Genomic DNA, 55,979 nt, shown 5'->3' on the forward strand with positions numbered 1-55,979 from the left:
CGCACCCGTCGCGGCTCACCGTCAGGCTGCCGGATCGGGGCGCCGGACCGCCCGCCTGACGTCCGATCAGCCGCCTCTCGGCAAGGGCGCGCGCAGCTCCGGTCCGCGGGTGGTGGGGAACGCGGGGCGGACGGGGCAGGCAGGGGGCTCCGGGGCACGGCGTACCCGGAGGGACCCGGGAGGGACGGCCTCACAGGCCGAGCTGGACGACTCCGCGTGTGGAGAACGGGACCGGGTCCCCGCCCGTGAAGTCGCCCGGGGGGATGCCGGGGTGGTGACCCGTGGTGGGCGGCGGGGTGGGGGTGCCGGGGCCCAGGGCCAGCCGGGAGACGATGCGGTAGCGGTCGCCGCGGTACAGCGAGTGGACGTACTCCACCGGGCGGTGGGCGGTGTCGGTCGTGAGGCGCTCGAAGAGCAGCGCCGGGGAGAGTTCGGGCACGTCGAGCAGGTCGGCCTCGGCGCGGGTGACGACGGTCGGCTCGATGGACTGCACGCCTTCGCTCACGTGCACGCCGTGCCGGTCGCGCAGGTGCTCGTAGAGGTCGCCCTGCTCCAGTTCCTCACTCGTCAGGTCGGGGACGAGGTCCGCGGGGACGTGGAGGTGCTCGATGGCCATGGGGGAACCGTCGACGAGCCGGAGCCGGGCCACGTAACGGATCTCGGCGGCCGGGGAGACGTGCAGCTTGCGGCCCACGCGGGCGCCGGCGGGCAGGGTGCGGAACTCCAGGAGTCTGCTGGTCCACACCCCGCCGGCCTGCGGGAGGCTGAAGGCGTTGCGGTCGGAGACCAGCTCCTGGGTGATCTTCTCCTGGGCGACGAACATGCCCCGGCCGTGTTCGCGCACCAGCAGGCCCGCGACGACGAGCTCGTCGACCGCGGCGCGCAGGGTCGGGCGTGACACGCCCAGCTCCGCGCAGAGGACGCGCTCGGACGGGATCGCGTCGCCGGGGCGCCGGGCCTCCACCAGTTCGAGGATCGCGTCGCGGACGCGCTCACGCTTCAGCATCGCACCGGAGGCGGCGGCGTCGATCTCCATTCGGGTCCTCGTTCGTGTCGGTCCAGCTTCCGGGACAGGCGCTGGTCATCCTAACTGGTCAGCTGGTCAGGGAACCAGAGTCGGCGACAGGGAGCCCGATCGGGTCATTCGAGGCGCAGTAAGGCCCAAATGCCGCCTGCTCCACGGGTCTTGACGCCCCCATTGGTCTATGCCACCTTCATCCCCGCGACAACTGGTAAGCAACCAGTTGCCAACTGGTCAACTTCCCGAGGTGAACCGTGAAGCACCGCTCCCCCGCCCTGCTCGGTGCCCTGCTCCTGAGCGCCGGACTCGTCGCCTGCTCCTCCCCCGGCACCTCGACCGACGCGGCACCGGGCGGCAGGACAGCCGGACCCTGCCGGTCCGGCTCTCCTCCTTCCAGTCGACCTTCGGCACCGACTGGGGCGCGACCATGGCCGCCTCCACGCTCTTCGCCCTCCCCGCCCTCGTCGTCTTCCTCGTCCTCCAGCGGCACGTGACCTCGGGGCTCGCGTCCGGAGGGGTCAAGGGCTGACGCCCGGCCCCGCCCCGCCCCGCACCGTCGCGTCCCGCCGCCCCCGACCCCACCGGAGACAGAGCCCGTGGAACCTGCCCGTCCCGATCTCACCCTCGTACCCCGCCCCCGCAGACTCTCCGCACGGCCCGGGCTCTTCCGTCTCGACGCCCACACCCGGCTCCGGGTCACTCCCGGCGCCGAACCCGCCGCCGAGCTGCTGCGCCACTACCTGGAACCGGCCGTGGGACGGCGCCCGGAGACGGGCCCGGACGGGACGTTCGTGCTCGCCGTCGACCCCTCGCTCACCGGACTCGGCGAGGAGGGGTACGGGCTGACCGTCGGCCCCGAGGGAGTGCTGCTGCGCGCGGCCCGGCCCGCCGGACTGCTGCACGGCGTGCAGACGGTGCGTCAGCTCCTGCCGTACGAGACCCTGTCCGCGGGCCGCCCGGCGCCGGGCGGCCCGGCCGGTGTCGACCTCCCCGGCGTGGAGGTCTCCGATGTGCCGCGGCACCCGTGGCGGGGCGCCATGCTCGATGTGGCCCGCCACTTCCAGCCGGTGTCGTACCTGCGCCGCTATGTCGACCTGCTCGCACTGCACAAGCTCAACGTGCTGCAGCTGCACCTGACCGACGACCAGGGCTGGCGGATGCCGGTGGCCGCCTACCCGCGGCTCACCGAGGTCGGCGGCCGGCGGGCCGAGTCGATGATCGGGCCGGCGGGGAGCACCCGCTTCGACGGCCGGCCCCACTCCGGAGCGTACACACGCGGCGAACTGGCGGACCTCGTGAGCCACGCCGCCGCGCGGGGCGTGACGGTGGTGCCGGAGATCGGCGTGCCCGGTCATGTGCGCGCCGCGCTCGCCGCGTACCCCGAGCTGGGCAACCGTCCCGAGCGGCGCCTCGACGTCTGGACCCGGTGGGGTGTCTGCCCCAACGTGCTGGGCGTCGGCGAGCACGTCCTGGACTTCTTCCGGACCGTCCTGGACGAGGTGACGGACGTCTTCCCCTCCCCCTACGTTCACATCGGCGGCGACGAGTGCCCGACGACGGAGTGGGAGCACAGCCCGGACGCGGTCGCCCGCGCGGCCCGCGAGCACCTCGCCGGTCCCCGGGAGCTGCACGGCTGGTTCCTCGGACGCGTCGCCGACCACCTCGTACGGGCCGGGCGGCGGCCGGTGGCCTGGGCGGAGCCCGGTACGACGCTGCCCCTGGAGTGCGTGGTGATGAGCTGGCGCGAGCCCGGGCACGCCTGGGCGGCGGCGCGGCGCGGTCACGAGGTCGTGTACGCCGACCATCGCACGACCTATCTGGACTACGCCCGGGGCGAGGGACCGCTGGAGCCGCCCGCGCAGCCGGGGCACGTGGTCGGGCTGCGGACCGTGCACGGCCTCGATCTCACGGCTCCGCCCTCGGAGTCCGGGCCGGCGGCTCGTGTGCTCGGCGCGCAGGGGCAGTTGTGGACCGAGTTCGTCACGACGCCTGAGCACATCGAGTACCTGAGCTTCCCGCGGCTGTGCGCCCTGGCCGAACGCCTGTGGAACCCGGACGCGGGCTGGCCGGAGTTCCGCGACCGCCTCGGCGGTCACACGGCGCGGCTGGACGCGCTGGGGGTTCCGCACGCGACGCCACCGGCCCTGCCGCGGCAGCGGACGCCCCCGGCCCACACGCCGGCGTGAGCCCGCCTCCCCCGGCGGCCGCCTTCCTGCCTCCCCTGACCGACCTCCTCTGCGATCCACCGTGCACCACCCCCTCCGCTCTCCCGCAGCAGGCGGGAGCACCGAAAGGAATCCACGGATGAGTACGCGTCCCACCACCGGCACCGCCGGCCGTCGCTCGCGCGCGGCCCTCGCCCTGACCGCGCTCCTGGGCAGCGCCGCACTGGCCGCCCTTCCCGTGACCACCGCCTCCGCGGCCGGCGAAGGCGTGGCGGTGCAGTACCGCACCAGCGCCGGCGGCAGCAGCGCCGACCAGAGCGAGCCCTGGTTCAAGGTCCGCAACACCGGCTCCTCTTCCGTGCAGCTGAGCCAGGTCAGGATCCGGTACTACTTCAAGGCCGACTCTCCCGCCGCCGCCTACCGGTTCGCCTGCTCCTGGGCGGTCAGGGGGTGCTCGGTCATCACCGGCACCTTCGGCACGCTCGCGAAGCCGACCGCCACGGCCGACCGCTATCTGGAGATCGGCTTCACCCCGGCCGCGGGCTCCCTGGCGCCGGGCGCCGACACCGGAGACATGCAGCTGCGGTTCTACCGGTCGACGTGGCAGCCGCTGAACCAGAGCGACGACTACTCCTTCGGCGGCGGACAGACCTCGTACGCCGACTGGACCAAGGTGACGGCCGAGGTGGCCGGCACGCGCGTCTGGGGCGTCGCCCCCGAGGGCGACGGCCCGACCGAGCCCACCGACCCGCCCACGGACCCCACCACCCCGCCGGGCGGTGGTCAGGCGCTGTTCGACGACTTCACGTACGCCTCGTCGTCGGATCCCGCGCTCGCGGCGCACGGCTGGAACGTGCGCTCGAACTCGGGCGGCCCCGGTGTGCCGGGCGCCACCTGGGACCCGTCGAAGGTCACCTTCTCCGCCCAGGGCGGCGGCACCGTCATGAACCTGGAGACGTCCACCGCGGGGACCGGCGAGTCGACCCGGCACACCGAGGTCCTCACGAAGGCGACGAAGTTCCGGAACGGCACCTACGCGGCCCGGGTCAGGTTCTCCGACGCGCCGAGGTCCGGGCCCGACGGCGACCACATCGTGCAGACCTTCTTCACCATCAACGACCTCAAGGCCCCGATGGCCGACGACTACGCCGAGTACGACTTCGAGTACCTGCCCAACGGGGGCTGGGGCGAGCCGGGCAACATCCTCTACACGACCTCGTGGGAGACCTACAACCCCGACCCGTGGCAGGCCGTCAACCAGCACACCGAGAGCCGGCAGAGCTTCGCCGGCTGGCACGACCTGGTCGTGACCATCGACGGCAACGCGATCACGTACTACATCGACGGACAGCTCTTCGGGACGCACGGTGCGGCGTACCTGCCCGAGCGGCCCATGTCGATCAACTTCAACCAGTGGCTGATCGACCTCGACGGCCAGACGTCCACGACCCCGCGCGCCTACGACCAGCAGGTCGACTACGTCCTCCACGTCAAGGACCAGGTGCTCACCCCGGCGCAGGTGGCGGCGAAGGTCGCCGCGTACCGGAGCGCAGGCACGGCCTACGTGGACGAGGTCCCGGCCTCCTGAGCCGGACCGCGACCCGGGCCTCGTGTCCCGCGCCCTTCGCGGGTGCGGGACACGAGGCCCCCTTGCGCCGGGGAGCGGCGCCCTGGCGGGCGTCCTCGCGAGGGCCTAGCGGCCCTGGAGGCTCCGCACGTTGTCGCCGAAGGTCCAGCCCTTCGAGCCGTCCCAGTTGGCGGACCAGGTCATCAGGCCCTTGAGCGCTCCGCGGTAGTTCCGCCAGACCTGGGCGACCGCCGACGGTGCCATGTAACCGCCGCCCGCACCCGGCTGGGCGGGGAGGCCGGGCACCTGCTTGTCGTAGGGCACCCGGACGGTCGTGCCCTGGACGACGAGGCCGCGGTCGAGGCAGTCGGTCTGGGCGACGAAACCGGCGACGGTGCCGGCGGAGTACGAGTCGCCCGAGCAGCCGTACATGCTTCCGTTGTAGTACTGCATGTTGAGCCACCACAGGCGTCCGTTGTCCGCGTACTTCTTCACGATCGGCAGGTACGCGCCCCAGATCGACCCGTAGGCGACGCTGCCGCCGGTCACGTAGGCCGTCTCGGGTGCCATCGTCAGGCCGAATCCGGCGGGCATGCGGGCGAGCACCTGGTCGATGATGTGCACGAGATTGGCCTGCGAGGTGGAGAGCGTGGTGATGCTGCCGCTGCCCACGAGTCCGGTCTCGATGTCGATGTCGATCCCGTCGAAGTTGTACTTCTTGAGGAGGGGCACGACGGTCTCGACGAACCGGTCGGCGACGGCCCGGGAGCTCAGGTCGATCCCCGCGGCGGCCCCGCCGATGGACATCAGGATGGTGGCGCCGGCCGCCTTGGCGCGGCACATCTCGGCGGGGGTGGCCACCCGCACGGTGCTGTCCATGCCGTCCTCCCACAGCACGGTGCCGTCCGAACGGATCACCGGGAAAGCCGCGTTGATGACGTTGTAACCGTGCGCGGCGAAGCGCGCGTCGTCGATGGGCGCCCATCCGAAGGGCGGGTGAACGCCGTTCGCGGCGCCGTCCCAGTTCTCCCAGTAGCCCTGGAGGACCTTCCCGGCGGGCTTCTGCTTGAGGGCGCAGGTCTGCGGATCGGCGGCGGGAGTGGCGGCGGCGTCCGGGACGCCGGTGAGGACGGTCGCGGCGGCGAGCAGGGCGGCGACGGCGGTTCCGAGGCCCCTGATGAGGCGATGACCGGGCATGCGTGCTCCTTGGGACGTGGGGGTGACCCTGGGCATGGCGTGCGATGCTCACGCAGACCGTAGATTGGTCCATACCTTTCGTCAACCACCGGTGAATACTGCTGAGTTGACAGCCATCAGCCCCTTGTCCAGCCGGCGTCTCCGGCCGGTCCGGCACGCCCGGCGCCGCGTCCGCCCCGGCACCGCGTCGGCGCCGGGCGGCCCCCTGGGGCGACCCGCTGTGCCGCCTGACGGCCGTCACACGTCCGGCGTATCGCCCGGAGACCCTGCGCGGTCCGCCGACCGGTCCCCGTTCGCGGCGCACAGGTGGTCCAGCTGCGTCCCGATCTCCCGACGGAGCGCGTCGTGGCGCGGGCCGAGCCGGAAGCGGGCGTCCGTCCACCGGTCGCGCGGGTACGTCCACACCGGCACGCCGACCAGTTCCGGCGGCTCCCACGTGTGGCGCGGCCAGATGTGGGCGTGCAGGAAGGGGTCCGTGTTGCCGAGGATCTCGATGTTGACCCTGCGGAAGGCGGGGTCGAGGCGCCGACAGGCCCGTTCGACCGCTTCCGCGAGCCGGTCCATGTCGCCCAGGAAGGCGAGGCGTTCGCGCCTCGGCAGGTCCGACAGGCGCTGTACGCCGGGTTCGTCGACCAGGAGCACCGTGTAGCCCGGCAGGAACTGCACGTGGCCCATCACCGCGAAGCCGGAACGCAGGCGTCTGAAGACGGTCGGGTTCTCGCCCCGCAGGGCGGAACCGATCCGGTCGGTTCGCCAGTGGTCCGTCATGCCGCGGCGCTACCGGTCCGCGCGGGGGGCCGGGCCGCCCGGGACGACCAGGCCGGTCTCGTAGGCCAGCACGACGGCCTGGGCGCGGCTGTCCAGGTTCAGCTTGCTCATGGTGCGGTTGAGGTGGGTCTTGACGGTCGCCTCCCCGATGTAGAGCTGCTCGGCGATCTCCGCGTTCGACAGCCCCCGGGCGGTCATGCGCAGGACCTCGCATTCGCGCGCGGTGAGGAGGTCGAGGTCGGTCGCGGGTTCCGGGGCGGGACCGGCGCAGGTCACGTAGGCCTCGATCAGGCGGCGGGTGACGCTCGGCGCGAAGAGCAGGTCGCCCTGGGCCACCGCCGCGACCGCGTCGATGAGGCGCTGGGGGCCGGTGTCCTTGAGGAGGAAGCCGGATGCTCCCGCGCGCAGCGCGGCGTAGACGTACTCGTCGAGGTCGAAGGTGGTCAGGACGAGGATCCGGGGTGGCGGGGCGTCGGAGTCGGCGGCAGCGGCGTCGGCGAGGATGCGTTCGGTGGCCACCGTGCCGTCCATGCCGGGCATCCGGATGTCCATGAGGATCACGTCGGGTCGCAGACGCGCCGCGCAGGAGACCGCCGACTCGCCGTCGGAGGCCTCGCCGACGACCTCGATCCCCGGGGCCGCGCGCAGGAGCGCGACGAGGCCGGCCCGTATCAGGTCCTGGTCGTCCACCACGAGCACGCTGGTCATGCCGGGGGCGGGCTCCCCCACGGGTCGGCGTTCTCGCCGGTGACGGGAAGTCTGAGGCACACGCGGAATCCCCCCTCGGCCCGAGGGCCTGCGTCCACTGTTCCGCCGTAGAGCCTGGCGCGTTCGCGCATGCCGATCAAGCCGTGTCCCGGGCGTGGCGGAAGCTTGGCCGGATCCCGGCGGTGGGGACGCCCGTCGTCGGTGACGGTGACGCGCAGTTCGGCCGCCCGGTGCTCCACCAGCACCTCGGCCCGGGCCGGCCGGGCGTGCTTGAGGACGTTCGTGAGCGCCTCCTGCACCACCCGGTACGCGCACAGTTCGATGCCGGGCGGGAGGGGCCGGGGCGTGCCCGCGGTCGTCAGGTCGACCGGGACACCCGCAGCCCGGACGCGTTCGGCCACGTCGGCGAGGGCGGCGAGGCCGGGCATCGGGGCGTACCACGCGCCCGATTCGCCGCTCCCGTCCGGTATCCGTCCCGAATCGGCGGCCTCGGAACGCAGGAGGGAGAGGATCCGGCGCAGCTCCCGCAGCCCCTCCTGGCTGGTCTGCGTGATCGTGTCGAGGGCCGCACGGGCGGTGTCCGGCTCGGTCCGGAAGACATATCCGGCCATGCCCGCCTGCACGTTGATGACCGACATGTGGTGGGCGACCACGTCGTGGAGCTCGCGGGCGATCCGGCGCTGCTCCTCGGCGACCGCCCGCCTGGCCCGTTCCTCCTGCGCCTGGCGCAGTTGCGCCGTGAGCCGGGCCAGTTGCCGGTTCCGCCGGGCCAGCCGACGGGCGCTGTTGCCGAAGACCCAGATGACCGAGGGCACCGCCAGGGCCTGGATCACGGCCACGGCGACGCCGAGTTCGGGGGCGGTCAGTCCGCTGTAGAGGATGACGGCGGCGACGAGCGCGGCGGCCCCCGCGGCCGTACGGGGAGGCCGCTGCGCGGCGACGCCGTACAGGGCGATCGCCGGCCCCCAGAAGTTCAGCGAGGGCTGGTAGCCGGCGGCGAGGTAGCAGGCGAAGGCCACGCAGGAGGCGACGAGCGCGCCGATCGGGGCCACCCGGCGCAGGGCCAGGGGCAGGCCGACCAGCGCGCTCAGGGCGTAGGCGGGCGCGTCGAACGGCGGCCAGCCGGCCGGGTGGTACTGGTGACCGATCGCGGCCGTCGCCCCCACCAGCCCCACGGCCACCGTCGCGTCGACGAGCCGGGGGTCCACGCCGCGGAACCACCTCGCCCAGAGGGCCCTGATGCGCATCGCGCGATGCTACGTGCCGCGTCGGCGGGAGGGCGTCATACCGGAGGAGCAGTGTGCCCCGGAGTGCGCTGCCGCACGGGTTTACCCCGCTTCTCCACTCCGCGGTGGACGCCCTCGGCGGGGTCGCCGCGCGATGGTGGTCGGGCTTTCGGCGCCCGGCGCACAGCGCGGCGGGTGCCCCGTCCCACCCTTCGACCACACAGGGGGAATTCATGAGGATCAGCAAGCGGACCGGCGTCCTGCTGTCGACGGCGACCCTGCTGCTCGGCTTCGGCGGCGCGGCCACGGCGGCCCAGGCCGCTCCGGCTCCCGCTCCGGCGGCGGCCCTGGCGTGCAGCACCAGCAACGCGACCTCCCCGAAGACGGCGAGCGTCGACGGCATCTTCATCGAGCTGCGGTACAGCACGTCCAGCCGCTGCGCCTGGGGCCGGATCACCCACGCCGACCCGGGCGACAAGGTCTGGGTGGACCGTTCCAGCAACGGAGGCTCCTCCTGGGAGGGCCCGCTGGGCATGACCACCGTCCAGACCGGCTCGGACACCCACACCCCGGCGTACAACGACGCCGGCTACACGATGCGGGCGTGTGCCTGGAACGACACCACGGGCAACATCCGCTGCACCGGCTGGTACTGAGCCGGCCCGGCGGCCGCCCTTCCACGGGGGGAGGGCGGCCGCCGCTCCCCCCGCGCCGGCCCAGGTCCGGCCGCGGCACCGGTGGAATCGGGACCGGCGGCCGGTGACGGGAATAGCGTCGCGGGGTGCCGGGGTTGCCGTGGCGGGAGGTCATTCATGTCACTTGAAGGTGTGTACGAGCCGAGCCCCTCGAAGTGGGTCCGGGACCAGGTCGAGTTGTACGAGGCGTCCGGCGGCACGGAGGGGACGACCATCCGGGGGCTGCCCGTCGTCCTCGTGACCAGCCTCGGGGCGAAGAGCGGCAAGATCCGCAAGACCCCGCTCATGCGGGTCGAGCACGAGGGGGCGTACGCCCTGGTCGCCTCGAACGGCGGCGCGGTGAAGCACCCGGTCTGGTACCACAATCTGGTGGCGTCACCGCGGATCGAGCTGCGGGACGGCCCCAAGGTGTGGGACATGAGGGCCCGGATCGTCACCGGCGAGGAGCGGCAGACCTGGTGGGAGCGGGCCGTGGCCGCGTTCCCCGACTACGCGGACTACCAGACGAAGACCGAACGCGAGATTCCGCTCTTCGTGGTCGAGCCGGTCGCCTGAGCCTCACCACGTAGAGGCGGCGGCACCGGGAGCCGGCCGAGACCACGGCTGCGGATCGAGACCACGGCCGGGAGCCTGTCGCGACCCGGGAAGCAGGACAGGGCACAAAGCGGGCACTCTACCAGGACCGGGGCTTCGACACCGGGAAAACGACTACTCTCCACGCTTGTGTGCATGCGTACGGTAGTCATGGGCCAGGGAGGGAACACCTTGGTCTTCAGCCTGAGTCGTCGCCGTAAGCCGGTGCCCGAGAGCGGCGCCTGCCCGTACTCGCACGCGCATGTGCCCGCGCCCGCGCCTCCGCCCCCGCCTCCTGCCGTCACCGACCCGTCGGCCTCGGTGCGGCAGGAGGCGGAGCGGTTCATCCGTCAGTTCCACCACGAGCAGCCGCACGCGGGCGACGTGGAGTGGCGGGTGCGCGAGGTCTCGGCCGAGATCGATCGGACCGGGACCTACGTGCACTCCCCCGCCGAGCTGGCGTTCGGCGCACGGGTGGCCTGGCGCAACGCGGCGCGGTGCATCGGCAGGCTCTACTGGCGCAGCCTGGTGGTGCGGGACCTGCGGCAGGTCACGGCGCCCGAGGCCGTCGCCGAGGAGTGCTTCGAACATCTCCGGCTGGCCGGGAACGGAGGCCGGATCCGGCCGGTGATCTCGGTGTTCGCACCGGACCGGCCGGGTCGGCCGGGACCACGGATCGTCAACGACCAGCTGGTGCGGTACGCCGGCCACCGGGCGGAGACGGGCCGCTGGCTCGGTGATCCGCGCAGCGCCGCGCTGACGTCCGGCGCCCGCGAGCTGGGGTGGAAGCGGAGCGAAGAGCCCTTCCAGATCCTGCCGTTGATGGTGCGGGAGCGGCCCGGCGCCCGTCCGGAGTGGTACGAGCTGCCGGACGGCGCCGTGCAGGAGGTGCCGCTGCGCCACCCGGACCACGCCTGGTTCGCCGAGCTGGGGCTGCGCTGGTACGCGGTGCCGGCGATCAGTGACATGGTCCTGGAGATCGGCGGGGTGCGCTATCCGGCGGCGCCGTTCAACGGCTGGTACATGGGGACCGAGATAGGCGCGCGGAACCTCGCGGACGCCGAGCGCTACGACCTGCTGCCGGTGGTGGCCGACCGTCTCGGCCTGGACCGGTCGTCGGAGCGGACCCTGTGGCGTGACCGGGCCCTGGTCGAGCTCAACGTGGCGGTGCTGCACTCCTTCCAGGAGGCGGGGGTGACGATGGCGGACCACCACACCGAGTCGGAACGGTTCCTCCGGCACATCGCGCAGGAGGAACGCCACGGCAGGCCCACCCCCGCCGACTGGAGCTGGATCGTCCCGCCGGTCTCCGGCTCCGCCACGCCGGTCTTCCACCGGTACTACGACCCGGTGGACCCGTCTCTGCGACCGGCTTTCCTCGCGCGGGAGCAGTCGGCCGTCGCCGTCTCCGGATAGCTCCGGACGCGCCCGGGAACCCTCGGCCGTCTCCGGACAGCCCTCGACCCGCCCCGGAGTCCGCGGCTCCCACCGCCGGGCTGCCCGGTCCACGCGGCCACCGGGCCCGGCGGGGCGGCCGGTGTCCGGACGGCCGGTCTCGACGAGCACGGTCGCCCCACCGATGGTGCCGTGCCGTCCGGAGTCCGAGGATCCGGCCCCGGACGGCGCGGTCCCGGGAGTGCCGCTCACGCGCCGGATCCCGGGGGCCGACGCCCGCGTGGTCACCGTACCGCCGACGCCCGCGTGGTCACCGTACCGCCGACGCCCCCGCGCCCCGGGGCCCGGCGCCGGTGACGGTGGCGACGGGCCCCCGGGCGCCCTCCGTCGAGGACGTCGGAGCGCGGCAAGGTCAGGCCTTCGGGGCGTAGCCCGCCGGGCGGGTGGTGAAGGCGGCCCGGCCCTGGGTGCGGCTGCGCAGGTGCGTGGCGTAGCCGAAGAGGGCCGCCAGCGGGACGGTGGCGGTCAGGACCGCCGTGCCGGCGTGGGCGGTGGAGTCGGTGATCCGGGCACGACGGGCCGTCAGGTCGCCGAGGACGGTGCCCACGGCGGTCTCCGGTGCGGTGACGGTGACCTCGGCGACCGGTTCGAGCAGGGCCGTGCCGCCCGTACGGAGCGCCTCGCGCAGGGCGAGGCGGCCGGCCACGCGGAAGGCGAGTTCCGAGGAGTCCTTCACATGGGTGGCCCCGTCCGTGAGGGTCACCCGCACGCCGGTGACCGGGTGACCGCCGAGCGGCCCCTCCGCCAGGGCGTCGCGGCAGCCGGCCTCGACCGCGCGGACGAACTCCTGCGGGACACGGCCCCCCGTCACGGTCGACCGGAAGGCGAAGCCCCCCTCGCCGTCATCGGTGCCGCCACCTTCCTCCAGGGGCTCGACGTCGAGGACGACGACCGCGAACTGTCCGGCCCCGCCGTCCTGTTTGACGTGCCGGTACGTCAGGCCGGTGACCGTCCCGGCGGGCGTCTCCCGGTAGGCGACCCGCGGCCTGCCGACGGTGACGTCGAGGTCCCGGGCGCGGCGCAGCTTCTCCACGGCCACCTCCAGGTGGAGCTCGCCCAGGCCGGACAGCACGGTCTGACCGGACTCGGGATCGGTCCGTACGGTCAGCGACGGGTCCTCCTCGGTGAGGCGGGCCAGGGCGGTGGCGAGGCGTTCGGTGTCCCGGCCGCTCCGGGCCTCGACCGCCACCGACACCACCGGGGTGGTGGAGACGGGCGGTTCGAGGAGCACCGGTGCGCCGGGCGCGCACAGGGTGGCGCCGGTGCGCGCCGCCTTCGGACCGACGACGGCGACGATGTCGCCGGCGACGGCCAGGTCGGCCTCGGTGGTGCGGTCGGCCTGGACCCGGAGGATGCGGGCGATCCGTTCGGTGCGGCCGGCGGCGGTGTCGAGCACGGTGTCCCCCTTCCTCAGGGTTCCGGCGTAGATGCGGAGGTAGGTCATGCGGCCGTTGGGCGTCGTCGTCACCTTGAAGGCGAGCGCGGTGAGCGGCGCGTCCGGGTCGGCGGGGAGCTCGCCGCGTACCGGAGGCACGTCCGCGGGAGCGGGCAGATAGGCGACGACGGCGTCGAGCAGCGGCTCCACTCCCCGGTTGCGGTAGGCCGAGCCGCACAGCACGACCACCGCCTCGCGGGCGAGGGTCAGTTCACGCAGGGCGGCGACCAGGGTGTGCTCGCCGAGGGCGTCCTCGGCACAGAACTCCTCCAGGGCGGCGGGGTGCAGTTCCGCGACGGTCTCCTCCAGCCGGCGGCGTCGGCGGACCGCCTCGTCGCGCAGTTCCTCGGGTACGGGGCCGAGCTGGTACGTGTCGGAGCCGGCCGGCCAGGTGACGGCGCACATGCGGACGAGATCGACGACGCCGGTGAAGGCGTCCTCGCGTCCGATGGGCAGCTGCACCGGCAGCGGCACGGCGCCGAGGCGGGTGCGGATGCTGTCCACGGCGGTGTCGAGGTCGGCGCCCGCGCGGTCGAGCTTGTTGACGAAGGCGATGCGGGGGACGCCGTGCCGGTCGGCCTGGCGCCACACGGACTCGCTCTGCGGCTCGACGCCCGCGACGGCGTCGAAGACGGCGACGGCGCCGTCGAGGACGCGCAGCGCGCGTTCGACCTCGTCCGCGAAGTCGACGTGTCCCGGTGTGTCGATCAGGTTGAGCCGGTGTCCGGCCCAGTCGCAGCTGACGGCGGCGCTGAAGATGGTGATGCCGCGGTCGCGTTCCTGCGGGTCGAAGTCGGTGACGGTGGTGCCCTCGTGGACCTCCCCGCGCTTGTGGGTGGCGCCGGTGAGGTAGAGGAAGCGCTCGGTGAGCGTCGTCTTGCCGGCGTCGACGTGGGCGAGGATGCCGAGGTTGCGGGTGGTGCTGCGGTGACGCATGGTCAGTCTCGTTTCGCGTGCGATGCGGTTGCAGGGCAGCGCGATTCCCGTGACGACGGGCGGTCGGGAGCGGGGGAGCCTACGGCCTCCGGTCAGGAGGGCAGGGCCCGCGGCCTCTCTCGTCGCGGGTCAGCGGTGCCGGCCGCGCAGCCGGCACCGGAGCGACGAAGAGGCCAGGATCACGTCGTACCGGGCACGGGAGACGCCCACGGCGGCGGTCACGAGAGTGGTCGCGCGCATGGTCGTCTCCTTTCGGTGATCTCGACCGTCCCGGGCGGTCCCCGTGGTCGGGACGACCGGAGGCGGCCTTCGGCTCGTCGGTTCGGCTGGAGTCTAGGCACCGACGGGCGCGGTGGAACACCGATTTATCGCCGGGCCACGAACAGCGCACCGGGCGACGCCGGTGGAGCGTTCGACGGCCCTCCGCGGTCCTTGACGACGTGCCGGACGGTGCCGGCGCCGCCGAGGGAGGGGGGTGGCATGCCCCGGAAACACCGAAGGGGCCGGTGCCGTACGCGACCGGGCGGCCAGGTCCCGACGGCGTGGTCGGCGGCGACGCCGGGGCCGGCGGCAGCGTCCGGGCGGGGAGGAGCGCGGCGCCGCGGTCGACGCCGGCCCCGCGCGCCGGGCGCCCCGGGCCCCCGCGGCCCTACGGCTTCGGGGCGCGGCGCTGGAGGGCGCTGCGGCTGACCCAGTAGGTGATGACCGCGCCCCAGAACAGGGGGAAGGCCAGGGAGCCGAGGCCCTCGATGCGCCAGAGGGCCAGGGTGAGGACCGAGTGCAGGACGAGGAGGGAGACGGCGACCGCCATGGCGACGACCGGCTTGCAGCCCCGCGAGACGAGGAGCAGCGGACGCCGCAGGTGCGGTGGTACGCGCCGGGTGAGCCACAGGAACCAGCCGGCCCAGCCGCCGACGAGCACGGCCGCGCACAGCAGGACGCTGATGACGGCGTCGCCGCCGGAGGCGCCGGCTCTCAGGTGGGCGGAGGCGACGGAACTGACGGCGAAGCCGGCGAGGGCGACCCAGCGGGAGCCCGCGACGGTGCCCCAGGCCATGGTCTCCAGGTTGTAGCGGGCCTGCCGGTCGTTGAGGTCGAGGGCCGCGGACTGGACGAAGCCCTCGGCCGCCCTGGTCCAGGATCCGCGGCGCCGCCAGCGGTGCCGCAGGTGCAGCAGGGAGAGGTTGTTGTGGGCCTCGCTGCTCTCGGGGTCGAGGCGGAGCGCCGTCTCGTAGGCCTGCTGGGCGACCTGGAGGTCTCCGATGCGCTGGGCGGTCAGGCCGACCAGGAAGTGGGCGTCGCTCTCCTCGGGGGCGAGGGCCACGGCGGTGCGGGCGGCCTCGTACGCGGCGCGCTTGCGTTCCGCGCGGACGGAGCGGTCGAGGACCGTGCCGAGGGTGTAGTGGCTGCCCCAGTAGCGCGGGGCGATCTCCACCGCCCGCCGGGCGGACTCCTCGGCCTGGGCGTACTCCTTGAGGGCGAGCAGGATGTGGGTGCGCATCAGCCAACCCCCGACGGAGTCGGGCTCGGCCCGCAGGGCCTGCTCGACGGTGGCCAGGGCCTGCTGTTCGTCGCCGAGCCGGTGCCGGCACCGGGCGAGGAGTACGAGCGCGGCCGCGTCCTCGGGCTCCGTGGCCAGGTGTGTGGCGAGCAGCGCGGCGGCCTGCTCGTAGCGACCGAGTTCGACGAGTGCGTCGGCCTGACGCAGTTCGAGGCTCATCCGACCTTGTCCCTGTCGTGGGTGATGCTGAGCAGGTTCGGTACGAGTCCCAGCCAGAAGAGGAGCTGGGGGACGGCGCGGTCGGTCCACGGCACGAGGACGAGGAGCAGCGCGCACAGGGTGGCCCAGGCGGCCTGGCACAGGACGACGCGGGGCCAGAAGGAGCGGCGGACGAGCGAGAACACCGTCAGCCGGGCGCCGGTGCGCATGCGCCGGTAGCGGCGCCAGGCGCCGAAGGCCCAGACCGCGCCCATCAGGGTGAGGGCCCACAGGCGGGTGCCGAGGTCGACCGGAAGGTCCTTCGGCTCTCCCTCGGTGGGGAAGACGTCGGTGGTGACGGCGGCCATGGCGAGGCACAGCAGGGCAAGCCAGCGGGTGCCGCGGAGCATCCGGTAGACGGCCCGGTCGAGGTCCTCGCGCAGCTTCTCGGCGTGGGGCGCCGCGGCGAGGCCGCCGGCGTACAGGTCGGCGGCGCGGGCGGCGGACGTGCCGGGTCGGGCCGCCTCGCGCTCGGTGGCGGTGGTGACGGCGAGCGGATGCGCCGGGTCGATCCGGATGATCTGGCGGATGGCCTCGTCGGCCAGGTCCGGGCGCCGGTGGAAGGTGGCCACCGTGTGCAGGGTCACCCAGCAGTACGTCACCTCGGGGCCCTCCTTCACCGCCGCCCGCGCGTGTTCGAGCGCCTCCTCGGGGCGGTCCGGGGCCAGCCCGAGGAGGAGTTCGGCGAGCTGGCGGCGCGGGCCCCAGGCGTAGGGATCGATGCGCACGGCCTCGCGCTGGGCGGCCTCGGCCTCCTCCAGCCGGCCGAGCGTGCGCAGCGCGTAGCCGCGGACGCAGTGCGCGTCGAGGAAGCCGGGCTCCAGGCGGAGCGACTCCATGGCCGCGGCGTAGGCCTCGGACGCCCGGCCTAGGGTCCACAGGACCTGGCCGAGCAGGCTCCACGCCCGGTGGTCGTCGGGGTCCTCCGCGAGGGCCGGCCCGAGCAGCTCGTGGGCCTCCTCCACGCGCATCATCTCGTAGAGGACCCGGGCGCGTTCGACCTGGGGACTCGTCGTCACAGCTTGCGCTTCTTCTTCAGGTAGGCGACGAGGTCGTCGTACATGCCGCCGTCGTTGGCGAACATGGCCACGTTGCGGGCGGAGGCGAACCAGGACTCGCTGGACGGCCGGATCTGCTTGGCCGCCTGCAACAGGTCCTTGGTGCCGATCATGCGGACGGTGCCGGAGCGCGCGGAGTCGAGGAGCGCGGCCTCGGCGGCCGTCTCGCAGACGTGCGCCAGGTCGGCGCCGGAGAAGTCCTCGGTGGCCTTGACGACCTTCCCGAGGTCGACCGACTCGATGGGCCGGTCGCGCAGGTGGTAGCGGAGGATCGCCTCGCGGGCCGGGGCGTCGGGCGGCAGGACCAGCAGGGTGCGGTCCAGGCGGCCGGGGCGGCGCAGGGCGAGGTCGACGTCCCACGGCACGTTCGTGGCGGCGAGCACGAACACGCCCTCGTTGCGGTCGCCGTCGATGCCGTCGAGCTCCGTGAGGAGCTGGTTGACGACGTTGCGCAGTCCGCTGTGGTGGGTGCGGGAGCGCTTCGCGCCGAGGGCGTCCAGCTCGTCGAGGAAGACGACGCAGGGCGCCTGACGGCGGGCGGCCTCGAAGATGTCGTGGACGTTCTTCTCGGACGTGCCGATGTACATGTCCAGGATGTCCGAGAGTGACACCGACATGAAGCCGGCGCCGAGTTCGCCCGCGACGGCGCGCGCGATGAACGTCTTGCCGCAGCCGGGCGGGCCGTAGAGGAGCAGCCCGCCGCGGAGCGACTTGCCGTACAGGCGGCGCAGTTCGGGGTTCCGCATGGGGGCGAGGAACGCGGCCTCCAGACGGTCCTTCACCTCCTGCATGCCACCGACGTCGGCGAGGCGTACGTCGACGTCGCCCGGTCCGTCGATGTCCCAGGCGGACGCGTCGCCCGCGTCGCCGCTGCCGTCGGAGGTCAGCGGCTGCTCGGTGGCGTGGTCGGCGAAGCGGGGGCCGACGAGGTCCGCGACGTCCTGCTCGGCGGCGGCCCAGTCGAAGGCCGGCGGGCCGGCGGGCGGCCGCGTGGTGGACTCCGCGCCGGGCACGTCCGGCGCGGGCGCGCCGGTGGCCACGGAGTCCGGGCCGGTGGCCGTCGGGTCCGCTCCGTCCGGGCCGGTGGCCGTCGGGTCCGCTCCGTCCGGGCCGGTCCTGTCCGAGTTCCTCGTGTCCGGGGTGTTCGTTCCCCGGCCCGCTTCCGTGCCCGTCGCTTCCGGGCCCGTCGCGTCTGCCTGCGGGCGCTCCGCCATGCGGGGCGTCGGCGACGTGGGTGCGGCCGGCGGCCCGGTGGGCGTGGGCAGGTCCATGGCCCGGACCATCAGATCCCGGGCGGCAGGGTCGCCCGGGGCGTGCTGGAGCGCGACGGCGGCCTGGCTGACGGCCTCGTCGCTTCTCCCCTCGGCGAGGAGCAGTTCGGCGAAGTGCAGCCGCAGAGGCACGTCTTCGGGGGCGGCGGCGACGGCGGCGCGCAGGCTACGGATGAGGGGAGACTCGTCGGACATGGGGGTCAGCCTAGAAACAGCGCCGGCCGCCCCGTTCACCGGGTGCGGTCGTGATCACCGGCGGGGCGGCCCTCCGCCCCGCGCAGGGCCGGCGACCGGTCCGGCCGGCGGCCCGGTTCGGCCCGGCCGCCCGGACGCGCCGGTCCGGCCGCGGCCCGATCCGGAAGACCCGGCCCCGGGCGTCAGGAGTGGCCGCGGCCCGGCCGGTTCCCGCCCTGACCGCCCTGCCCGCCCCGGCCGCCGCCCCGGGCGCCACCGCGGCCGCCGCCCTGGCCGCCGCCGTCCCGGCGCGGACGACGGCGGTTCGGCTGGGGTACACCGGGACCTCCCGCGGCCTCCGGCGAGGAGAACATCATCGGCACGGCGGGCGGGGTCGCGGGAGCGCCCGGCGACGCCGCCGGAGGGGCGCCCGGGGCGCCGGTCCCGCCGGTGGCCGCCGTTCCCCCGTTCGCCGCGGCAGCGGCAGCCGCGGCGGCCCGGGCGGCCAGGGACTCGTGGCCGCCGGCGGGACCGGCTCCCGCGAGGACGGTGGCGTGCGAGATCAGGGGCGCGCAGGCCTGGCAGATCTCGGCGAGTGTCCAGACCTCGGCGAGGAGCGGGTTGTGGATGAGGACGAGGAGCGTCCTGCCGGTGCAGGTGGCGCGGGCGGTGTGGTGCCGGCAGCCGGTGGCGCCGCAGGCGCAGGCGGCGTTCGGGCGGAGGGTGGCGAGGCGGGCGTGCGCCCGGGCGTGTTCGGAGGCGAAGACGCGCAGGGCCTGGAGGTCCCGGGACCGGGCGGGCATGCGGCAGCCCGCCGTGGTGCAGGTGACCGTCGCGGAGTGGTCGGGGTGACCGCTGAGTCGGATCGTCCAGGTCCTGCCTGGCAGACGTGATCCAGGAAGCATGCTCAACGCGCGCGTGTCCGTTCGAATGAGAGGGGTGTTGCCCTTCGTTTTACCCCGTGGGCGCCCCAGGTTCACATCCGGGATTGGTCCAGCCGGTGGAGACGCGGTGCGCGCGCAGGCGTCGCAGGGCGAGGAGACCGCCGATTCCGGGCACGAGGGCGACCCACCTGGTCGGGGTGCTGCCGCGGGTGAGGCGCCAGGTCGCGCCGATGACGAGGAGGTACGCGCAGCCGTGCGCCGGGCCCATGAGGGAGGAGACGGGACGCAGGTGGAGGGTCGCCAGATTGGCGAGCATGACGAGGAGCGTGACGAGTTCGGCGTGCGCGGCGGCGCGCAGCGGTCGGAGGCCCGGTTCCACGGTCACGCTCCGGTGGTGGAGCCGGGGCGGACGATCATCAGGACGGTGACCGTGGCCCACAGGACGTTGAAGACACCCGCGAGCATCGCCAGGCGGCGGTCGGCCGCGCCGCCGCCCGGTCCGCCGACGGCGGCAAGGGCACCCTGCTGCGCCGGGAGGATCGCCAGGGCGAGGACCGCTGCGGCGGCAGCGGTGAGGACGACGGAGGCGATCAGCCAGGCGCTGCCGAGGACGCCCAGGCTGCTCGCGGTGGCGAATCCGAAGACGGGCACGGCGAGGCCGAGAACGGCGTAGACGCGGCAGATGCGGTGCAGGGTGCGGAGGACGGCACGGGGGTCCGGGTCGTCCGGCGCCGCGTGGGCCCGGCGCAGGGCGGGCGGGAACATGCTCGCGGCGACGGTGACGGGTCCGACGGCCACGATCGCGGCCAGGACGTGCAGGGCGAGGAAGAGTGTGGTCACGGGGGCCTTCGAGGGGCGGGGTACGGGGCTTCGCCGACGGCCTGGCGGCCCGGCGGTGCCGACGGTATGCCGTGCCCGCGCCGCGTCCCAGTGGCGGGAGTGCCAGGTGTCAACGGAAAAGTGACATCCGCCGTCGAGGCCCGCCTCACACGCTCTGAGCTGCAAGTGGTCGGGCCGCACGCGCTCACCCCCCGGCCACGGAGCGCCGCCGGAGGGCTATGTTCCTGCCATGCACACCGTCGCCGTCCTCGCCCTCGACCGGGTCGTCCCCTTCGACCTCGCGACCCCCATCGAGGCGTTCACGCGCGCCAGGCTGCCCGACGGACGCGCGGGCTATCAGGTGCGGGTGTGCGCCGCGCGGCCCGAGGTCGACGCGGGGACCTTCGCACTGCGCGCGCCCTGGGGGCTCGCAGCGCTGCGGGAGGCGGACACCGTGGTCGTCCCGGGGACGGCCGATCCGACGGCGCCGCTGCCCGACGAGGTGCGCGAGGCGCTGTGCGCGGCGGCGGCGAACGGGACGCGGATCGCGTCCATCTGCGCGGGGACGTTTCCGCTGGCGGCGACGGGGCTCCTCGACGGGCTGCGGGTGACCACGCACTGGATCGCGGCCGATCTGCTGGCCGAGACGTTTCCGCGCCTGACGGTCGACCCCGACGTGCTCTACGTCGACAACGGGCAGTTCCTCACCTCGGCCGGCGCGGCGGCGGGCCTCGACCTGTGTCTGCACATGATCCGCGCCGACTACGGTTCCGCGGTCGCCGCCGACGCCGCGCGGATGGCCGTCGTGCCGCTGGAACGAGAGGGCGGACAGGCGCAGTTCATCGTCCACGACCGCCCTCCGGTGCCCCGGGGCTCGGACCTGGAGCCGCTGCTCGCCTGGCTGCAGGACAACCTGGGCCGCGCGCTCACCCTCGACGAGATCGCCGCGCGGGCCGGGACGAGCACCCGGACGCTGATCCGCCGGTTCCGGGAGCAGACCGGCACGACGCCGCTCCAGTGGCTGCACCGGGCGCGGGTCCGGCAGGCGCAGCACCTGCTGGAGACGACCCGGCACTCCGTCGAACGGATCGGCGCCCAGGTCGGCTTCGGCTCCCCCACCGCCTTCCGGGACCGCTTCAAGCGCACCACGGGCGTGAGCCCGCACTCGTACCGGCGCAGCTTCGGCTGAGCGGAAGCCGTCCACGCTGGGGGCCGCGTCCGGACGGGTGGGCCGCGGCCCGGCCGCGGGCTGTGGCCCGCCCCTCGGCTGCGGCCCACCTCGTTGCCTGCGGCCGCACTCGTCGCCTGCCGCACCCCCGTGCGGCCGCCTCCTCCGTGGCGCCGCCCCTCCCGTGCCTGGGCGCCCGTCCCCGTGAGCCGTAGGCGCCGTCCCTCCCCTGCCTGTCTCCCGCCTCGACGGCCGGCGCCCCTCCCGTGGCTCCCGGCCACTCCCGCCGCAGGGCGATCCGCCGTCCTACCCGGCGTCCGCCGGATAGGACACGCCGATCCGTTCCCGTACGGCGTCCAGCGTGCGCATCACCGCCAGAGAACCGTCCAGCGGCACCAGCGGCGACTCGGTCTCGCCCGCCCTGAGGCAGCGCATGACCTCGGCCGCCTCGTGCTGAAGGGTGTCGTGGCGCCCCTGTCCCGTGAACTCCTCCGGCTCGTGGCCGTACCGGTGGAGCACGAAACGCTCCGGACAGAAGAAGCCGCGGGGTATGTCGATCCGGCCGGCGGTACCGGTGATCGAGGCCGTGATCGGTGTGTCGGCCACGATCGAGCAGGACAGGAGCGCGCTCGCGCCGGAGTCCCAGCCGAGCAGCACGCCGGTGTTGAGGTCCACGCCCTCGGGCGAGAGCAGCGCGTGCGCCTGGACGCGGTCGGGCTCGCCGAGCAGCAGCTGGGCGAAGGACACGGGGTAGACCCCCAGGTCGAGCAGCGCGCCGCCGCCCAGGGCCGGGTCGCGCAGCCGGTGCCCTGGGGCGAACGGGCCGGCCAGTCCGAAGTCGGCCTGCACGGTGCGGATCTCGCCGACGGCGCCGTCGGCGACGAGCCGGGTGAGCTCGCGGACGAGCGGGTTGCAGTACGTCCACATGGCCTCCATGAGGAAGAGTTCGCGCTCGCGGGCGAGCGCGACGAGCTCCCCGGCCTCGCGGGCGTTGAGCGTGAACGCCTTCTCGCAGAGCACCGCCCGGCCCGACTCCAGGCAGAGCCCCGCCGCGGCCCGGTGGGCGGCGTGCGGAGTGGCCACGTACACCACGTCGATGTCCGGGTCGGCGGCGAGCTTCGTCCAGTCCCCGTACGCCCTCGGTATCCCGAACCGGTCCGCGAAGGCCTCCGCGGACCGCGCGCTGCGTGACGCCACCGCGACGACCTCGGCGTCGGGCATCGCCAGCAGATCGGTCGTGAAGGAGGCCGCGATGCCCCCCGTGGCCAGCACACCCCACCGTACGGTCCCGCCCATGCCGTCTCCCACCCCTCGTGTCACGGACCGCTGCCGACCCGCGTCGGCAGCCCGGAGCACCGGAGCATAGGGGTGGTGGGGTGTCCCGGACCGAGTCGACCGATGCGTGGACGCCGGCCGCGCCAGGCCGCGGCGCCCGGCGCGACAGGACCGGGATCCGGGGGCCTGGCACGGCCGGATCGGCCGGGATCGGCCGGGATCTGGGGCCTGGCACGGCCGGCCGCGGGTGCGAGGGCCAGGGGACGCGTGGAGCAGGGGACGCGAGGAGCAGGGGTCGCGAGGCTCCCGGGCGGGCGTCGGCGGCGCGAGGAGGCCCGGGCCGCGGCGCCACCTGCGCGTCGGACGCCCAAGGACACGGTGTTCGGCCGGCGCGGGGAGTCCCGCGGACAGGGGCTCGACCGCATCCGGGACGCCCGAGGAGACGACGTTCGCCAGGCGCGGGAGACCCGAGACCACAGGGTGCGACCGGCGCGGGCAGGCCCGAGACCACAGCGGCGACCGGCGCGGGCAGGCCCACGGCAGCGGCGTTCGGCCGGCGCGGGGACGCGAGGGACGCCTGGGCCCGAGGTGCCACCAGCGCGGCGGAGGCGCGGCGGGCCGGGGAGTCCGGCCGGTCCGGCGGTTGTGGGGTGGCGGGGCGCGGGCCGGACACGGAGCATGGAAGTGCGGCTCGTGCCGATCGAAGAGGCTGGAGTGTTCCGCATGATCGAGAACGAGACCGGCGAGGCCTGGGGCGACGACGTCTACCAGCCCGACGGCAGCGAGGTTCAGGACGACGCGGGGCTGCTCGACGCGTCGGACACGCTGGTCGGGCCCGTCGACCCCGTGGAAGAGGGGTACGTTCCGCCGGACCGCCCGTGGGCCGTCGAGCACACCGGGGTCACCGCGGCCGAGCGGCTGCGGGGCGAGACGCTGGACCAGCGGCTCGCTGTGGAGAGGCCCGAGGACGCCGGCGACCCCGACTGGGACGGCATCGGCGACTCCGTTGACACCGACGGCGAACCGCTGGACCGTGAGGTGGGCGACCACCGCGCCGGCCGGCTCGTGGCACCGGACAACGGCCTCGCCCTGTCCCCGCTGGAGGGCTACGCCCGTGACGTGGGCATCGACGGCGGCGCGGCGTCCGCCGAGGAGGCGGCCGTGCACCTCGTCGAAGAGGAATGAGTCCCGGAATCCGCCGCCCGATCCCGCCCCGGACCCTCGCGGCACCCGCGCGCCGGAGGCCCGCCGACCCGGCTCACGACGCCCTGGCCGGTTCTTCGAACTCGTACTCCTGACCTCACAGGGCCGCTTCAAACGTGAAAGACGGCAGGCTCGCACAAGATCGTGATGTGTGCACCAAACACCCGAGAGCCGTTATCCATCCGTTATAAACGGGCATTTTGACCCGCTAACGACCCTTTTGACGGGTGGGAAGTGACGGACTTGCGGGCCGATCGAATTTTGCGCACCTATCGCATTCTCTCGCTTTGCACAACCCTTCCGGGCCAGGAAGTTCGTCGACTTGCTGGGTAGCTTCGGCCGACATGACCACAGCGCACATGACCACGGCACGGATGACATCCCCGAGGAGCGACGTCACCATCGGCCCCGCCGAAGTGGCGGACGGCGCCGATCTCTGGCGCATCGCCAGCGAATCGGGCGAACTGGACGTCAACTCGCCCTACAGCTACCTGCTGTGGTGCCGCGACTTCGCCGCGACGAGCGCCGTCGCCCGCGACGACTCGGGGCGCGCGGTCGGCTTCGTCACCGGCTACCTGCGCCCCGAGGCGCCGGGGACGCTGTTCATCTGGCAGGTGGCCGTGGACGGTTCGCACCAGGGAACCGGGGTAGCCGCAGCCTTGCTCGACGCTCTTGCCGCCCGGGTGGCGGCGGAGCACGGGCCGGTCCGGCTCGAGGCCACGGTCACCCCGGGGAACGTGCCGTCCGACCGGCTCTTCCGCTCCTACGCGCGCCGCCACGGCGCGACCGTGACCCGGGAGGTCCTGTTTCCGACCACCTCGTTCCCCGACGCGCCCGACGCCGGTGTCCACGAGCCCGAGGTGCTCTACCGCATCGGCCCCGCGGCGGCCTGACCCGCCGCCCCGGCAGGTCGTCCGGACCCGCCGCGCGGCGCACGCACGTCTGAACCTGCTCATCACCCACCCCCCATCGAGATCCGGGAGAACCGTGACCCTCACCGACATCGCCCCGTCCGTCTTCGAGACCGTCGAATCCGAGGTGCGCAGCTACTGCCGCGCCTGGCCGGTGGTCTTCGAGCAGGCCCGAGGCAGCCGGCTGTACGACGAACACGGGCGCCCCTTCCTCGACTTCTTCGCCGGAGCGGGCTCCCTCAACTACGGCCACAACAACCCGGTCCTGAAGCGGGCCCTGCTGGACTACCTCGCCAATGACGGCGTCACCCACGGCCTCGACATGTCGACGACCGCCAAGCGCGACTTCCTGGAGACCTTCCGCGCGACGGTCCTCGAACCGCGCGCCCTGCCCTACAAGGTGATGTTCCCGGGCCCGACCGGCACCAACGCCGTCGAGGCGGCCCTGAAACTCGCCCGCAAGGTGACCGGGCGGGAGACCGTCGTCTCCTTCACCAACGCCTTCCACGGGATGTCCCTCGGCTCGCTCGCCGTCACCGGCAACGCGACCAAGCGGGCCGGCGCGGGCGTTCCGCTCAACCACGCCGCGCAGATGCCCTTCGACCACTACCTCGGCGGCCAGGTGCCGGACTTCCTGTGGTTCGAGAAGCTGCTCGCGGACCCGGGCTCGGGCCTGGACCACCCGGCGGCCGTCATCGTCGAGACCGTGCAGGGCGAAGGCGGCATCAACGTCGCCCGCGCCGAATGGCTGCGCGGCCTCGCGGACCTGTGCCGCCGCCACGACATGCTCCTGATAGTCGACGACGTGCAGATGGGCTGCGGCCGCACCGGCGACTTCTTCTCCTTCGAGGAGGCGGGCATCACGCCCGACATCGTCACCCTGTCCAAGTCCATCAGCGGCTACGGCCTGCCGATGGCCCTCTGCCTGTTCCGCCCGGAGCTGGACCAGTGGCAGCCGGGCGAGCACAACGGCACCTTCCGCGGCAACAACCCGGCCTTCGTCACCGCGACCGCCGCGCTGGACGCGTACTGGAGCGACGGCGCCCTGCGCGAGCGCACCCTGAGCCGGGCGCACCGGGTCGAGCAGGCCCTCGGCGACCTGTGCGGCGACGACGAGCGCATGGGCCTGGGGTACCGGGGCAGGGGTCTCGTCTGGGGCCTGGAGTTCGCCGACGGCGACCGCGCCGACGCCGTGTGCCGACGGGCCTTCGAGCTCGGGCTGCTCCTGGAGACCTCGGGGCCGCACGGCGAGGTCGTGAAGCTGCTGCCGCCGCTGACGGCGACGGACGACGAGCTCGACGAGGGGCTCGGCATCCTGGCCCGTTCCGTACGGCACGCCGCCGACCGCGCCCTCGCCGCCTGAACCGCCGCAAGAAGGAGAGACCTCATCCATGATCGTCCGTAGCTTCGCCGAGATCGAGAACACCGAGCGCCACGTGCGTGCCGCCTCCGGCACCTGGGAGAGCAAGCGCATCATCCTCGCCCGTGAGCGGGTGGGCTTCTCCCTGCACGAGACCGTCCTGTACGCCGGGACCGAGACGTCCATGTGGTACGCGAACCACGTCGAGGCCGTCGTCTGCACCGCCGGCGAGGCCGAGCTCACCGACCACGAGACGGGCCGCACGTACACGATCGTGCCCGGAACGATGTACCTCCTCGACGGGCACGAGCGGCATTCGCTGAAGGTCAAGCAGGACTTCCGCTGCCTGTGCGTCTTCAACCCGCCCGTGACGGGCCGCGAGGACCACGACGAGAACGGCGTCTACCCGCTGCTCACCGAGCCCGACCCGGCCTGACGACGCGGTGCCTCGTCCGTCACGAGAGCACGAGGTCCGTGACGCGACCACGAGACACCCGCCGTCCCGCCTCACCGCGACACCCGCGACACCCGCGACACCCGCGACACCCGCGACAACGACACCTGCGACAAGAGACACGAGAAAGGCAGGCACCGCCCCTCATGACCTCCGCACCGACCCGTCCCGTCGACCTCTATCCCACCCGCGGCACCGAAGAGGTGCTGGTCGGCCGCAAGGACCCCGTCGTGTGGTCCTCTCCCGCGACCCCGGGGCCGTTCTGGGCCCGTGAGCTGGAGGAGTACGAGCGCGACGGCTTCGCCACCGTCGACGCGCTCGTCACCCCGGACGAGGTCGTGGAGCTGCGGGCCGAGCTGGACCGGCTCGTCAACGACCCGAGGGTGCGCGAGGACGAGCGAGCCGTCGTGGAGTCGCACTCGCAGGAGATCCGTTCCGTCTTCGAGGTGCACCGGATCAGCGAGGTGTTCGCCCGCCTGGCCGCCGACCCCCGGATCGTCGGGCGGGCCCGCCAGATCCTCGGCTCCGACGTGTACGTCCACCAGTCGCGCGTCAACGTGAAGCCCGGTTTCGGGGCCAGCGGCTTCTACTGGCACTCCGACTTCGAGACCTGGCACGCCGAGGACGGACTGCCGCAGATGCGAACCGTCTCGGTGTCGATCGCGCTGACCGAGAACCACCCGACCAACGGCAGCCTGATGATCATGCCGGGGTCGCACCGGACCTTCCTCGGCTGCGAGGGCGCCACCCCGAAGGACAACTACAAGAGGTCGCTGCAGATGCAGGACGCAGGCACCCCGTCGAACGCCGCCCTCACGCAGTTCGCCGAGGCGTGCGGCATCCGCCAGTTCACGGGCGCGCCGGGCTCGGCGACCTGGTTCGACTGCAACGCGCTGCACGGTTCGGGCGACAACATCACCCCGTATCCGCGCAGCAACGTGTTCCTCGTGTTCAACAGCGTCGAGAACATCCCGGAGGCCCCGTTCGCCGCACCGGTCCGACGGCCCTCCTTCATCGCCTCGCGCGACTACACCCCCATCGGGTGACCTCTCCCCCGTCGCGCCGATGGCCCGCCGGCGGAATCCGTAGCGGCTGAGCGCCCTCGCGTCCCGTGCACGCGAGGGCGCTCTTCCGTGGGGTGCGCGCCACGGCAGTGGAAGCCGTCTGCGCGAAGGCGACGGAGGGTCCCGAGCAGGCCGTGACGTCGCCGGCCGGGCGGCAGGACGGCCCGACGCACTGCGCGCGGTCCGGATCGACGCCTTCACGACCGCTTCGGCTCCCTCCCGAAGTCAGCGCCGCGCCGTTCGCCGCCCCGCTCGTCTTCGCGCCGCCGATGCCGGGCTTGCGGCTCAGGTCCGTCCTCAAGTCACTGCCCGGCGCGGCCTTCCCCCTCCCCCTCGCCCACGGCGCGTACGGCGCCGAGGAGCCGTCGTGGCGGTGCCCCGGGGCCAGAACCCATTCCAAGGCGACGGCGAGCGCCCCGCGCTACGGATGGCGCCGGAAGGTGCTGAATAGGGAGAGGCGTGCACGACTCTGTCCCTTCGGCAGCGCCGGCCGCAGCGGCAGTTCCGGCACGCGAACGGTCGACGTGCGTACTCGTACGACGAAGGGCACGTCATTCCCGCTCACGAGGCCGCGGCAGGCGCTGCGGGGGCGGCACCGCGCGCGTAGGCCAGGGCCTGACGATCGGTCGCGGCGAGCGCGTGCCCCCTTCGGGCCGAGCGGAGCCGGCGGACCGGCGAACGCCGACGAGGCGTCCGTACACGGGCTGCGCGAGGGCCGCGAGGAGGAGGCGGCGGGCCGGACGGGGGCCGGGGGCTGGTCGCCATGGCCGGCCGGGCGCCGACCCGGCTCTCCGGGCGGCCGGCAGCAGCCGGTGACGATCGGCCGGGCGATCGCCGGGCGGCGGGAGGTCACGCTCCTCGGCGGGGCGACGTCCGCGCCCCGGCCCGGGGTCGGTGGCGGAGGTACCGGACGTGCTGCGGAACACGGACGTCAGGCTGCTCGGCCTCACCCACGAGATGGGGAGCAACCGGGACGCGTCGGGACAGAATCCTCAGGTTCGGCCGGGGAATCGTCTGACGCGGCGTCGCATGAACCGACAGGGCGTTGCCGCGCCCGGCCGGCCGCGTTCGCGCACGCCAGAATGCCGGGCCCGGGGCGTACACCGTCAGGGGGTACACCCAGGGCCCGGCTGTTGTGGTGGCGCCCGTTCCGGAAGCGGGACGCCTCGCCCGCTCCGGCCCGGTCAGGGCTTGGCGGGCGAATCGGCGAGCATGCCCTCGCGCAGCCGCGCGAGGCTGCGGGCGAGGAGACGCGACACGTGCATCTGCGACACGCCGAGCTGGACGCCGATCTCCGACTGGGTCCGCTCCTCGACGAAGCGCAGGTGCAGCAGCAGCCGGTCGCGCTCGTCGAGACGCTCGACGAGCGGGGCGAGGGTGTGGAAGTCCTCGAAGAGTGCGAGCGCCGGGTCCTCCTCACCGATGAAGTCGGAGAGCGAGGCGTCGACGTCATCGTCGTCACCGTTGCCGAGGGCGGCGTCGAGCGAGGTGGAGGAGTAGCCGTTGGCGGCGATCTGCGCCTCGATCACCTCGTCCTCGGAACGGCCCATCGCCTCGGCGAGTTCGGCGACGCTGGGCGACCGGCCGAGCCGGGAGCCCAGCTCCTCGTTGGCCTTGGCCAGCTCCACGCGCGCCTCCTGAAGGCGGCGGGGCACGTGCACCGCCCAGGTCGTGTCGCGGAAGAAGCGCTTGATCTCGCCCACGATGTACGGCACGGCGAAGGTCGCGAACTCGACCTCGCGGGACAGGTCGAAACGGTCGATCGCCTTGATGAGGCCGATGGTCCCGACCTGGATGATGTCTTCCATCTCGTCGCCCCGGGCACGGAAGCGGTTCGCCGCGTACCGCACCAGCGACATGTTCATCTCGATGAGGGTGTTGCGGACGTACTGGTGCCCCTCCGTCCCCTCCTCCCGTACCGCCAACTCGCGCAGGAACACCTTCGACAGGGCGCGCGCGTCCTGGGGCGCGACCTCGTGAGGAGCCTCGAGCACGGGCAGGTCCTGGCACGCGCCGTCGTTCACGGCCGTTGTCGTCGCCTTCGCCATCTCGGTCCGCACGGGGACAACCTCCTGTTTTTCGCCGAACGTTCGCCTGTGGCGTACCGCCTACCCCCACTTCACCCACGTACTCCTACCTAATTTCGGCGGGCATCTTTTCGGTGGGCGAGGGCAGGCGGGAAGTGCCCGAATCACACCAACTGTGAGAAATGGGGTTCATGATGAACAGTCAGGGCGACGTACGGTCGGGCCCGTCGACGCCCGTGCGAGAGGCGTACGACCTCGGGCACCATGGAGAGACGCACGTACGCACCTCGGCACAGGCACGCCGGGAGATCCGTCTCGCGCTGGGGTCCGGCACGACGACCCGGCCCGAACAGGTCGAGGACGTCATGCTGGTGGCGTCGGAGCTGGTGACCAACGCGCTGCGGCACGCCGGCGGGGTGACCGGATTCGCGGTCTCCGTGGGGCGTGACAGCGTGACCGTGTCGGTGAGCGACGCCAGTCCGCGGCCACCGCGGTACGCGTTGCCGCATGACCTCCGGCCCGGCGGCTTCGGGTGGCCGATCGTGCTGCGCCTGTCCCGTGAGGTGTCCGTGGACGTGGGGCGCGCGGGCAAGACGGTGCGCGCGGTGGTGGCGGTGGACCGCTGAGCGTGCGCGCCCGTCGCCCCGTACCGGCGTCCCGCACCCGCATCGCACCCGTCACGCATTCGTTCCGCACTCCGCACACATCGACTGAGGAGCCATGGAGAACCTTCTTCGACTGGTCATCGTCCTGGGCGGCTCGGCGGCGGTGTCGCTGGCCGCGGTCCGCGCGGCGGACCTGCTCGCACGGAAAGCCGACGCACGCCACCCCGAGACCCCGCTGTGGGGGCTGCTGCGCCGGTGCCGCACACCGCTGTACGTCGTTCTGTTCACCACCCTGCTCGGGTGGACGTTCCGCGCGACGCGCTGGGCGCCGCTGGAGGAGCACGCCGCCGCGGTGAGCCATCTCCTCGTGCTCTGCCTGATCGGCGGCGGCGCCTGGCTGGCGATACGGGTCGCCGCGGCCGTCGTCGAGTCCTCGTACACGCGCTACGCCGGGCGGTCGCGTGACGTGGCCCGGGTGCGGCGGGTCCACACCCAGGTGACGCTGATCATGCGGGTGGTGTCCGTCGCCGTGGGCGTGATCGCTGCGGCCGTGGCGCTGGTGACCTTCCCGGCGTTCCGGGCGGTCGGGACCTCGCTGCTCGCCTCGGCCGGGATCATCGGCATCGTGGCGGGCGTGGCGGCGCAGTCGACGCTGGGCAATCTCTTCGCCGGCTTCCAGATCGCCTTCGGCGACATGGTCCGGCTCGGCGACACCGTCGTCGTGGACGGGGAGTGGGGCGTCGTGGAGGAGGTGACCCTGACGTTCCTGACGGTACGGACCTGGGACGAGCGCCGGGTCACGCTTCCGGTGTCGTACTTCACCTCCCGCCCCTTCGAGAACTGGTCGCGCGGCGGTGCCGAGATGACCGGCACGGTCTTCGTCCACTGCGACCACACCGTGCCGGTGTCGCGGATGCGCGTGCGGCTGCGCGAGTTCCTGGACAGCTGCCCGACGTGGGACGGCCGGGCCTGGGACCTCGCCGTCACCGACACCTCGCCCACCTGCGTCACGGTCCGCGCCCTGGTGACCGCCAAGGACGCCGACGACCTGTGGACCACCCGCTGCGCGGTACGGGAGGAGCTGGTCGCCTGGCTGTCGCGCGAGCATCCCGACGCGCTGCCCAAGGTGGTGACCGCTCAGGCCGAGGCCCTGTCCCACCGGTGACGCCCCCGTGGCGACTTGCAGACAAGGAGCGGCACGTTCCGCATCCCGGTGCGCCCTGCGGGCAGTACAGCCGGAGACGGCCTGCCCCGCGCGGCCACCGAAGTGAGGAGCAGCCATGCCGACATCGTCACGGGCCGGAGAGCCCGTCTTCACCGCCGACTTCGGCTCGTCGGAGCAGTGGGTCGCGGGCCGCTCGTGGGCCTATCCCGACGGCGGACCGGTCAATCCGGGCGACAACAAGCTGGACCATCTGACGGCCGATCCCGCCTACGCGCGGTCCGGCGTCTTCCGTGCGACCCGCCGCCGGGACGGTCTCTGGGACAGCGGGCTCCTCACGACCGAGGGAAGCCCGCAGGGCTTCGAGGTGCGCACCGGCGACACCCTGGAGGCACGGGTGCGCCTGCCCGAGGAGACGGGTGCGTGGCCGGCGATCTGGACCTGGCGGGACGGCGGGCAGGAGGTGGACGTCTTCGAGTACCACCCCGACAACCCGGACCTGCTGGAGCTCTCCAACCACGTGCGGGGCACGCACCGCTACCACCGCTCCGCCGGCGTCCGGCCGGGCGGCTGGATCCGGCTGCGGACCGAGTTCGGGTCCCGCTCGGTGGTGTGGTGGCTCGACGGCGAGGAGGTCTTCGCGGACCACCGCGGCGTCGGGCGCTCCTGGCACGCGTACCTGATCGTCAACCTGTCGGTCTGCGCGGGCCGTTACCACCCGGCACCGCCCCCCGGCACGACGGCGATGTCCTACGAGGTCCGCGACCTGCGGGTGTTCCGACCCGGCGCCCGTCCCCTCACGGACGACGTCCCGCACTGAGCGGGGCGGGCGGCCGGGCTCCGCGGGAGCACCTGCGCGGCGGGGCGTCGGCACAGGGGTACGGCGGCCCCGCACGCAGCCCGACGCCCTCGCCGGACGCGCGGGCCCGCAGGCCGGCGGCCGGGGCCGGCAGCGGTGGTGGTCACCACCAGTAGGTCGGGTAGCGGGGTGCGCCGCGGCGGATGCGGGAGACCACGAACTCCATCAGGACCAGGACGGTCGACGCGCCGAGGAGCAGGGGGACGAAGCGGGCCGGGGACGGGGACTGGAGGACGATCACGACGGCGGTGGCGCAGGCGGGTGCGTGCGGTGTGCGCGCGAGGGTCGTCAGGGCCAGGGTGACACCGGCGGCGATGGCCGCGGCGGCGGAGCCGGCGCCCGTCACGGCGAGGGTCGCGTAGCCGGCGGCGGCCGCCAGGAGGTGGCTGACGACGACGCTGCGCGGCTGCGAGAAGGGCAGCGTCGGCGCGCTGTGCACCAGGGCGGCGCTGGCGGCCAGGGGCGGGATCAGGACGGGCTCGTGGATGGCCGCGCCGATCGCCACCAGGCCGAGGAGGACGAGCGTGACCGTGCTGACGCTGTGCACGGCCGCCGCCGGGGCCGGGCGGGCCGGGGCGCGACCCGCGATGCGGGGCCTGGTCGGGGTCTCGGGGGCTGCGGTGTCGGTGCTCATGCGCTGGTGTTTCCTGGCGGTCGGCCTCGGGCCGGCGGGCGCCGGAGGCCGGGAGAGAGGACGGGGATCGGGGAGAGCGGGCCACGGACGCTGTGATCGACAGTCGGCCCGCCCTTGCGCCCACGTCTGCGCCGACCGGGTGGGGGCGGCACTCCCTCCGGATTGTATACAAATCGTTGAAGCAGGGAGGAGTGGGGTGGGTGGGATCACATCGGCCCCACGCCCCGTACCGGAACCCCCTCGCGGGCGCGGGGCTCCCCGTTCTGACGCCGGGCGGCCTGTGACAGGGTGAGCCCGTGACCTCGACGACCGACATCTCGCGCCCGGCTGTCCGCACCGACCGGGTCCTCCTCGGCTGCATGGGGCTCGGCGGCAGCTGGGACCCCAGCCCCTACTCCCCCGCCGACGTCGACGCCGCCGAGGCGGCGATCCAGGCGGCCCTGGAGAGCGGCATCACCGCCTTCGACCACGCCGACATCTACCGGCACGGCAAGGCCGAGGCCGTGTTCGGCGAGGTGCTCGCCCGCACCCCGGGACTGCGCGAGCGGATCACGCTCCAGTCGAAGTGCGGCATCCGGCTCGCCGACGGGGACCGGCCCGGCGTCTACGACCTGCGCGGGGCGACGATCGTACGGAAGGTCGAGGAGAGCCTGACCCGGCTGCGCACGGACGCCCTGGACATGCTGCTGCTGCACCGGCCCGACCCGCTCGCCGACCCGGCCGAGATCGCGGAGGCCCTGGAGTCGCTGCACCGGCAGGGGCTCGTGCGCCGGTTCGGCGTCTCCAACATGAACGCCGCCCAGATCGCCCGGCTCCAGGCGCACCTGGAGCTGCCCCTGGCCGCGAACCAGCTGGAGATGAGCCTGCTGCGCAGGGACTGGCTGGAGGACGGCGTGCTGGTCAACACGCCCGGCGCGGCCGGTGTCGGATTCCCCGCGGGCACGGTCGAACACTGCCTGCACCACGGCGTCGCGCTCCAGGCCTGGGCCCCGCTGGCGCAGGGGCGCTACACCGGACGGCAGCAGACGCCCGAGGAGCACGCCACCGCCGAGCTCGTCGCCGAGCTCGCCAAGGCCAGGGGCACCACCCCGGAGACCGTCGTCCTGTGGTGGCTGCAGCGCCATCCCGCCCGGATCTCCCCGGTCATCGGCACCACCAACCCCGACCGGATCCGCGCCTGCCGCGGCGCCGCCGTCGGCGACCCGGACCTCGGCCACGAGGAGTGGTACCGCCTGTGGGTCACGGCTCGCGGCGCCGCCCTGCCGTAACGGGGAGCCCCCGCAGCGAACCGACCTCTCCAGCGCCCGTTCGTCCACCCCGAGGAGCCCCGCCCGATGCCCGACCCCGCCTCGCCGTCCGCCGCCCCCTCCTTCGAACTGCTCGCCGGCGCCCCGGACTCCCCGGTCCTGCTCCACGTGCCGCACGCGTCCCGGCTGATCCCCGCGGACGTACGCGCCGGCATCCTCCTGGGCGACGCGGAGCTCGAACGCGAGCTCGACCACATCACCGACGGGCACACGGACCTCGTCGCCGCCGTGGCCGCGGCGTCGGCCACCACTCCGCCCTGGCGGTTCGTCAACCGGCTCTCGCGGCTGGTCGTCGACCCCGAGCGCTTCCCGGACGAGCGCGAGGAGATGCTCGCCGCAGGAATGGGCGCCGTGTACACCCGGACCACGCACCGGGCCGAACTGCGCCCGGCCGGATTCGATCCCGCACCGCTCGTGGAGCGGTACTTCGTCCCGTACGCCGAGGCGATGACGCGGGCCGTCGACGAGCGGCTCGCCGCGACGGGGCGCGCGGTGATCATCGACGTGCACTCGTACCCGACGTCCGCGCTCCCGTACGAGCTGCACGGCGACGGCTCGCGGCCGCCCGTCTGCCTCGGCACGGACTCCTTCCACACCCCGCCCGCGCTGCCGGCGGCGGCGCGGCGGGCGTTCGCCGGTTTCGGCGGGGTGGGCATGGACAGCCCGTTCGCCGGCACGTACGTACCACTGGCGCACTACGGACGGGACGCCCGGGTGAGCGCCCTCATGGTGGAGCTCCGCCGGGACCTGTACATGACCGAGCCCGGCGGACCGGCCGGACCGGGGGCGCGGGCCCTGGGCGTCGCGCTGGCCGCCCTGGTCGACGCGGTGACGGACGCAAGCGAGTAGGGACGGGGCCGTGCCGCGGCGTCATGCCGCGCTCCGCACCGTGCGCCTCGGTCGGGGCGGGCACGACGGGCCGGACCTCCGGGCCCGGCCCGGTCCGCGGACGGCCGGGACCGGCCAAACCATCGACACTCCCTGAAAGGCAGGTGCCGTGTGAACCGCACGACGGAGCCGGCGGAAGCCCGCGTCGAGGATGCGGACACCCTCTTGGTCGCGCCGGCGGCCCTGCACGACCATGACGCGATCCGGGACTTCTTCGGCTCCACGATCACGCCGGAGGCCCTCGCCTCCGGTGCGTCCGACCTCGCGCGGAAGACCGTCTACCTCTGCGGCGACATAGCCCGGACCGACCCCCGCCACCTGGGTGCGGCCGCCCGGGTGTTCGTGATCCGGGAGCTGTCGCACGGCTGTCCCGGGGATGCCGCCGGTCCCTGGACCCTCGTCGACGTCGGCCGCGTACCCCTCCGCGTCCACGGCGTCGGCGTGTACTACCGCCGCTTCTTCGGACCCGACGCCGATCACTTCGGGCGGATCCGCGCGGAGCACGCGTTCCAGTCCCTGACGGAGTCCACCAAGCCCGGGACGGCCCGGCGCAGCGGCATCTATCTGACGCCCGTCACGCGGAGCGGGGAGGACCTGCACTTCCGCCTGCTCCGGTGCTCCACGAACCTCTCGGGGCCGACCGAGGGTTTCCGCCCGACCGACACGCACATCGTCGAGGAGCTCAACCGCGAGGCGGCCACCGTCTTCCGTGACCAGGCGCCGCTGAATCACGTGCTCGCCCAGATCTACCACAACTCCCGGGCCACACCGGAGCGCAAGCAGTCCAAGGCCAGGATCTCGGCCCACGCCGACAAGACCAAGGACATGCCGGGCAACGGCATCATGGCCTTCTGCACCTTCTACGACCGGCTCGACGGGCTGCAGCCCCTGGCCGATGACGCCTTCGACCACGGCGTGAAGGGGACGAGCGCGCTGACCAGGCTCCACTTCCGCCTCAAGGAGCCGGCCGCGGGGCCCCACGGGGCCGCGCTCCCCCAGCAGTTCACCCTGACGCTCCACCCCGGCTCGGTGTTCTTCATGCCGCTGTCCACCAACCGTCTGTACACGCACGAGATCCGGCCCTCGGCCCTGGACCCCGACGTGCTCCCGACCCGCCTGGGATACGTGGTGCGCTGCTCGAACGCGGAAGCCGTGCACAGGGACGGCCGGACCTTCCTCAAGGTGGCGGGAGACCTGGTGGAGCTGGGGCCGCCCACGGCGGAGGGCATGGGCGACCTGCGCAGGCTGTACGCCGAGGAGAACACGACCTCGTCCTTCGTCGACTACGGCGACGGGTTCCTCTTCAGCATGAACACGGGAGACTACCGTGCCCCCCGAATCTAGGAACCTCCCCGCATCCAGGATCGCGGACGAGATCGTCACCTGCACTTCGTCGATCGAGGGGAATCCCTTCGAGGAACTCTTCGCGTCCGCTCGGCTGGAGGACGTGGGGAAGGGCCGCCGAGGGGGTGTCCTGACCAGGACCGACGCTTCCGGCGGTGTGCCGCTCGTGCGCACCACCACCCGTTACGCCGGTCCGCCGCAGCGTTTCGGGCCGGTGCACGAACGGCTGGCGCGGCGGATCCGGGAGCGCGCGGCGCTGCCGGTCGGTTTCGACAACGCCCTCATCGAGTGCTACACGAACGCGTACACCACCATGGGCGCCCACTCCGACCAGGCCCTCGACCTGGCCGACGAGTCGTTCATCGCCGTCTTCTCCTGCTACCGGCGTCCCGAGGCGGGCCCGCCCAGGAAACTGGTCTTCGCCGCGAAGGGTCCCGGTGCCGAGACGTTCGAGATCCCCCTCGTCCACAACGGCATCGTCGCCTTCTCCGTGGCGTCGAACCGGCGTCTCCGGCACAAGATCGTTCTGGAGGGGCACGGCCGGACGCCCGAGAACGAATGGCTCGGCCTGACGTTCCGTACGTCGAAGACCCTCCTGCGGTTTCACGACGGCGATGCCTACCTCCCGCAGGGGGCGCGCCTCACCCCGGCCGACGAGGAGCAGAGGCGCGAGTTCTACCGCCTGCGGCGCCGGGAGAACGAGGAGACGGACTTCGTCTACCCGCCGCTGACGTACACGGTCAGCGAGAGCGATCTGATGCCGCCCGTCGGTCCGTGAGGGCCGGTGCGGGGCCCCGGCCGGGCCGGCCGCCGCTCCCGGAGGGCCCCACGCGCTGCCCGCAGCCGCCCGCGGGTCCGGGGGCGGGCGTAAACTGTCCAGGTGAGCGCACGCAGGTACGAACTGGTGTTCTCCGGCGGGGCGGGCTCGGCCCGCGACGTCCTGATCGTCGAGCGCACCTCGGCATCCGGGCCCGGCGGCCATCCCGTGTACGCCGACCCGTCCGGCATCGTCCGCGCGGAGATAAGCGACCGCGGTGAGGTTCGCGTCCTCCCCTCGGGCGGACACCAGCAGCCTCCCGAGAGCGTCATCGCCCGGCCGCTCCCCGAGGGCCCGGACGACGCGGTTCCGGACGTCGCCTAAGCTTCGCGGATGACCACCATCGAACCCGCATCCGAGCAGTCCGGCCCGCGCTACGTGCGAGTCACCATCGAACTCGTCGCCGAGATCACCGACGAGCAGGCCCTCAAGGACGCCGCGCTCGCCCAGGTCAAGGACGACGAGTACATGGACGAGGGGGAGCGCGCCCAGGCCGTCGAGGCCATCGACCTCGATCCGTCCGGTTCGCTCGCCCACTTCATCGACCCGATCGCCCTCCTCGGCGACGTGCCCGGCGTGGAGCTGGCCTCGGCCACCTGGGAGTCCGCGCGGACCGAGTACGACCCCGACGACGAGACCTGGGAGGAGCACTCCCTGGAGGACTGAGCGGGAGTCGCCGCGGGCCGCTCTCGACGCCCGGACCGCGTGGTGCTCGACCCGGACACCGTGTGGCTGGTAGGAGAGGCCTGCACAGTACGTCTGGTGAGGGGGAAGCATGAAGCCGTTGGAGGCGGGGGACCCGGAGTCGGTCGGCGACGGCCGGTACCGGCTGGTCGGGAGGCTCGGTCAGGGTGGCATGGGGGTGGTCTATCTCGGCCGCTCCCGGTCAGGCCGGGCGGTCGCGGTCAAGGTCGTGCGGCCGGATCTGAGCACCGACCCCGAGTTCCGGCGCCGGTTCGCCCGTGAGGTGACCGCGGCGCGGCAGGTCGGTGGTTTCCACACGGCGCCGGTCGTCGACGCGGATCCCGACGGGCATCCGGCCTGGCTGGTCACCGCCTACGTGCCCGGGCCCACGCTGCGGGCCGTCCTGGACGAGGTGGGGGCGCTTCCGGAGGACAGCCTCACCGTCCTCGCCGCCGGTCTCGCGGAGGCCCTGGACGCGATCCACCGGGCCGGGGTGGTGCACCGCGACCTCAAGCCGGCCAACATCATCGTGGCCGAGGACGGGCCGCGCGTCATCGACTTCGGCATCGCCCGCGCCCTGGACGGCACGGCGGCCCTCACCCGTACCGGCCTCCAGGTCGGCACCCCGGGCTATCTCGCCCCCGAGCAGCTCACGGCCGGCACCATCACCCCGGCCGTCGACATGTTCGCGCTGGGGGTGGTGCTCAGCCAGGCGGCGGGCGGCTCGCCGTTCGGCGACGGTTCGTCGGTGGGCTGGCTCTACCGGGTCGTCCACGAGGAGCCGGACCTCGGCGCCGTTCCCCCGTCCCTGCGGGAACCGGTCGCCGCCTGCCTGGCGAAGGACCCGGCGGCCCGCCCCACCCCCGCGGCCTTCCTCGACGCCCTGACGGTCCGCCACCGGCCGGACGGCGGCTGGTTGCCGGACGCCGCCACGCGTCTCCTCGGCACCGCCCCGGGGCTGCCGACCACCTCGGTCGCACAGGAAAAGTCCGCCCCCGCGCCGACGCCCCCGGAACCGACGGCGGTCGAGCCGGAGCCGGCGAGCGGCGCGCCCGAACCCACCGCCCCGAGCGGGCCGCGCGCGGCGTACGGCCCGCCGCCCGTCTCCGGGCCCTTCGCCGGCGGCGGACAGCCACCGGTCTCCGGGCCGGACGCGGGAAGCGGGCGGACGTCCGTCTCCGGGCCGGGGACCGGGAGCGAGCCGACCGCGGTCCCGGGCCCCGGGACGGCGGACGAGCCGACGGCCGCCGGGCCGGGGAACCCGCCGGTGCCGGTCACCCGGCCGACGTCCCCGGGACCGGGGCAGCCGCCCCCGCACGGTCCCGCGCCGGGCGGGCCGGCCGGGCCTCCGGCCCCCTCCCCCGCGCCGCGGCCCCGCCGCCGGGTGGCCGTCGTCGCCGCCCTCGTGGCGGCCGCGGCCGTCGCCGGACTGCTCGTGTGGCAGCCCTGGAAGGGTGAACCCGGCACCGGGAGGAAGCCTGGGGGCGGCACGTCGTCGACCGTCGCCGGGCCCGCCGCCTTCCCGGACACCCAGCTCCTCGTCCGGGAGGACACCGCGCCGGGCTGGCCGCGGGAATGTCATGCGGTGATCGCCGTCCGCCCGTCGACGAAGGACGAGCCGCGGCGGCTGGTGCCGGGCGGCTCCTGCGACACCCTCCCGCAATGGGCGCCGGACCGGGCCTCGTTCGCGTTCACCCGCACGACGCCCGAGGGCACGGCGGTGTGGACGGCCAAGGCCGACGGCTCCGACGCGCGGCGGGTGGCGGCGATCTCGGGCGGGCGGGTGTCGTGGTCTCCGGACGGCACCCGGCTCGCGGTGCTGCGGAAGCAGGACGGCGTGCAGCAGTTGTTCGAGGTGAAGGTGGCCGACGGTACGGTCCGGCGGCTCACCCACGGAACCGGCCGGGTGGAGGACCCGTCGTGGTCGCCCGACGGTTCGCGGATCGCGGTCTCGCTGGAGGCCTCGGCCCCGGGCGACTGGCAGATCCACGTCGTGGATCCGTCGAACCCGGACAAGGAGCCCCGGCAGGTGACCCGGCTGCCGCATCCGGCACTGGACGCCGTCTGGTCGCCGGACGGCAGGACCTTCGCGTACACCGCCGGGACCTACCAGGGGGCCACGCGCGGCGACATCCGCCTGGTCCGCGCCGACGGCACCGGGGACCGGCCGCTGGTCAGGACGGCGGAGCACGAGATGGACCCGGCGTGGTCGGCGGACGGCACGTGGCTGGCCTTCGTGCGCGGGCCGTACGAGAAGCCGGTGATCTGGGCGGTCCGGGCGGACGGCACGGGCGAGCGGCGGGTCACGACCGGTACGGCGCCGGAGGGCCACCCGGCCTGGCGGTGACGCCGGGGCCCGCTGCCACGGGGCCGGTACGAGACGCCGCGGCGGCGGTACGGGGGACTGCCCCGTACCGCCGCCGTGCCGTGGGCGGCCGCGTCAGCCGGTGAGGGAGAACGCCTCTCCGTAGACGCTCCAGTACAGCGGGGTGTTGAGATCGAGGTTGTTCTCGTTGAGGAAGCGGCGCTGGGCGGTACTCACGCGCGTCGTGTCGCTGTGAGCCTCCTCCTTGCGCATCTCCTCCTCGCGCGCGTCCAGGAAGGCGTTGAGATACGCCTTCTCGTCACCGCCCCGGGACGGCGGGAGGGCCCGGGAGAGGGCGACCTGGCGGATCGAGCGGAACCCGTCCTCGCCGTGCATCACGGCGGAGTCGTAGTACGCGAACTGCCCCAGCGCACGCAGGCCGTCCGCCTTGGCCTGGGAGAGCGCGGGGTTGAAGTAGACCCGGTCGCGCTCCTCCTCCTGGGTCTGCTGGAAGACCGCGTCCTGGGCGGCCTGGCGCCAGGCGCCGGTGAAGCCGGGGTCGAGACCCTGGTGGGAGTCGGTGCCGTTCACCCTGCGCAGGGCGGGCAGATAGGACGCGAGCGGGTTGCCGGGCTTCTTGGCGGTGTACCGCTCGACGAGGTCGAGCATGTCGCCGGTGCCGGAACAGAAGCCGATGATGCCGGCGGTGTAGCCGCGGCCGTCGTCGATGTCCTCGATGTAGGCGAACTGGGCGCGCCAGTCGAGGGAGGAGTTCTCGAAGGAGGACACCAGTTTCATGGCGACCTCCTTCTTGGCCGGGTCGTCGAGGTTCTTGCCGGTCGAGGGCGGGGTGGTCGACCCCGTGCCGTACGCCTCGACCTCCCAGAGCGAATAGCCGTACGGGGTGCCGCGCTGGGTGCCGAAGACGCGCAGGTAGCGGCCGGTGCCGTCGACGGTGAGGTCGTCGGTGCCGCCGTCGCCGGTGGTGGTCTCGTAGAGCCGGCGCCAGCTGGAACCGTCGTCGGAGACCTCGACGCGGTAGGACTTCGCGTAGGCGGCCTCCCACGTGAGGACGACCCGCTTGACGGCGGTGCCCGCGCCGAGATCGACCCGGATCCACTGGTTGTCGACGCCTTCCGCGCTGGCCCAGCGGGTGGTGGTCGAGCCGTCGACGGCCTTGGCGCCGGTGAAGGTGGTGGTCTCCGTGGAGGACGTGGTGACCGGCCGGCCCTGGGCGAGGTTGCCGGCCGCCGCGGCGGCGGGCGTGAGACCGGAGAGCGCGGGGACCAGCAGACCGGTGGCCACGGCGGCGACGAGGGCTGCCGTGCGGTGGCGCCGAAGCGCGTTGATGGTGGGGGGCATGTCACTCCGCTTTCTGGAAGAGACTAATAGGAAAGCTTCCTAACTTTCACTGGGGGCGAGATTAGGGGCCGCCCAGAGGGCGCGCAAGAGGGCCGACAGCAAAGGGAGTTGAGGCGTTTCCCGAAGGGCGCCGGAGGCTCGGGCCGCCTCCGGCTCCGGCCCGGCTGGGCGTGGTGCGGTCACGCACCGGCGGCGGGATGCGGTGGGGTTCCGTGCGGTCACGCACCGGCGGGCGGGGCGCGGTGGAGTGCCGTGCTCACGCACCGGCGGCGGGGCGGCGCAGCGTCACCGGGGGGCGCGGGCGCGGCGCGGACCCGTCTGCCCGCGCGGCGTGTCGGCTCTCGCGTACGCCGGGGGGCCCGTTCCCAAGTCCGTTGCGGGCGCGCGCCGGTGCCACGAGGATGGCCCGCATGCGGAACATCGTGGTCATCGACGCACCGTCCAACCTCGGCCTGCGCCCACCCGCCCCCGGCACCGTGCCCGGTTGCTACAAGCTGGCCGGGGCCCTGCGCGAGAACGGGATCGTGCGACGGCTGGGGGCGGCTGAGGGCGGGGTGGTCGTGCCGCCCCGGTACGACCGCGGCGACTGGCAGGAGGGCGACGGAGTCTTCCACGCGTCCGCCCTCGCGACGTACACCGTCCGGCTCGCCGACCGGATCGAACGCCACGTGTCGGCAGGGGACTTCACGCTCGTCCTCGGCGGCGACTGCTCCATCCAGCTGGGGGCCGCGCTCGCCCTGCGCCGGCTCGGCCGTTACGGCCTCGCGTCCGTCGACGCCTCCCCCGATTTCCGCAACCCGGACAACTCCGACCGGATCGGTGCCGCCGGCGGCGAGGAGCTGGCCCTGGCGACCGGCCGCGGTCAGAGCGACCTGACCGACCTGGAGGGCCTGCGCCCCTATCTCCGGGACGAGGACGTCCGCGCGTTCGGCACCCGTGACGCCTACGCGGAGGATCCCGAGGTCGTCCAGCTGCGGGCGCTGAAGATCTCCGTCGTGACCGTCTCCGAACTGCGCGCCTGGGGCCCGGGCGCGCTCGGCGCCGCGACCGCCGTGAGTCTGGAGACCCCGGCCCTGGACGGCTTCTGGGTACACCTGGACGCCGATGTGCTCGACCCCACCGTGATGCCGGCGGTCGACAGCCCCGATCCGGACGGACTGCTGCCGGACGAGCTGACGGCGCTGCTCCGGCCGCTCGTCCGCTCGCCGCGCTGCGTCGGGCTCAACGTCACGATCTACGATCCCGACCTCGACCCGGAGGGCACGGCCGGGGCCCTGCTCACCGACCTGGTCGTCGCGGCCCTCGCCGACGGCTGACGGCCGGCCGGCACCGGCGGGAGCACGCGGGCGCGGTACGGGGGCAGGAGTGCGGAAGGTGTGCTCCTGACGCGCCCCGACCCCGGTCGCCCGCGCGGTGAGGCGAGGCGGCCGGGGTCACGGGCGGCCCGGGCGGGCCGCCGCTATCGGGTCAGCGTTCCTCGCGGAACTCGACGTGGGCGCCGACGACGGGGTCGTACTTGCGCAGGACCATGCGGTCGGGGTCGTTCTGGCGGTTCTTGCGGGTCACGTAGGTGACGCCGGTGCCGGCGGTGGACCTGAGGGTGACCACGGGGCGCTGGGTGGTACGGGACATGGTGCTCCTTCCGGCCGCGGTCCGAGATCATTTTGACTCGGCCATGCCAGCCTCGATGCGTGTAACAGGGGACCCCGCCGTCGCATTCCCTCCCGTTCCGACCCTTCCGGGACCACTCCTCCGGCAGGTATCCCGGCCCGCTCGCACCCCCGCTACCGGCCCCGGCACCGGTCACATGGGGCCTGGTCACCGTCAAGGGCTTCTCCCGAGAGGGCTCGCCCAGCACGTGCATGACCCTGGACGTGACCGCGTGGCGCAACGCGGTGCCGTCGGGCTCAGGTGGCTGACGGGCACTCAACAAGGGCCCTCCGCAAACCTCTTGCTGTTGCGAGTAATGTGCAACAAGCTTGAGGGGCCCTTACGTGCGCCCAGGATGCGGAGACCCCTCATGCCCTCACTCGTGCCGGACACCGGACCGCAGCGCGTCATCGCCGCCTCCAATCTGGTGAACACGATGGGCAGCGGGCTCTATCTGACCGCCGGGGTCCTGTACTTCACCCAGGCGATGCACCTCCCGGCGGCGCACGTGGGTCTCGGGCTCGGCGCCGCCGGGCTCGTGTCCCTCGTCGTGGGGATCACCGCCGGACATCTCGCGGACCGGCGCGAGGCGCGCGGCGTGTACGCGGTCACGCTCGTGGTGCGCGCGGCGGCGACCGGAGGGTTCCTGCTGGCGGACCGGCTGTGGGTGTTCCTCCTGACGGTCTGCGCGGCCACGGCCGCGCAGACCGCCGGTCTCGCCGCGCGCAGTCCGATCATCCGGCGGCACGGCGGTGAGCGCCCGCAGGAGTTCCGGGCGTACCTCCGCGCCGTCACCAACGTCGGCATCTCGCTGGGCGCGCTGGGTGCGGGCTGGACCGTGCAGGCCGGCACCCTCTCGGCGTACCAGCTGCTGGTCGTCGGCAACACGGTCGCCTTCGCCGCCTCGGCGGCCCTCCTCGTCCTGCTGCCACCCGTGCCCCCCGTGCCCGCTGTCGGCGGGCCACGCTGGATCGCGCTGCGGGACCGCCCCTACCTGCTGCTCACCGCGGTCGACGGCGTCATGTCCATCCAGTTCAAGGTGCTGACCGTGGCGATCCCGCTGTGGCTGGTGCAGGCGACGAGCGCGCCGCGCGGGCTCATCGCGGGCACCATGCTGGTCAACACCGCCCTGGTGATCGTGCTGCAGGTGCGGGTCGGCCGCGGCATCGACTCCCCCGCCGCCGGGGCACGGGCGTATCGGTGGGCGGGCCTGGCCTTCCTGGTGTCCTGTGCGCTCGTCCCGCTCGCGGCCGGAACGCCCGCCTGGGCTGCCGTGACGCTCGTCCTCACCGCGGTGGTGGTGCACACGATCGGTGAACTGTGGCACGCCGCCGCCGGTTTCGAACTCTCCTTCGCGCTCTCTCCGGAGCACGCGACGGGGCAGTACCTCGGCGTGTTCGGCCTCGGCGCCGGACTCGCTGAGGGCTTCGGCCCGGCCCTGCTCATCGCGCTCTGCATCGGCTGGGGGCGCCCCGGCTGGTACGTCACCGGGGCGCTGTTCGCCCTCACCGGGCTCGCCGCCCCACTCGCCGTCCGCCGGGCGCGGCGGGCGCACCCGGCGTCCGGCACGCTCACGGTAGCGGCGTCGTCGAGACCACCGGCGGGTGTTCCCCGGGCCGGTTCGTGACCGCTCTCGCGAGCACGGCCGAACTGCCCAGGATCGTACCGGCCGGACCCGCGGCCGTGGCGCGCGTCAGCACGGTGCGCTCGCCGAGGAACGCAGAGGTGGACCGGTCGAAGACCCACTGGGTCTGCTCACCGCCCGCCGCCCGGGCCACGGCCACGCCCTCGCGCCCCGCCGCGTCCTTCGCGGACCCCAGGACCGTGGTCCCGGGGATCCGCGCCGCGGCCTCGTAGAGCGCGGCGGTCACGCTCGGCGGCGCCCACGTCTCCGCGAGGAGCGTGCCGATGGCGGTGAACGCCCGCTGGTGCGGGTCCCCGTCGGCCGGGGGCCGCGTCTGGGCGTAGACGAGCCGCAGCAGGACCTCGGGGTCGGTGGGCAGCGCCGAGACGTACGCGTGCGTCGGTCGCGCGATCGACGGTGCCCCGGGGCCGAGGACACCGGGCTCGGGCGTGGCCCCGCGGTGCGCCAGCCGCTCCACGGGACCGCTGACGTCGAGCGGCGTGTCCGGCGCCCCGGTCTCGCGCAGCAGCCCTTGCCGGGTGCCGCCGGCGGACAGCCACACCTGCCGACGGTGCGCCGCCGCGGGCGGGCTCGCGGGGCCGCCGTCCGCCCTGCGTCCGACGTACGCCACCAGGCTCTCGATGTAGACGAACTGCTCGGGTCGCACCGCCGTCCGCGGCGTGGCGGCCGCCGCGAGCGCCGCGCGGCCCAGCACCTGACCGGCGTCCGGCGCGGCGACGACGTCCGCCCGCGGAGCGGGCGGCGCCGGGGACTCGCCGGCGAGCACGACGAGTACGAGTCCGGCGGCGACGGCACCGCCCACGGCGGGCACCGCGAACCGCGGGACGCGCCGACGCGGCCGGGCCCGAGCGGCGCTCAGCACCTCGCGCCGCAGCGCCAGACGCCGCTCCGGACTCAGGTCCGGAACCTCGGGGGGCGGCAACAGGACGGCGAGTTCGGCGCGGAGGCGGGCGTCATCGGCGGGGGACTTCACAGCGGGCTCTCCGTGGCGGGTCGGCGGGCAGAGGCGGGGGTGGGGTGGGGGTGACTGAACGGACGGGGGGTGAGGGTGGGGATGACTGCCGGGACGGGGGTGAGGGTGGGGATGACTGCGCGTCCCGCCGCGCCGGGACGGGGGTGGGAGTGGGGGGCGCGTTCGCGGCCGCCGGCGCGGGCCGGCTGCCCGCGACGGCGGCGGGGCCGACGGGGACGGACGCGCGGCCACCGGCGGCTTCGGCGGGGGGTGCGTGGGCCGCCGCAGCCGTGGCGGGCGCGGCGCGCGCGGGCAAAGCGCGTCCTTCCGAGTTCTTCGAGTGGCCGACCGTGCTGGAGTGCGAGGCGCCCGCGGAGTCGGAGCCGCCTCCCCGAGGAACTCCGGGTGCTCCCCGCGCGCCCGTGCGGTACCTCGCGCGGAGCTCCGCCTCCGCCAAGGTCCGCAGCCGGTCCCTCGCCCGCGACAGGCGGGAGCGGACCGTGCCGACGGGGATGTCGAGGGCCTCCGCGGCCGCCGCATAGTCGAGACCGGCCCAGACCACCAGGGCGAAGACCTCGCGGTCGCGGCGGCGCAGGCGCGTGAGGGCAGTGCGGGCCGCATGGAGCCGTTCGGCGTCGGACAGCCGGGTGACCACGTCGTCGGTGAAGTCGGGGAGCACGCCGCGGTCGGCCAGCCGGGCGAAGGCCGCGTCGCGGCGGCGGGTCTCACGCGCCTGGCCGCGCAGGATGTTGGTCGTGATGCCGAGCAGCCAGGGCCGCAGGCTGCCGCCGTCGGGGAGCAGGCGGCCGCGGCAGCGCCAGGCCTCCAGGAAGGCGGCCGACACCACGTCCTCGGCGGCGGCCCGGTCGCCGCACACCCGCAGCGCATACCGGTGGAGGACCTGCGCGTGCTCGTCGTACGCCTCGCCGAGCGCCGCGGGGTCCCCCGCACGGAAACGATCTCTCATAGCTGGTTGCACACTGGGTACTGACCGCCGGTTCGAGCGGGTTCCCGTGACGCCCGCCACACTCACCGACCTGCGCGGCCGCTGTGGCGCAGGTCACGGGAACGGGGCCGGCCGGACCGACCAGTGCAGGTCATGAACGATCACCCGACCAAGCGGCGGACCGTACTGCGCGGGTTCGCCGTCGCCGCCGGCGCCTGCCTGTCCACGACCGCGACCGCCGCCGCGCGGGGCGCGGAGACGTACGCCCTGAGGCTCGTCCACCTCGGGCGCGACGGCGCACCGACCGCCGGACACGTCACTCATCTCACCGGCCTCTCGGGCGCGCTCGCCGGGACCACGCTGACGCCGGAGGATCCGTCCGGCACCGTCACCGTCCGGGTGCCCAGGGGCCGTTACCTGCTGGACAGCGCCATCGACGGCAAGGACTGGATCGTCCAGCCGCGCCTGGACGTGGACGGTGACACGACCGTGGTGCTCGACGCGCGCACCACCGCTCCGGTCGACGTGCGGCCGCCGGACGCGAGCGCCACGTTCTCGCACAGTGGTTCCTTCGTCGAGGTCACCTACCAAGGGGCCACGGCCCTGGCGAACCTGGTGCGCTCCACGCCGGAGCTCAGGGTCGCGCACCTCGGTCCCGCCGCGGAGCCGGGGTCCGTCCGGTCCTGGGTCGACACCTACTGGGAGGGGGCACGGGGCCGGTACGTCCTCGGGTACGCCTTCTCGTCCGACCGCGCACCGACCCGTCTCGTACGGCGTCCCGCACCGGGGGACCTCGCCACGCTCGTCGTGCGCGCCGCCGCGCCGGCCTGCGGCCCGGGCTACGGGTTCGTCGACCTGGCCCCGTCTCCCGGCCCGACCCCCGCGCTCGCCCTGGCGGAGCCCGTGCCGGGTGCCGTGACCTTCTTCGTCACGCCCGAGCGCGGCACCTGGGACGTCACGTACAGCGCGCCGTCGGAGCCGGAGACGGTCGTGGCCAACCGCTACCTGGCCCTGGGCATCGAGCTCCGGGCCGGCACCACCACCGTCCACACCTTCGACGGCCCGGTCTTCGGGCCGGCCCTGGACCCGTCCCCCAGCGCCCCGCCGCCGGGCCTGCGCGACGGCGACTCGCTCGACCTCGCCCTGCCGCTGCTCGCCGACGGCGACGGGCATGTGCCGTCCGCGCCGCTCCACCTCGGCGCCACGACCACGCTGCACCGCGACGGCGTGCTCGTCGGCACCCGGCGCGGCACGCCGGGGCACGCCTCGTTCACGGTGCCCGCCGGGCGCGCCTCCTACCGGCTGTCGACCACGGCGATCCGGCCCGTCGGGCGGGTCACGGCCACCTGGACCTTCGTCTCGGCGGCGACCGGGTCCCCGACGGAACTCCCTCTCGGCATCGTCCGGTTCGCCCCCGGCCTCGGCCCGGACGGCACCGTCCCGCCGCTGCGCACGACACGGGTGGGGGTGTCGGTGCAGGGCGCCGCGGAGCGGTCGGGAGTCAGGTCTCTCGCGGTGTCCGTGTCCACGGACCGGGGCGCCACCTGGGTCCCGGCCCGGGTGACGGACGGGGTCTTCGCGCTCACGGCCCCGGGCCCTGGGCGGACGGTGTCCCTGCGCGCCGAGCTCACCGACGTGTTCGGCAACACCCTGACGCAGACCCATGTCGACGCGTTCGGCACGGGGGCCGGAACGCCCCGGGTCCGCTGACCTTCCCCGTGACGCGGGTGGAGCAGCTCGCGGACCTGCTCCACCCGTGCCTCACCTGGTCGGGTCCAGTGCGCCGTCCTCCGCGTCGGACTCGGGTTCTCCGCGCTCCGCGTCGGGCTCCGGTGCGCCCTCGTTCGCGTCGGGGTCCGGGTCGACGTGGCCCTTCGGGTCCGGCTCGACCCGGCCGTCCGGGTCCGGCTCCGGCGCCGCGATCTGCATCGCGCGAAGCCGCTCCGGCTCCGCGACGACCTCGATCGCCGTGATCAGACCGTCCGTCACGTCGAAGGTGAGCACCACACGGAGGCGGCCCTGCGGCGCCATCGCCAGGCCGAAGGACCCGTCGACGAGCGCCAGGCCGGTGAAGCGGGCGCGGCCCACGGCCGCCATGGCGCCCTGTGCCACGGTGCGGCCGCCGGAGACGACGACCGGTTCGGGCGTCGGTACGACCATCCGGTCGGCGTGGAGGACGACGTCCGGGTGAAGCAGGGCCACCAGCGCCTCGAAGTCCCCGCCGCGCGTCGCGGCGAGGAAGGCCTCGACCACGCTCCGGCGGCGGACGGCGTCGGCCTCGGCGGCGACCACGGTGCCGCCCCTGACCCGGCGGCGGGCCCGGCTCGCGAGCTGCCGCACGGCGGCCGGGGTGCGCTCCAGCATCGGCGCGATGTCCTCGAAGGGCACGCCGAACATGTCGTGGAGGACGAACGCCAGGCGTTCGGCGGGCCCGAGGGTGTCGAGTACGACGAGGAGGGCGACGCCGACGGAATCGGCCATCAGCGCCTCCTCCTCGGGATCCCGCCCGGGCAGGTCGGCGCCGGGCTCGCCCGGCCGGTCCTCCAGAAAGTCCTCCCGGCGCCGGTCGCGCGACCTGAGCATGTTGAGGCAGACGCGGGACACGACGGTGGTGAGCCAGCCCCCGAGGTTCTCCACGCCGGCGATCCCGGCGCCGTTCGCGCGCAGCCACGCCTCCTGAAGGGCGTCGTCGGCCTCGGCGAGGGAGCCGAGCATGCGGTAGGCCACCGCCCTCAGATGCCCGCGGTCCCGCTCGAACCGCTCGGTCAGCACGCCGCCGTCGTCCGTCGTGATCATGTCCTGGCCACTCCCCCGGTTGCCCCACCCCGTGAACGCCTCATGAAAGCACGCCTGTTCAGCCCTCCGGGACGGGGGTCGCCCGGTGGTGGCAGAGCCGCCGGCGGGCTCCGGTGCGGCCTCGTTCCGGGCCCCTGCGCCGCCCGACGGAGTTGTGGCGCGTCCGGCGCCCGCCGAGGGCGGTCTCGTACGCGAGGCGGACGAGGCCGGGGGCGAGCAGGACGCCGCATGTGCGGGAGGGGCGCGAACCGTCCCGCGGTGCCGCCGTCCGGTGCGGGCAGGCGGCGGGCACCTCCTCGTGCGCCCGGCACCGTCCCGAGGCGACGGTCTCGACGAGCTCGGGGCGAGGAGGTCGCGGACCCCGCCCGCGGAGCCGCGGACGGCGGGGCCCACAAGGCGCGGCTCGCCGTCCACGGCTGCGGAGCTCGCGACGTGCCCCTCGGCGCTCTCCGTGCTGTCGGTCACGACGGCGTCCGCCGGCGATCGCGGTGCCGCGGTGAGGAATTCGGTACCCACGGGTAGGCGAGCGCCCCGTCTTGCTATACGGTCCGTCCAATAGCTTGCTAGACATGGTGTCTAACAAGCGCGTCCGTTCCCCGCCCTCGAGGTCCTCGAAGGAGCCGCACCATGGCAAGCAGCACCGTCCGGCCGGCGGACCAGGCCCGGCAGCCCGAGCGCGACGCGGCCCGCCGGCTGCTGGAGTCGTCGGCCAAGCTCTCCTACGATCCCGCCACCGAGGTGGACTGGGACACCCCGCTCGACGAGGACTTCCACGGGATGAGCCCCGAGTGGAGCACCCTCTACGGCACGCGTTACTGGCAGGAGCTGACGGAGGCCCAGCGCAAGGAACTGACGCGGCAGGAGTCCGCGTCGGTGGCCAGCACCGGCATCTGGTTCGAGATGATCCTGCAGCAGATGGTGCTGCGCGACATGTACGCCAAGGACCCGACCGACCCGCGCTTCCAGTGGGCCCTGACGGAGGTCGCCGACGAGTGCCGGCACTCGATCATGTTCGGCCGCGGGGCGGCCAAGCTCGGCGCCCCCGCCTACCGCCCGGCGCGCTTCGTCCGCGAACTCGGCCGGGCCTTCAAGACGCTCGCCGTCGGCGAGGCCGCGTACGCCTCGATCCTCGTGGCCGAGGAGGTCCTCGACGTGATGCAGCGCGACTGGATGCGCGACGAGCGGGTGGTGCCCTTCGTCCGCACGATCAACAACATCCATGTCGTCGAGGAGTCGCGGCACATGAAGTTCGCCCGCGAGGAGACCCGCGCCCGGCTGCGCAAGGCCGGCCCGCTGCGCCGCCAGGTGCAGGCGCTCGTCGTCTCGATCGCCTCGTACTTCATCGTGACCAGCATGGTGAACCGCGAGGTGTACGCGAACGCGGGTCTCGACACCGAGCGGGCGCTGGCCGAGGCCCGGGCCAACGAGCACCACAAGTCCCTGATGCGGTCCAGCTGTTCGGGTCTGATGGAGTTCCTCGCCTCGGCAGGGCTGCTGACCCGTCCGGCCGTCGCCGTCTACCGGCGCGCCCATCTCATCTGACCCCCGCCCCGCCCCGGCACCCCTTCCGCCCCTCACCGGAGCCCGCGAGCTGACGACGCCATGACCTACGCCATCACCCAGACCTGCTGCAACGACGCCACCTGCGTGGCCGTCTGCCCGGTCAACTGCATCCACCCGACGCCCGACGAGCCGGACTTCGGCCGCACCGAGATGCTCTACATCGACCCGAGGTCCTGCATCGACTGCGGTGCCTGCGCCGACGCCTGTCCCGTCGACGCGATCTTCCCGGCGGACTCCCTCGCCGTCGGGCAGGAGCCCTACGCCGCCCTCAACGCGGCCTACTACGAGCAGCGCGGCCCCCGGCCGGCCCCGGAGGACGGGCCGACCTTCCACGCGTGGGGCGCGCCGTCCTTCGCGCGCTCGCTGCCGTCGGACTTCGGGCCGCTCCGGGTCGCCGTGGTCGGCACGGGCCCGGCGGGCATGTACGCGGCCGAGGACCTGCTGCTGCACACCAACGCCGAGGTGACGCTGGTCGACCGGCTGCCGGTGGCGGGCGGTCTCGTCCGCTACGGCGTGGCACCCGACCACCCCGCGACCAAGCGGATCGGCGACACCTTCGCACGCTTCCACACCCACCCCCGGGTGCGCATGTACCTCGGCGTCGACGTCGGCACGGACGTCACGGCCGGGGAACTGGCCGCGCACCACGACGCCGTCGTGTACGCGGTGGGCGCGGCGACCGACCGGCGTCTGGGCATCCCGGGCGAGGACCGGACGGCCAGTGTCGCGGCGACGTCCTTCGTCGCCTGGTACAACGCGCACCCGGAGGTCGCGCCGGACGCCGTCGACCTGTCGGGCGCGGAGCGGGTCGTGGTCGTCGGCACCGGCAACGTGGCCCTGGACGTCGCCCGCATCCTGGTCTCGGACCCCGGGACGCTGGCGGCGACCGACATCGCGGACCACGCGCTCGCCGCGCTGCGGGCCTCCGCGGTACGCGAGGTGGTGCTGCTGGCACGGCGCGGGCCGGAGGCTCTCTCCTGCACAGCGCCCGAGCTCCTCGCGCTGGGCCGGATGCCGGGGGTGCGCGTGGTCGTCGACGACCACGATCCGCGCGTGTGGACGGCCGTGGAGGCCGCCGCGCCGCACGAGAAGGCGGCCCTGCTCGGCGGGGCGGTGCGCGACCGCGTGGACTGGGCGCAGCGGCCGGGGCCCGAGCGGCGCATCGTCTTCCGCTTCCACTCCGCTCCCGAGGAGATCCTCGACGGGGCGGTGCGCGTGACGGGCGGGGGCGGGCCCGCCGAGATCCCGGCCGGCCTGGTCCTGCGGGCCGTCGGCTACCGCGGACTCCCGGTGGCGGGGCTGCCGTTCGACGAGGGGACCGGCACGGTCCCTCACGCGAACGGGCGGGTCGAGGGCCACCCCGGCACGTACGTCGTCGGCTGGATCAAGCGCGGCCCCTCCGGCGGCATCGGCGCCAACCGCACCTGCGCCGCCGAGACCGTGGGCACCCTGCTGGCCGACGCCGTCGACGGCGCGCTCCCGGTGCCGACGGGCAGCGCCCGGGCGTTCGACCGGCTCGCCCGAGGCCGGGCCCGCACCGTGGTGGACGCCCGTGGCCTCGCCGCGATCGACCGGGCCGAACGCGCCCGCGGGGAGGAGTCCGGCCGCCCCCGGGTGAAGCTGGGCACCCTGCCCGAACTGGTCGCCGCCGCACGAGGACGCCGCCGACTGCTCCGCTGACCGGCGGAGCCGCGGCCACGGCGGGGCGGCCCCGCGGGGGTCGTCGGCCGCCGGAGGCCGACGGGCACGCGGACGGGAGTCCAGGGGGGCGCGGGGTCAGCCCCGCGCCCCCTTCCGTACGGCCTCGCCCGCGATGATCGACTGCCTCCCGGCGTGGCTCCGGGATGCGGGCGGGCGATCCCGATTGAGTGCCAGGCATGAGTGACACATCTGCTGTCGTGGTCGGTTACGACGGTTCCGAGCACAGTGCGCGTGCCCTCGACTGGGCGCTGCGGGTCGCGCGGAGCCTGGAGGCGCCGCTCACCGTGGCCCATGTCCGGTCCGATGCCCTGCAAGTCGGCAGTGCGCGGATCGCCTCGCTCGGGGGAACGCCCGAGATCCCGGACACCGTCGTGGACGCGCTCGCCGCCCAGGTGGGGCCGCGCGCCGAGGGGCTCGACGTGCGGTACGCCTCGCTGGACGGCTCCGTCCTCGACGCCCTCACCGAGGCGGCGCGGGACGCCCGGCTGCTCGTGGTCGGCTCACGCGGACGGGGCGGCTTCGCGAGCCTCCTCCTGGGGTCCACCAGCCGCGCCCTGGCCTCCTCGGCGCCCTGCCCGGTGGTCGTGGTCCCGCACGAGGCGCGCGCCGCCTCGCTGCAGAGCGGCGCGGCGGCCGGCAGGGTGCTGCTCGGGCTGCACGTCGACGAGACCGCCGACGAGGTCGTCGACTTCGCCTTCGAGGCGGCCCGGCGGCGGGGGGCGCCGCTGGAGGTGGTGACCGCGTATCCGGTGCCGCCCTCCCCCGCCCTGCTGATCGGCGCGCCCGCCCCCGCCCTCCAGGTGCCGCCGCCGCTGCCGGACGAGACGCCGGAGCTGGCCGAGTCGGCGATTCGGCGCCAGGAGGAGCGGCTGCGCCCCTTCGCCGAGCGCCACCCGGAGGTCGAGGTCGTCCAGGCCGTCACCCCCGCCGACGCGGCGGGCCGTCTGGTGGAGGACTCCCAGGAGGCGGGGCTGGTGGTCGTGGGCCGCCATCACCGGCACCGGGTCGAGACGCTCCTGGTCGGCTCGGTCGCCCATGCCGTGCTGCACCACGCGGCCTGCCCGGTGGCGGTCGTGCCGCCGGCCCGGCGCACGGAGAAGTCCTGAGCACCGCCACCCCGGTACCCCGGTACCCCAGCACCGCAGCACCCCGGCACCCCGGCACCCCGGCACCCCGCGGGCAGATCAGGGGTACGCGGTGGCCCGGGCGGGCGGGAATGCGCCCTGTTCACCTCTTCGGGTGATGGCGGTTGTGGAGAAACGTGTCTGCCTCGGTAGAGGGCGCCAACCTCGACACACGGGGACCGATCCAGTGGAGCGTGTCCATGCATCTGATCCGACGCGGCGATCCGCATCTCGCCGTCCGGTCGAGCGACGGCATCACCACGGTCGAGCTGTACGGAGAGCTCGACCTGGTGACGGTGCAGCGCGTCCGGCCCGAACTCGACGTGCTGGCCCGCGAGGCGCCCGCGCTCACCGTCGACCTGCGCCACGTCACGTTCTGCGACGCCTCCGGGCTCGGGCTTCTGGTGCGCTGCGCACAGCGCGTGCGGGACCGTGGCGCGGAGTGGGGCCTGGTGTGCGAGCAGCCGATGATCCTGCGGTTGGTGCGGCTGGCCGCGCTGGAGGACCTCCTGCGGCCCTCGCCGCCCGCCCCGCCGCAGGGGAGCGGCGACCCGCCGGGACCGCGGACGGCCCGGCCGGGGCGGCTGCCGGTATGACCGGGCAGCCGCCGGGGCCGGTCACCCGGGCTCAGGCGGGCAGCAGCTCACCCGCCCCGCCGTGCTCGAGGGTCCCGCCGGGGAACGCCCCCGGGTGCACCGCCGGCGGCCGCATGCCCGGCAGCCGGAGCTCGATGATGCCGCGGACCGCCGACCACTCCTCGTCGAGGATCGAGTAGAACGCGGTGTCCCGGACGATGCCGTCGAGGCCCCGCGAGTGGGCCCTGCGCACCCCTTCACAGGTGGCGCCGAGACGCTCGATCGCGACCCGGGAGCGGGTGTTGCGCGCGTCGGCCCGCATCGAGATCCGCCGGACGCCCCAGCTCTCGAACGCGTGCCGCAGCATGAGGTACTTGGCCTCCGTGTTGACCCCGGTGCCGCGCGCCTCGCTGGAGATCCAGGTGTTCCCGATCTCCGCGGCGTCCGGAACCGAGGTCAGCGGATCGCCGTAGGGCACGCCCGTGACCGGCGGCCAGACGACCGGCCCCCGCCAGTAGTCGAGTTCCAGGAAGCGTGTGGACCCGAGGACCCGGCCGGTATGGGGATGGACCAGGGCGAAGGGAAGCACCCGGCCCTGCGCCTGTTCGGCAAGGGCACGGGCGATGTAGTCGCAGGAGGCGTCAAGGCCGTGGGGCACGGAGGTGTAGGCATACGCTGCACGATCCATAGCACCCGCCCAGGCAATGCCCTCGGCGTGGCGCATGGCCAGCGGCTCCAGACGCACGGTGCGCCCGGTAAGGACTACAGGTACTGGCACGGGACCTCGGGTCTTTCACGGGCAGGGGTCATCGCACGCCGGATCACGGCGAGGATGAAAGGGAGGGGTTCCCGGCCCGGTGCCGACCGCTTCGCCCATGAGGAAAAGGGCAAGTGAAACGGTTCGCCATCGGTGGCGGGAGGAACAGTATGCAGCCCCGAGGGCTCCGAGAACAGAACCCCACACGAACCCGTGCACACAGCTAGGTGAATGTCCGGTTTACCCCGATCCCCCGTTCAGCCCAGCGACCCCCTGCGACCCCCCTCAGGAATCGGCATCCGCGCAGGTCGGATGGCCCCAGCCGGTCGAGTTCTTCATGATCGTCTCGCCCTTCCCGTACGTCTGTCCACAGCGGCACCGTCCGGGGAAACGGGCCTTCAGGGAGGGCCCGGAGGAGCCGCCGCCCGAGCGCCGCGGGCGGGCGGCGCCGGCGGCCTTCGCGGGGCGCTTGGCAGCGGGGCGCGCGGCAGCCGTCTCGGGCGGGGGCAGCGGCGAGCCGGCGGCGGACCCGGCGGGCTCCTGACTGCGGGCGGAGTGGCTGGCCGCACGGTCGGCGGCATCGTTCAGCGGGTCGCCGTCGACCTGGTGGGCGGGGGTGTAGACGAACTCCACGCTCCGGTCGGACAGGAGCGCGTCGATGGCCACCACGAGGTCCTTGTTGGCGACCGGAGTGCCGGCCGAGGTCTTCCAGCCCTTGCGGCGCCAGCCCGGGAGCCAGGTGGTGACGGCCTTCATCGCGTACTGCGAGTCCATCCGCACCTCGGCGGGCACCGCGGGGTCGAGGCGCTCCAGGAGCCGGAGGAGCGCGGTCAGTTCGGCCACGTTGTTGGTCGCGGTGCCGAGCGGCCCGGCCTCCCAGTGGGCGACCTCGCCGCTCTCGGTCCCGATGACCCAGGCCCAGGCGGCGGGCCCGGGGTTGCCCTTCGAGGCGCCGTCGCACGCCGCGATGATCTTCTCTGTCATCCCTCGATCCTGACATGCCCGGACACCCGCCGACGACCACCCGCGGGGCGGGGCCGGACGGTGCATCGCCCGCACCTGCCGGCGGGGCGGCGGGCCAGGCCTCAGGCCGGACGGCGGCCCCGGCCGGACGGCGGACTCCGGCCGGA

General features: G+C 74.0%; 49 protein-coding genes and 3 pseudogenes. 29 read left to right on the forward strand and 23 right to left on the reverse strand.

Annotated features, from left to right (window positions below):
- Window positions 1-190: 190 nt before the first annotated feature.
- Window positions 191-1,036: a GntR family transcriptional regulator gene (locus ACGF1Z_RS01320; RefSeq protein WP_392998607.1), complete on the reverse strand. Its 846-nt coding sequence runs from the start codon at window positions 1,034-1,036 to the stop codon at window positions 191-193.
- Window positions 1,037-1,373: 337 nt separating this feature from the next.
- Here ACGF1Z_RS01320 and ACGF1Z_RS01325 point away from each other — a divergent pair.
- The 3 genes and pseudogenes from ACGF1Z_RS01325 to ACGF1Z_RS01335 all read left to right on the forward strand — a co-directional run.
- Window positions 1,374-1,550 (forward strand): annotated as a pseudogene (locus ACGF1Z_RS01325) (carbohydrate ABC transporter permease); the annotation flags it as partial.
- Between the two features lie 67 nt (window positions 1,551-1,617).
- The gene (locus ACGF1Z_RS01330; protein ID WP_392998609.1) at window positions 1,618-3,207 is read left to right on the forward strand and encodes a beta-N-acetylhexosaminidase; all 1,590 of its coding nucleotides are present in this window, start codon (window positions 1,618-1,620) and stop codon (window positions 3,205-3,207) included.
- A gap of 118 nt (window positions 3,208-3,325) precedes the next feature.
- A complete protein-coding gene (locus ACGF1Z_RS01335; RefSeq protein ID WP_392998611.1) occupies window positions 3,326-4,774 on the forward strand; it encodes a cellulose binding domain-containing protein in 1,449 nt (482 codons plus the stop codon).
- Between the two features lie 105 nt (window positions 4,775-4,879).
- On the opposite strand, the gene ACGF1Z_RS01340 is transcribed toward ACGF1Z_RS01335, so the two are convergent.
- The 4 genes from ACGF1Z_RS01340 to ACGF1Z_RS01355 form a co-directional block, all read right to left on the reverse strand.
- Window positions 4,880-5,950, reverse strand: coding sequence for a chitinase (locus ACGF1Z_RS01340; protein WP_392998613.1), 1,071 nt, complete (start codon window positions 5,948-5,950; stop codon window positions 4,880-4,882).
- Between the two features lie 237 nt (window positions 5,951-6,187).
- A complete protein-coding gene (locus tag ACGF1Z_RS01345; protein ID WP_392998615.1) occupies window positions 6,188-6,718 on the reverse strand; it encodes an HIT family protein in 531 nt (176 codons plus the stop codon).
- Window positions 6,719-6,727: 9 nt separating this feature from the next.
- Window positions 6,728-7,426, reverse strand: coding sequence for a response regulator (locus tag ACGF1Z_RS01350; protein WP_392998617.1), 699 nt, complete (start codon window positions 7,424-7,426; stop codon window positions 6,728-6,730).
- A complete protein-coding gene (locus tag ACGF1Z_RS01355) occupies window positions 7,423-8,673 on the reverse strand; it encodes a sensor histidine kinase (RefSeq protein WP_392998619.1) in 1,251 nt (416 codons plus the stop codon). Before ACGF1Z_RS01355 ends, ACGF1Z_RS01350 begins: the two co-directional genes overlap by 4 nt.
- Before the next feature lie 212 nt (window positions 8,674-8,885).
- On the opposite strand from ACGF1Z_RS01355, the gene ACGF1Z_RS01360 reads away from it, so the two are divergent.
- From ACGF1Z_RS01360 to ACGF1Z_RS01370, 3 genes are all read left to right on the forward strand, one after another.
- Entirely contained in the window at window positions 8,886-9,308 is a 423-nt protein-coding gene (locus ACGF1Z_RS01360) for a DUF2690 domain-containing protein (RefSeq protein WP_392998621.1), read from the forward strand.
- Between the two features lie 156 nt (window positions 9,309-9,464).
- Window positions 9,465-9,902 carry a nitroreductase family deazaflavin-dependent oxidoreductase gene (locus ACGF1Z_RS01365; RefSeq protein WP_392998623.1) on the forward strand — a complete coding sequence of 146 codons (438 nt, stop codon included), beginning with the start codon at window positions 9,465-9,467 and terminating at the stop codon, window positions 9,900-9,902.
- A 174-nt stretch (window positions 9,903-10,076) separates the two neighbouring features.
- Entirely contained in the window at window positions 10,077-11,336 is a 1,260-nt protein-coding gene (locus ACGF1Z_RS01370; RefSeq protein WP_392998625.1) for a nitric oxide synthase oxygenase, read from the forward strand.
- Between the two features lie 391 nt (window positions 11,337-11,727).
- Here ACGF1Z_RS01370 and fusA read toward each other — a convergent pair whose 3' ends face one another.
- The 7 genes from fusA to ACGF1Z_RS01405 all read right to left on the reverse strand — a co-directional run bounded on the left by fusA (window position 11,728) and on the right by ACGF1Z_RS01405 (window position 19,732).
- Entirely contained in the window at window positions 11,728-13,746 is a 2,019-nt protein-coding gene (gene fusA / locus ACGF1Z_RS01375; RefSeq protein WP_392998627.1) for an elongation factor G, read from the reverse strand.
- A gap of 649 nt (window positions 13,747-14,395) precedes the next feature.
- Window positions 14,396-15,466, reverse strand: a complete 1,071-nt coding sequence (locus tag ACGF1Z_RS01380) for a tetratricopeptide repeat protein (protein ID WP_392998629.1) — start codon at window positions 15,464-15,466, stop codon at window positions 14,396-14,398.
- The gene (locus ACGF1Z_RS01385) at window positions 15,463-16,524 is read right to left on the reverse strand and encodes a tetratricopeptide repeat protein (RefSeq protein WP_392998631.1); all 1,062 of its coding nucleotides are present in this window, start codon (window positions 16,522-16,524) and stop codon (window positions 15,463-15,465) included. The genes ACGF1Z_RS01380 and ACGF1Z_RS01385 overlap by 4 nt, the downstream gene beginning before the upstream one ends.
- Complete coding sequence (locus tag ACGF1Z_RS01390) at window positions 16,521-18,029, reverse strand: tetratricopeptide repeat protein (RefSeq protein ID WP_392998633.1); 1,509 nt, start codon at window positions 18,027-18,029, stop codon at window positions 16,521-16,523. The genes ACGF1Z_RS01385 and ACGF1Z_RS01390 overlap by 4 nt, the downstream gene beginning before the upstream one ends.
- Before the next feature lie 182 nt (window positions 18,030-18,211).
- Entirely contained in the window at window positions 18,212-18,811 is a 600-nt protein-coding gene (locus ACGF1Z_RS01395) for a hypothetical protein (RefSeq protein ID WP_392998635.1), read from the reverse strand.
- 151 nt (window positions 18,812-18,962) lie between these two features.
- Window positions 18,963-19,277 carry a DUF3817 domain-containing protein gene (locus ACGF1Z_RS01400; RefSeq protein WP_392998637.1) on the reverse strand — a complete coding sequence of 105 codons (315 nt, stop codon included), beginning with the start codon at window positions 19,275-19,277 and terminating at the stop codon, window positions 18,963-18,965.
- Window positions 19,274-19,732 (reverse strand): hypothetical protein, encoded by a 459-nt coding sequence (locus ACGF1Z_RS01405; protein ID WP_392998639.1) that lies wholly within the window; start codon window positions 19,730-19,732, stop codon window positions 19,274-19,276. Before ACGF1Z_RS01405 ends, ACGF1Z_RS01400 begins: the two co-directional genes overlap by 4 nt.
- A 229-nt stretch (window positions 19,733-19,961) precedes the next feature.
- On the opposite strand from ACGF1Z_RS01405, the gene ACGF1Z_RS01410 reads away from it, so the two are divergent.
- Window positions 19,962-20,900 (forward strand): GlxA family transcriptional regulator, encoded by a 939-nt coding sequence (locus ACGF1Z_RS01410; RefSeq protein ID WP_392998641.1) that lies wholly within the window; start codon window positions 19,962-19,964, stop codon window positions 20,898-20,900.
- Window positions 20,901-21,185: 285 nt separating this feature from the next.
- On the opposite strand, the gene ACGF1Z_RS01415 is transcribed toward ACGF1Z_RS01410, so the two are convergent.
- Window positions 21,186-22,175 (reverse strand): Gfo/Idh/MocA family protein, encoded by a 990-nt coding sequence (locus ACGF1Z_RS01415; protein ID WP_392998643.1) that lies wholly within the window; start codon window positions 22,173-22,175, stop codon window positions 21,186-21,188.
- A 702-nt stretch (window positions 22,176-22,877) separates the two neighbouring features.
- Here ACGF1Z_RS01415 and ACGF1Z_RS01420 point away from each other — a divergent pair.
- From ACGF1Z_RS01420 to thpD, 5 genes are all read left to right on the forward strand, one after another.
- Window positions 22,878-23,339, forward strand: coding sequence for a DUF5709 domain-containing protein (locus tag ACGF1Z_RS01420; protein ID WP_392998645.1), 462 nt, complete (start codon window positions 22,878-22,880; stop codon window positions 23,337-23,339).
- Window positions 23,340-23,731: 392 nt separating this feature from the next.
- Window positions 23,732-24,250 (forward strand): diaminobutyrate acetyltransferase, encoded by a 519-nt coding sequence (gene ectA / locus ACGF1Z_RS01425; RefSeq protein WP_393000262.1) that lies wholly within the window; start codon window positions 23,732-23,734, stop codon window positions 24,248-24,250.
- Window positions 24,251-24,344: 94 nt separating this feature from the next.
- Window positions 24,345-25,631: a diaminobutyrate--2-oxoglutarate transaminase gene (gene ectB, locus ACGF1Z_RS01430; RefSeq protein WP_392998647.1), complete on the forward strand. Its 1,287-nt coding sequence runs from the start codon at window positions 24,345-24,347 to the stop codon at window positions 25,629-25,631.
- Window positions 25,632-25,659: 28 nt separating this feature from the next.
- Window positions 25,660-26,064 (forward strand): ectoine synthase, encoded by a 405-nt coding sequence (locus ACGF1Z_RS01435; RefSeq protein WP_392998649.1) that lies wholly within the window; start codon window positions 25,660-25,662, stop codon window positions 26,062-26,064.
- A 164-nt stretch (window positions 26,065-26,228) separates the two neighbouring features.
- Window positions 26,229-27,128, forward strand: a complete 900-nt coding sequence (gene thpD / locus ACGF1Z_RS01440) for an ectoine hydroxylase (RefSeq protein WP_392998651.1) — start codon at window positions 26,229-26,231, stop codon at window positions 27,126-27,128.
- A gap of 1,202 nt (window positions 27,129-28,330) precedes the next feature.
- Here thpD and ACGF1Z_RS01445 read toward each other — a convergent pair.
- Window positions 28,331-29,194: an RNA polymerase sigma factor SigF gene (locus tag ACGF1Z_RS01445; protein ID WP_393000264.1), complete on the reverse strand. Its 864-nt coding sequence runs from the start codon at window positions 29,192-29,194 to the stop codon at window positions 28,331-28,333.
- Window positions 29,195-29,364: 170 nt separating this feature from the next.
- On the opposite strand from ACGF1Z_RS01445, the gene ACGF1Z_RS01450 reads away from it, so the two are divergent.
- From ACGF1Z_RS01450 to ACGF1Z_RS01460, 3 genes are all read left to right on the forward strand, one after another.
- On the forward strand, window positions 29,365-29,799 hold the full coding sequence (locus ACGF1Z_RS01450; protein WP_392998653.1) for an ATP-binding protein: 435 nt from the start codon (window positions 29,365-29,367) through the stop codon (window positions 29,797-29,799).
- Window positions 29,800-29,893: 94 nt separating this feature from the next.
- Window positions 29,894-30,943, forward strand: coding sequence for a mechanosensitive ion channel family protein (locus ACGF1Z_RS01455; RefSeq protein ID WP_392998655.1), 1,050 nt, complete (start codon window positions 29,894-29,896; stop codon window positions 30,941-30,943).
- A 115-nt stretch (window positions 30,944-31,058) separates the two neighbouring features.
- On the forward strand, window positions 31,059-31,760 hold the full coding sequence (locus ACGF1Z_RS01460) for a beta-glucanase (RefSeq protein WP_392998657.1): 702 nt from the start codon (window positions 31,059-31,061) through the stop codon (window positions 31,758-31,760).
- 142 nt (window positions 31,761-31,902) lie between these two features.
- On the opposite strand, the gene ACGF1Z_RS01465 is transcribed toward ACGF1Z_RS01460, so the two are convergent.
- Window positions 31,903-32,433 (reverse strand): HPP family protein, encoded by a 531-nt coding sequence (locus tag ACGF1Z_RS01465; protein ID WP_392998659.1) that lies wholly within the window; start codon window positions 32,431-32,433, stop codon window positions 31,903-31,905.
- A gap of 296 nt (window positions 32,434-32,729) precedes the next feature.
- Between ACGF1Z_RS01465 and ACGF1Z_RS01470 the strand changes: the two genes are divergently transcribed.
- From ACGF1Z_RS01470 to ACGF1Z_RS01500, 7 genes are all read left to right on the forward strand, one after another.
- On the forward strand, window positions 32,730-33,701 hold the full coding sequence (locus ACGF1Z_RS01470) for an aldo/keto reductase family oxidoreductase (protein WP_392998661.1): 972 nt from the start codon (window positions 32,730-32,732) through the stop codon (window positions 33,699-33,701).
- Window positions 33,702-33,767: 66 nt separating this feature from the next.
- Window positions 33,768-34,589 (forward strand): N-formylglutamate amidohydrolase, encoded by an 822-nt coding sequence (locus ACGF1Z_RS01475; protein ID WP_392998663.1) that lies wholly within the window; start codon window positions 33,768-33,770, stop codon window positions 34,587-34,589.
- A gap of 150 nt (window positions 34,590-34,739) precedes the next feature.
- Window positions 34,740-35,972, forward strand: coding sequence for a hypothetical protein (locus tag ACGF1Z_RS01480; protein ID WP_392998665.1), 1,233 nt, complete (start codon window positions 34,740-34,742; stop codon window positions 35,970-35,972).
- A complete protein-coding gene (locus tag ACGF1Z_RS01485) occupies window positions 35,956-36,750 on the forward strand; it encodes a hypothetical protein (RefSeq protein WP_392998667.1) in 795 nt (264 codons plus the stop codon). Before ACGF1Z_RS01480 ends, ACGF1Z_RS01485 begins: the two co-directional genes overlap by 17 nt.
- A 102-nt stretch (window positions 36,751-36,852) precedes the next feature.
- Window positions 36,853-37,113 (forward strand): DUF6296 family protein, encoded by a 261-nt coding sequence (locus tag ACGF1Z_RS01490; RefSeq protein ID WP_392998669.1) that lies wholly within the window; start codon window positions 36,853-36,855, stop codon window positions 37,111-37,113.
- A gap of 9 nt (window positions 37,114-37,122) precedes the next feature.
- Window positions 37,123-37,455 carry a hypothetical protein gene (locus ACGF1Z_RS01495; protein ID WP_392998671.1) on the forward strand — a complete coding sequence of 111 codons (333 nt, stop codon included), beginning with the start codon at window positions 37,123-37,125 and terminating at the stop codon, window positions 37,453-37,455.
- Window positions 37,456-37,564: 109 nt separating this feature from the next.
- Window positions 37,565-39,820: a protein kinase gene (locus tag ACGF1Z_RS01500; protein ID WP_392998673.1), complete on the forward strand. Its 2,256-nt coding sequence runs from the start codon at window positions 37,565-37,567 to the stop codon at window positions 39,818-39,820.
- Window positions 39,821-39,913: 93 nt separating this feature from the next.
- Here the strand turns inward: ACGF1Z_RS01500 and ACGF1Z_RS01505 are convergent, their stop codons facing one another.
- Window positions 39,914-40,711 carry a chitosanase gene (locus ACGF1Z_RS01505; protein ID WP_393000266.1) on the reverse strand — a complete coding sequence of 266 codons (798 nt, stop codon included), beginning with the start codon at window positions 40,709-40,711 and terminating at the stop codon, window positions 39,914-39,916.
- Window positions 40,712-40,717: 6 nt separating this feature from the next.
- Window positions 40,718-41,140, reverse strand: a pseudogene (locus ACGF1Z_RS01510) (discoidin domain-containing protein); the annotation flags it as partial.
- Window positions 41,141-41,550: 410 nt separating this feature from the next.
- On the opposite strand from ACGF1Z_RS01510, the gene ACGF1Z_RS01515 reads away from it, so the two are divergent.
- Window positions 41,551-42,456, forward strand: a complete 906-nt coding sequence (locus ACGF1Z_RS01515; RefSeq protein WP_392998676.1) for an arginase family protein — start codon at window positions 41,551-41,553, stop codon at window positions 42,454-42,456.
- 151 nt (window positions 42,457-42,607) lie between these two features.
- On the opposite strand, the gene rpmG is transcribed toward ACGF1Z_RS01515, so the two are convergent.
- A complete protein-coding gene (gene rpmG, locus ACGF1Z_RS01520; protein ID WP_376627882.1) occupies window positions 42,608-42,772 on the reverse strand; it encodes a 50S ribosomal protein L33 in 165 nt (54 codons plus the stop codon).
- A gap of 388 nt (window positions 42,773-43,160) precedes the next feature.
- Here rpmG and ACGF1Z_RS01525 point away from each other — a divergent pair, with 388 nt between their 5' ends.
- Window positions 43,161-44,417 carry an MFS transporter gene (locus tag ACGF1Z_RS01525; RefSeq protein ID WP_392998678.1) on the forward strand — a complete coding sequence of 419 codons (1,257 nt, stop codon included), beginning with the start codon at window positions 43,161-43,163 and terminating at the stop codon, window positions 44,415-44,417.
- On the opposite strand, the gene ACGF1Z_RS01530 is transcribed toward ACGF1Z_RS01525, so the two are convergent.
- Together ACGF1Z_RS01530 and ACGF1Z_RS01535 are read right to left on the reverse strand one after the other, a co-directional pair.
- Entirely contained in the window at window positions 44,362-45,408 is a 1,047-nt protein-coding gene (locus ACGF1Z_RS01530) for a CU044_5270 family protein (protein ID WP_392998680.1), read from the reverse strand. The genes ACGF1Z_RS01525 and ACGF1Z_RS01530 overlap by 56 nt on opposite strands.
- On the reverse strand, window positions 45,389-46,354 hold the full coding sequence (locus tag ACGF1Z_RS01535; protein WP_392998682.1) for an RNA polymerase sigma factor: 966 nt from the start codon (window positions 46,352-46,354) through the stop codon (window positions 45,389-45,391). The genes ACGF1Z_RS01530 and ACGF1Z_RS01535 overlap by 20 nt, the downstream gene beginning before the upstream one ends.
- Window positions 46,355-46,486: 132 nt before the next feature.
- Between ACGF1Z_RS01535 and ACGF1Z_RS01540 the strand changes: the two genes are divergently transcribed.
- Window positions 46,487-48,043, forward strand: coding sequence for a serine protease (locus ACGF1Z_RS01540; protein WP_392998684.1), 1,557 nt, complete (start codon window positions 46,487-46,489; stop codon window positions 48,041-48,043).
- Between the two features lie 207 nt (window positions 48,044-48,250).
- On the opposite strand, the pseudogene ACGF1Z_RS01545 reads toward ACGF1Z_RS01540, so the two are convergent.
- Window positions 48,251-49,129: pseudogene (locus ACGF1Z_RS01545) on the reverse strand (sigma-70 family RNA polymerase sigma factor); the annotation flags it as partial.
- A 627-nt stretch (window positions 49,130-49,756) separates the two neighbouring features.
- On the opposite strand from ACGF1Z_RS01545, the gene ACGF1Z_RS01550 reads away from it, so the two are divergent.
- From ACGF1Z_RS01550 to ACGF1Z_RS01565, 4 genes are all read left to right on the forward strand, one after another.
- The gene (locus ACGF1Z_RS01550; RefSeq protein ID WP_392998686.1) at window positions 49,757-50,671 is read left to right on the forward strand and encodes a diiron oxygenase; all 915 of its coding nucleotides are present in this window, start codon (window positions 49,757-49,759) and stop codon (window positions 50,669-50,671) included.
- 60 nt (window positions 50,672-50,731) lie between these two features.
- Complete coding sequence (locus tag ACGF1Z_RS01555; protein WP_392998688.1) at window positions 50,732-52,372, forward strand: FAD-dependent oxidoreductase; 1,641 nt, start codon at window positions 50,732-50,734, stop codon at window positions 52,370-52,372.
- A 197-nt stretch (window positions 52,373-52,569) separates the two neighbouring features.
- On the forward strand, window positions 52,570-53,499 hold the full coding sequence (locus ACGF1Z_RS01560; RefSeq protein WP_392998690.1) for a universal stress protein: 930 nt from the start codon (window positions 52,570-52,572) through the stop codon (window positions 53,497-53,499).
- 218 nt (window positions 53,500-53,717) lie between these two features.
- A complete protein-coding gene (locus tag ACGF1Z_RS01565) occupies window positions 53,718-54,113 on the forward strand; it encodes an STAS domain-containing protein (protein WP_392998692.1) in 396 nt (131 codons plus the stop codon).
- A gap of 31 nt (window positions 54,114-54,144) precedes the next feature.
- On the opposite strand, the gene ACGF1Z_RS01570 is transcribed toward ACGF1Z_RS01565, so the two are convergent.
- The gene (locus tag ACGF1Z_RS01570; RefSeq protein ID WP_392998694.1) at window positions 54,145-54,870 is read right to left on the reverse strand and encodes a GNAT family N-acetyltransferase; all 726 of its coding nucleotides are present in this window, start codon (window positions 54,868-54,870) and stop codon (window positions 54,145-54,147) included.
- Between the two features lie 264 nt (window positions 54,871-55,134).
- Entirely contained in the window at window positions 55,135-55,833 is a 699-nt protein-coding gene (locus ACGF1Z_RS01575; protein WP_392998696.1) for a ribonuclease H, read from the reverse strand.
- Window positions 55,834-55,979 lie beyond the last annotated feature (146 nt).

This window comes from Streptomyces sp. NPDC048018, from assembly GCF_043202995.1.
Lineage (GTDB): Bacteria > Actinomycetota > Actinomycetes > Streptomycetales > Streptomycetaceae > Streptomyces.

Coding starts and splice junctions, on each gene's coding strand:
- ACGF1Z_RS01320 (WP_392998607.1), bottom strand. CDS start 1,036: ATGGAGATCGACGCCGCCGCCTCCGGTGCGATGCTGAAGCGTGAGCGC.
- ACGF1Z_RS01575 (WP_392998696.1), bottom strand. CDS start 55,833: ATGACAGAGAAGATCATCGCGGCGTGCGACGGCGCCTCGAAGGGCAAC.
- ACGF1Z_RS01560 (WP_392998690.1), top strand. CDS start 52,570: ATGAGTGACACATCTGCTGTCGTGGTCGGTTACGACGGTTCCGAGCAC.
- ACGF1Z_RS01565 (WP_392998692.1), top strand. CDS start 53,718: ATGCATCTGATCCGACGCGGCGATCCGCATCTCGCCGTCCGGTCGAGC.
- ACGF1Z_RS01340 (WP_392998613.1), bottom strand. CDS start 5,950: ATGCCCGGTCATCGCCTCATCAGGGGCCTCGGAACCGCCGTCGCCGCC.
- ACGF1Z_RS01525 (WP_392998678.1), top strand. CDS start 43,161: ATGCCCTCACTCGTGCCGGACACCGGACCGCAGCGCGTCATCGCCGCC.
- ACGF1Z_RS01410 (WP_392998641.1), top strand. CDS start 19,962: ATGCACACCGTCGCCGTCCTCGCCCTCGACCGGGTCGTCCCCTTCGAC.
- rpmG (WP_376627882.1), bottom strand. CDS start 42,772: ATGTCCCGTACCACCCAGCGCCCCGTGGTCACCCTCAGGTCCACCGCC.
- ACGF1Z_RS01335 (WP_392998611.1), top strand. CDS start 3,326: ATGAGTACGCGTCCCACCACCGGCACCGCCGGCCGTCGCTCGCGCGCG.
- ACGF1Z_RS01380 (WP_392998629.1), bottom strand. CDS start 15,466: ATGAGCCTCGAACTGCGTCAGGCCGACGCACTCGTCGAACTCGGTCGC.
- ACGF1Z_RS01555 (WP_392998688.1), top strand. CDS start 50,732: ATGACCTACGCCATCACCCAGACCTGCTGCAACGACGCCACCTGCGTG.
- ACGF1Z_RS01370 (WP_392998625.1), top strand. CDS start 10,077: ATGCGTACGGTAGTCATGGGCCAGGGAGGGAACACCTTGGTCTTCAGC.
- thpD (WP_392998651.1), top strand. CDS start 26,229: ATGACCTCCGCACCGACCCGTCCCGTCGACCTCTATCCCACCCGCGGC.
- ACGF1Z_RS01500 (WP_392998673.1), top strand. CDS start 37,565: ATGAAGCCGTTGGAGGCGGGGGACCCGGAGTCGGTCGGCGACGGCCGG.
- ACGF1Z_RS01455 (WP_392998655.1), top strand. CDS start 29,894: ATGGAGAACCTTCTTCGACTGGTCATCGTCCTGGGCGGCTCGGCGGCG.
- ACGF1Z_RS01435 (WP_392998649.1), top strand. CDS start 25,660: ATGATCGTCCGTAGCTTCGCCGAGATCGAGAACACCGAGCGCCACGTG.
- ACGF1Z_RS01550 (WP_392998686.1), top strand. CDS start 49,757: ATGGCAAGCAGCACCGTCCGGCCGGCGGACCAGGCCCGGCAGCCCGAG.
- ACGF1Z_RS01475 (WP_392998663.1), top strand. CDS start 33,768: ATGCCCGACCCCGCCTCGCCGTCCGCCGCCCCCTCCTTCGAACTGCTC.
- ACGF1Z_RS01460 (WP_392998657.1), top strand. CDS start 31,059: ATGCCGACATCGTCACGGGCCGGAGAGCCCGTCTTCACCGCCGACTTC.
- ACGF1Z_RS01450 (WP_392998653.1), top strand. CDS start 29,365: ATGATGAACAGTCAGGGCGACGTACGGTCGGGCCCGTCGACGCCCGTG.
- ACGF1Z_RS01495 (WP_392998671.1), top strand. CDS start 37,123: ATGACCACCATCGAACCCGCATCCGAGCAGTCCGGCCCGCGCTACGTG.
- fusA (WP_392998627.1), bottom strand. CDS start 13,746: ATGCGTCACCGCAGCACCACCCGCAACCTCGGCATCCTCGCCCACGTC.
- ACGF1Z_RS01395 (WP_392998635.1), bottom strand. CDS start 18,811: ATGCCCGCCCGGTCCCGGGACCTCCAGGCCCTGCGCGTCTTCGCCTCC.
- ACGF1Z_RS01540 (WP_392998684.1), top strand. CDS start 46,487: ATGAACGATCACCCGACCAAGCGGCGGACCGTACTGCGCGGGTTCGCC.
- ACGF1Z_RS01465 (WP_392998659.1), bottom strand. CDS start 32,433: ATGAGCACCGACACCGCAGCCCCCGAGACCCCGACCAGGCCCCGCATC.
- ACGF1Z_RS01420 (WP_392998645.1), top strand. CDS start 22,878: ATGATCGAGAACGAGACCGGCGAGGCCTGGGGCGACGACGTCTACCAG.
- ACGF1Z_RS01515 (WP_392998676.1), top strand. CDS start 41,551: ATGCGGAACATCGTGGTCATCGACGCACCGTCCAACCTCGGCCTGCGC.
- ACGF1Z_RS01355 (WP_392998619.1), bottom strand. CDS start 8,673: ATGCGCATCAGGGCCCTCTGGGCGAGGTGGTTCCGCGGCGTGGACCCC.
- ACGF1Z_RS01350 (WP_392998617.1), bottom strand. CDS start 7,426: ATGACCAGCGTGCTCGTGGTGGACGACCAGGACCTGATACGGGCCGGC.
- ACGF1Z_RS01445 (WP_393000264.1), bottom strand. CDS start 29,194: ATGGCGAAGGCGACGACAACGGCCGTGAACGACGGCGCGTGCCAGGAC.
- ACGF1Z_RS01365 (WP_392998623.1), top strand. CDS start 9,465: ATGTCACTTGAAGGTGTGTACGAGCCGAGCCCCTCGAAGTGGGTCCGG.
- ectA (WP_393000262.1), top strand. CDS start 23,732: ATGACATCCCCGAGGAGCGACGTCACCATCGGCCCCGCCGAAGTGGCG.
- ACGF1Z_RS01390 (WP_392998633.1), bottom strand. CDS start 18,029: ATGTCCGACGAGTCTCCCCTCATCCGTAGCCTGCGCGCCGCCGTCGCC.
- ACGF1Z_RS01415 (WP_392998643.1), bottom strand. CDS start 22,175: ATGGGCGGGACCGTACGGTGGGGTGTGCTGGCCACGGGGGGCATCGCG.
- ACGF1Z_RS01535 (WP_392998682.1), bottom strand. CDS start 46,354: ATGAGAGATCGTTTCCGTGCGGGGGACCCCGCGGCGCTCGGCGAGGCG.
- ACGF1Z_RS01360 (WP_392998621.1), top strand. CDS start 8,886: ATGAGGATCAGCAAGCGGACCGGCGTCCTGCTGTCGACGGCGACCCTG.
- ACGF1Z_RS01345 (WP_392998615.1), bottom strand. CDS start 6,718: ATGACGGACCACTGGCGAACCGACCGGATCGGTTCCGCCCTGCGGGGC.